Here is a 57,671-nt window from a genome sequence, read left to right as displayed (position 1 = left end):
AATATATGAAAATAAAACTATAGATAGTGAATTTATACATTCAGATTGGAAATATACACATGGATTTGACACATTTTGATGAACAAGGTAATGCGTGGATGGTGGATGTGTCCGATAAGGACGTGACATCGCGTACCGCTATTGCGGAGGGATTTATAGCTGTTAATGATACAATTTACGATCGCATCGCAGCGCGGACAATGAAAAAGGGGGACGTGTTGAGTGTGGCCCAGTTGGCCGCTATCATGGGGGCGAAACAGACGAGTCAGCTCATACCGCTTTGCCATCCTTTGAGTTTGACAAAGGTCGAGGTGCATTGCACTTTAGTTGATGGTGAAAGCCCGGCCTGTACGGAGGCGACGCATAATCGTGCCGTCAAGGTTCGTGCTATCGTAAAAACGACAGGGAAAACAGGTGTTGAAATGGAGGCGCTCACAGCCGTTCAGGTGGGATTGTTAACCGTATATGATATGTGTAAAGCCATCGATAAGGGCATGATTATGGGTCCTACATACCTCGTTGAAAAAGAGGGCGGTAAAAGCGGGCATTTTGTACGGTAAATCTAAATTTTTAATCTGTAGTTTACATATAATGGTATAATTATATGTTAGAGGAGACTTTTTCTTCATCTAAGTAATAATATAAGAGGCATATAGTGGAAATTGTGTTATATGAACCGGAAATTCCCGGTAATACAGGAAATATTGCACGCTTATGTGCGGCGAATCATATGACTTTGCATCTTATCAAGCCGTTAGGCTTTTCCATCGATGATAAGCATGTAAAGCGGGCCGGACTCGACTACTGGCATCTGGTGGATATACAGGTGCATGAAAATATTCAAGAACTTTATGATAAATACCCTGATCGCAGGTTTTTCTATGCGACGACGAAGGCGAAACATACCCATTCCGAGGTGAAGTATGAAATAGGGGACATGCTCGTTTTCGGTCCGGAGACGCGAGGTTTACCTGAATCATTATTGGCGGGAAAGGATGAATCCTGTATTCGCGTTCCTATGGTTGAAGAGGCGCGATCCTTGAATTTATCCAATGCGGTGGCCGTTATCGCATATGAGGCCATGCGGCAGTTGGACTATCCCGATTTGAAGGCGAAAGGCAACTGGATTCAATCTAAATGAATGGCAGTTATATAGTGTTGTTTTAGGAGGTAAGTATGAATTACGATAAAGCTCATGATTTAGCGCATGCTATGCGTGAATCCGAAGAGTACAAAGAGTTGATGAAAGCGCAGGAGGCGGTGCAGGCTGATGCGACTGCGGCTGCGCTGGTGAGAACTTTCATGGCCCAGCAAATGCAGTGGGAATATGCGAAAATCTCCGGTGCACCGGAAGAAGCGGAATTATTGAAAAAGCAGGAAGAACTGATGCCGCAGATTCAAGCGAATACAGCGGCACAGGCTTATCTGCAAGCTCATGTCCGTTGGAGTCAAGTATCCAACGATATCTATAAAATCATTAGCGAGCCAATCACTGAGGGGATGAAGGTTTTAGATCATGGGCAACAACAGCAACATTAAGTCATTACAGGCTGCATTATTAGAGAGACTTCCTGGCACACGTGTGCGTGAACGGGAATTATTATGTGAGCATACGACCTTTAAAATCGGTGGGCCTGCCGATCTCTTTATCGAACCTACGTCGATGGCGGAGTTGAGTTTCGTACTGCGTACGATTCATGAACAGCGGGTTCCTGTTACCGTTATCGGCTGCGGTTCCAATATTCTGGTGAAAGATGGTGGCATCCGTGGTGCCGTTGTATCCGTGCGTCAGATGATGCAAATCATGGACTGTAATGATAATATATTGTGCATCGGCTCTGGTTTTATGCTGAAAGATGCATCCGAGTTCGCCTGGAAAAACAGTTTGACAGGCCTTGAATTTGCCATCGGGATTCCGGGAACATTGGGCGGGGCCGTCTTTATGAATGCCGGAGCCTACGACGGTGAAATGAGTAATGTCGTGACGATGGTACGGGCCGTGGACTTTGAAGGTCATATCAAGGAATATGATGCTTCTCATTTGGATTTTGCTTATCGTCATAGCATTTTTCACGATAATCATGAAGTGATCGGTGAAGTGGTTATGACCTTGGAATATGGTGATAAGGCTGCTATCAAGGCACGTATGGATGAATTGACTGCAAAGCGCGAATCAAAACAACCGCTAGAGTTTGCCAGTGCCGGATCCACATTTAAGCGCCCTCCCGGATATTTTGCGGGAACCCTGATTGAACAGACGGGGTTAAAAGGACTATCCGTCGGTGATGCGCAGGTGTCGCATAAGCATGCCGGCTTTGTTATCAATACGGGGAGAGCTACCGCCAAGGACGTACTTAATCTGATTCAGGAGGTACAGCGCCGTGTATACGATGAACATGGTGTACATCTTGAGCCGGAAGTGCGCATGATTGGGGAAGACTAATTAAATAATAATAAAAAGATTTCTTATGAGTTTTTATATCTTTGCAATGGTTTTGATAGGAGACTCGTAGGAAGTCTTTTTTTCAATAGTATCTATGATTATAATTATTGATATCTATGACCATAATTGTTTGTAAATGGATACTCAGTTCAGTAGGAGGCGAGGATATGACGACCTTAACAGCAAAACAGATTCATGACAAAGCGTTGGAATGCGGCTTTGATGATTGTGGTATTATATCCATTGATGCATTGGATTCATATAAGGACCGTCTGGCGCAACGACTTGAGGCGGTTCCGGAAAGTGAGGATATATATGCTCATACTAAATCATTTTTAGAGCTAAAAGAAAAGTATCCGTGGGCTCAATCCATCGTAGTTTGCACGGAGTATTACGGAAATTATAAGTTTCCTGTATCTCTTCGAAAACGATATGCAAAAGGGTTGTTGTTATCTTTATCAAATATTCCTCGCAGTGATGAGTTTAAACGACGGCGATCTTTTGAAACCTGGCTTGGTGAAAATGGTATACGATATATTGGCGGCGAAACGGCAAAACCTGCCGGAATTATTCCTTTGCGGCCCGCTTCGGTAGCAGCAGGTTTAGGCATTTATCGGAAAAATAATTTCTTTTATGGACCTAAAGGCTCTAGCTATGAACTGGTAGCCTATTTAATTGATGAGCCCTGTGAGTATATTCGGCAGTTAGGGATACCTCCGTGTCCGGATTCTTGTGATTTATGTCAGCAAGGGTGTAAGATAAAATCCCTATCTGCGCCGTTTACTATGAATCCGTTAACATGTGTATCTTTTATAAATACATTCGGTGATGGTAAGTTACCGGATGGTGTCACAGATGATATGCTGGAGGCGTGGATATTAGGCTGTGATAACTGCCAGGATGCGTGCCCTTTTAATGCAGATCATGAATGGAGTATAGGTGTGGATTATCCCGGACTTGATGAATTAGAGCCGTTGCTACAACCGGAATATATTCTGAAAGCATCCGATGAGGAACTTATCAAAAAGGTGATTCCAAAATGCTGCTTTCATTTAACGGATGAGCAAATACCGTTATTACGTAAATCCGCGAAGCGAGCTATGCAGGATACATAATGTCTGTCGTTATACGATGATTTAAATGTATAATCAAATGTAGAAATTGTGATGGCTACAACGAACGAGCTTCTTTGACTTTCATAGATATAGTGAGTTATAATTAACTGTTGCCAATTTTTGGGAATATACCTACATGGCTACTTTCATAGAGGCTATGTGATATAGAATATACTGAAGGAATTAAAGGGAGGATCTTATGATTCGCGAAAATCTTCGAAATGTAGCGATTATCGCCCACGTTGACCATGGTAAAACGACCTTGGTGGACGCATTATTAAAACAGAGCCATGTGTTCCGGGAGAATGAAAAGGTAGCAGAACGCGTAATGGATTCCAACGACTTGGAACGTGAACGCGGTATTACCATTTTGTCCAAAAATACGGCCGTTATGCATGACGGTATCAAAATCAACATCGTTGATACCCCGGGCCATGCTGACTTCGGCGGTGAAGTGGAACGCGTACTTAATATGGTTGACGGCGTATTGCTTCTCGTAGATGCTTACGAAGGTCCAATGCCTCAAACTAAATATGTTTTGCGTAAAGCCTTAGAACAGAAATTGAAACCGATCGTGGTTATCAATAAAATCGACCGTCCTGACCAACGCGTTAAAGAGGTTGAGGACGAAGTTCTTGAATTATTTATGGAACTCGAAGCTGACGATGACCAACTCGATTTCCCTGTGGTTTACGCATCCGCTCGTTCCGGTGTTTCCAAAACCAACTGGGATGACGAAGCCGTAAACATGGAACCGTTGTTTAAAACGTTGATCGACGAAATTCCTGCGCCACAAGGTGATATGGAAGGTCCTCTTCAATTTATGGTAACTACACTTGATTACGATAACTTCATCGGTAAAATCGCCGTAGGTCGTATCGTACGCGGTAAAATGAAAACTAATCAACAGGTTGCTATCATGAACGGTGAAAGCACTCGTAAAGCGAAAATCGGCCGTGTATATACATACAATGGTTTGAACCGCGTTGAAACTGACGAAGCTGAAATGGGGGATATCATCGCCTTTGCCGGTATCGATGATATCAATATCGGCGAGACGGTAGCGGATGCTGAAAATCCTGAAGCATTGCCATCCATTTCCATCGACGAACCGACATTGTCCATGGTATTCTCCGTAAATAACTCTCCATTTGCAGGTCGTGAAGGTGAATTCGTTACATCCCGTCACTTGCGTGATCGGTTGTTCCGCGAAGTAGAAACTAACGTATCCATGAAGGTGGAAGAAACTGATTCTGCAGATGCATTCAAAGTATCCGGCCGTGGTGAATTGCATTTGGCTGTATTGATTGAAACCATGCGTCGTGAAGGCTACGAATTACAAGTGGGGAAACCTCGCGTAATCTTCAGAACCATCAACGATCAATTGTGTGAACCGCTCGAAGCGTTGACCATCGATGTACCTCAGGAATTTATGGGTACTGTAATGGAAAACCTCGGTCAACGTAAAGCTGAATTGACTAACATGGTTGAATTGGCCGGTTATCTTCGTATGGAATTCGTAGTTCCAGCTCGTGGTCTGATCGGTTTCCGTGCTCAATTCTTAACAGCTACAAAGGGTAATGGTATCATGAACCATGTATTCCATGGCTATGCACCATACAAAGGTGAAATTCCTTCCCGTACACGTGGCGCTTTGGTGGCATTTGAAAATGGTGAAACTACTCCATATGGTTTGAACTCGGTTCAAGACCGCGGCACATTGTTCGTGGGTCCTAACCAAGACGTGTATGCAGGACAAGTTATCGGTGAAAACACTCGTGAACTTGATATGGATGTTAACCCATGTAAGAAAAAACACGTTACAAACATGCGTTCCAGTTCCTCTGATGAAGCGGTACGCTTGACGCCGCCTCGTATCTTCTCCTTGGAGCAGGCTCTTGAGTGGATCAACGATGATGAACTCGTTGAGGTAACACCTGAAAGCATTCGTATGCGCAAGATGATTCTTGACCGCAATGCTCGTGCGAAGGCTGCAAAAAACAAAAAATAATTGATTGAAATTCATGGAAATATGAGTTTTCCTGAATCTATACAGCGGATAGTCGGTATGTATCGACTATCCGCTGTTTTATGTCCGGCTTAGATATGCTGAGTTTCAGAAGAAAGAGCAATGCAAATTATCTAATTGAGTATTACTTTCATATATAATTCTGCATGATTATAGCTAATAGTCATATGTCTATGAAAGTTATTAAAATTTCATGAAATTTTAATAAATAAATCTGTATAATGATAATATATTTATTGAAAATTATTTTTAGTTTGTAGGAGGGTTCACCAATGAACAAAAAAATTCTTGCATCCCTGTTTGCTGTTGGTCTTGCAGCGAGCTCCGTATTAACCACTGTCGATGCACATGGCGTTTTCTTTGCTAATCGAACTGATGAAAAAGTACTTGTCCTCGGTGAAGGACCTGTAGATAATGCATACACTTCAGATATGGTAAAAGGAATTACCGGTTATGATGTAAACGGTAATGTTATGCCTGTGAAAGTGATTAAACATGAGAAAAATGTAGCCATTGAACAACCGTCCAACCTTGGTGTAACTGTAACGAACTTTGATTACGGTTATTGGACAAAGGATAAAGACGGAAAGACTGTACATAAACCTATTACACAGGTGCCTGGTGCAACTAAGAGTACACACGCTATCAAATATGATGTGCACTACTGGAATGCAAGCGCTAAACCTTTGAATAATAAAGATGCTTTCATTCAAATCGTGCCATCCGTGAATCCATTGACGCTAAGAAAAGGTGATACCTACGAAATTCAAGTGCTTAAAGAGGGCAAACCATATGCTGATGCACCGCTCATTAAAGATGTAATTAATGATCTTACAAATGAAAGCAAAACCGATGCAAATGGTAAGGCTACCGTTACTGTAAGCGCTAACGGCCTCAATGTGGTAGGCGTGGAAGTAGGCTTCCCGACTCAAACTAAGGGCGAACAAAATAAATACTTCAGTGCATTATCTTTCATAATTGATCCTGAATAATATAGTGTATACTATTTACTAATGTGTGAAATAAACAAGACCTCCTAAGTTGGACTTAGGGGGTCTTGTTATATTTTTAGAGTATATATGAATGCGTTCTGTGAGAGCTTCGTATTAGCGAGGTAAGAAAGAGAGCATTTATATGGACTAATCTTTAGAAAGATATTTTTATGGATTATATAATATTTTTTCAATTCCTATATTATGCATTATATTTGACAATCTTTATTTTTATGATAATATATAAAAGCTCAAATTATATAACTTCTTAAGTAAGAAGTAGGAGGATATAATATGAAAGTTCTAATCGTAAATGGTAGTAGCCATGTAAACGGTACAACAATGCAAGCTATACAAGAGGTACAAAAGGTTTTCGATGAAGCCAATGTAGAAACAGAGGTAATCCAACTGGGTAACAAGCCAATTAGAGATTGTATTCAATGTGGGTATTGTTTTGAACATGGTGAATGTGTATTCAAGGATGATGATATAAATGGTTTTGTAGAAAAAGCAAAGGAGGCTGATGGCTTTATTTTTGCAACCCCTGTATACTATGCTCATCCTAGTGGACGTATTTTATCCTTCTTAGATCGCGTGTTCTTCAGTGTGGAAGGCGCAAAACAAAATCCGTTCGCCTTTAAACCCGGTGCATCGATAGCCATAGCTCGTCGTGGTGGTACAACGGCTTCTTTTGATGTACTCAATAAATACTTTGGTATTTCTCAAATGCCGATTGCAGGGTCTACCTATTGGAATATTAGCCATGGTTTAGTAGCAAAAGATGCTAAGCAAGATGAAGAAGGTATGCAAACCATGCGTAACTTAGCAAGAAATATGATTTGGATGATGCGTAGCTTTGCTGTAGCTAAAGAACAAGGTATTCCATATCCCAATACAGAGAAAAATGTATCTACAAACTTCGTACGCTAATAATCCCTTGTTAGATTAGGTGTTGAAGGAGCTATAATGGTCAAGGCTTTATTTATCTGCCACGGCAATATCTGCCGCTCAACGATGGCTGAGTTTTATATGAAATATATTGTTAATCAGGTCGGTTTGGATGATTCTATTTACATTGAGTCAGCCGGTACATCTCGTGAAGAGATAGGGAATGATACCCATTATGGGACTAAGCAAAAACTAGATGAAATGGGGATTCCTTATACTCGTCGCAAGGCTCGCCAAGTAACAATGGATGATTATCATAATTTTGATTATCTCGTCATTATGGATGAAAACAATGCGCGGAACTTACGCCGTATCATTGGTGATGATGTTGATCATAAGGTGTATAAGGCAATGTCTTTTGTTGGTGAAAGCCGTGATGTAAAGGATCCTTGGTATACGGGGAACTTTGACGAAACCTATGACGATGTAAGTCGCAGCTGTGATGCATTACTAGAAGTGATTAAAGCAAATATATAATGGCGATAGCCCCTACAGTTAACTAACAAGATGCTTAACTATAGGGGCCTTTCTGTATAACTCTAGTGTCCGTATATACTTTGTACTATCGAACCATAGCGTAATATGGTATAATTTTTAGGTACTCATGCGCCTATAGCTCAGGGGATAGAGCACCGGTCTCCGGAACCGGGTGCGCAGGTTCGAATCCTGCTAGGCGCACCATGATGAAACAAAGGGCTTTCAGATCGAACTGCATCTTAAAATTTAGATATAATTTTGAGAGATGCAGTTCAGACTGAGGGCTTTTTTATTTGTATCAAATTTGCATAGCCGATGTGACTATAGTAACACAAAAACTATTGAGAATGATGTACAATTAGAATGGATAATTTATATGAAATTCTGAACACATTCGGACGGAACACCGAGGTATATAGAATTATTTTGTGTTGTAGTAAAGGGGGATGACGATTCGTATCGTCAGTATCCCATACGGATATAAAGGAGTCATTATGGCAAATGAAATACAGGCTGTGTCTGTACCATTCGAAGCGTGGAAAGACGAGCAGGATGCATGGAATAATCGGTCCAACTATTTTGTGGAGATGCATAATCGTGAGGACCGCAGGGCGCAGGTAAAGGCATTTCTTGATTTTTTGAAGGCGGAGCGGCTATTGCCGGCGCCAGGCGGACGAACACTTGATATAGGCTGTGGCGTCTGTGATTATGCATTAGGACTGGCGCGTGAAGGATATAGAGCGACGGGGATTGATTTATCGGACGGTATGATTAACGGTGCAAAGCAGCTAGCTGATGAAGAAGGGCTGGACTTGAGCCTATATATCGCTCCGTGGTCCGATGAAACGAGACGTAAATTAGAATGGGATAAGGCCTTTGCCTTAGTGTACAGCATTTTCTGCCCCATTATGTTTGATGTTGAAAATATCCGCGCCATGCATGATGCGAGCAGGGATAAATGCTTGTGGGTTGCTTTCAGCGAACGCAGTGATGAAATGGTGGATATGTTATGGGAACATTTTTTCGGCAGCGATGCATTTCCATGGGATGGAAAGATGAAGGAATGTCTTGATGCGATTCATAACATGGGACATAATGTGAAAGTAACCTATAAAACCGTGCCTGAAACTGAGGTTATGGATCTCGATAAAGCGGTTGAATATTTTACGATGAGGTTACATAATAATGGTTGGGGCAGTATAGATGATATGAAGGCAGAAATACGAAATCTCATAGAACCGCTGGCTATGGATAACAAGATTCAGAATAAAACGGTAGATAAGGTGGCGTGGGTTTCCTGGTCTGTTAAGTAGGAGGTCGTATGACTGTTGATGAAAAGCGTCGGTTAGAGCTGAGGACGATGCATCAAATCATCGCCATCTATTGTCATAATAAACATCATACACAGAAGGGTGATTTGTGTGAAGAATGCCAAAAGGTATGGCAGTACGCGGAGCATCGAATAGACGTATGCCCTCATATGAACAGTAAAACCTTTTGTAGTGTTTGCAAAACACATTGTTATGAACCGACGTATCGCGAAAAAATCCGTGAAATCATGCGATATGGCGGACCGCGTATGTTATTCGTCTCACCGATTATGGTGATTCGCCATATGTATTTGGAGTGGAAGGACAGAAAAAGGAGTATCACATCTCATGAAGACTGATATGATTGTAAAGACCGGTATATTTATAGCTTTGACGGTCTTACTATCTTATATTTTCGCCATTCATACCACATTTATACATATTACATTCGGTTTTTTATCGACCGCCATATTCGGTATTCTATACGGGCCTATGGCCGCCGGCATTATGGCGGCGATTGCCTGTTTTATCGGAATGTCCTTATTCGGACACGGCGTATTTTTTCCGGGTTTTATTGTATCCGAGTTCCTGGTGGGATATGTGTATGGTTATTTTCTGCACGGTCGTGATGTTACGCTTAAACGGCTTTTGTTGCCGGAACTGATTGTTACGGTATGTATACATCTGATGCTGAACACATTGTGGCTCACGATATTTTATAACAAAGCGGTATCCGCCATCTTTTTGAGTCGACTCATAAAAAATATTCTATGCTTCCCTCTAGAGATTGCATTAATTTTAATTGTATATAAGGCGATAAGCAGATTTATTGTACAAAAAAAGCTGTAACTTCAACTAATCTGAAGTTACAGCTTTTCTTTATGCCAATGCTTTATCAAGCACCGCTTTAATCAATGCTTTTGTCTGTTCGTAGCTTTCACCCGGTTGAGCCTCATATTGTTTGTCGAGATCGAACCACAAGTTCGGATAGTATTCATAAGGATGTGTTTTGAATAATTCATGAGCATCCTGATCTTCAACCCAGTTGATGTGGATATCCGCGTATTTAGGATTTTCCGCAACGAGTTCATCGATAGCGCGGAATGCATTTTTGCAATAAGGGCAACCGTTCAAGTGGAAGCCTAGAATTTCTTTCATAGTATACCGTCCTTTCAAAAATAGCATTAATATACTTATATAAATTGAGATTAATTACATACTCACACACCACAAGATATGGTATATTATTGAGTATATCATATCTACATACGATATTCAATTTTTTAAATATATTGAATGTGCATAGTAATTGAGTACATATATTATAAGCAGATGAGGAGGCCCTTATGATTTCCGGTGCGGCATACTTGGTGAAAGCGCTTCAAGAGGAGCAGGTGGAGATTTTATTCAACTATCCCGGGGCGGCGACTATCGACATAATGGATGAGTTATATAAACAGGATACGGTGAAAGTCGTATTACCGCGTCATGAACAGGCCTTGGCTCATGCGGCGGATGGTTATGCGCGCAGCACCGGTAAGGTAGGTGTCTGTATGGTGACATCCGGACCGGGCGCGACCAATCTTGTAACGGGGATTGCAACGGCGTATGCGGACAGCGTGCCTCTCGTCTGTATTACGGGACAGGTAGACTTGAGTCTCATGGGGAATGATGCCTTTCAAGAGGTCGATACGGTCGGTATCGTGCGCAATGTGTGTAAATATGCGGTTACTGTTCGTGATCGCAAGGATTTGGGTCGCATTTTGAAAGAAGCCTTTTATATAGCCCGTACGGGTCGACCTGGACCGGTTGTGGTGGATATATCTAAAAATATTCAGAAGGCAATGGGATCCGATGAATACCCGACAGAGGTGAATATCCGAGGCTATAAACCGAATACGACGGTCCATGTCGGACAAATCAAGAAGGCCTGCTCCGTTATCGCAAAGGCGAAGCGTCCTTTATTTCTGTTAGGCGGCGGTGTCAGCATCAGCGGCGCCAATGAACTTATGACGGCGCTTGTTGAAAAAACGGGTATTCCCGTGGTCACTACATTAATGGGAAAAGGGGCTATAGATTCGCGTCATCCTTTATACCTAGGGAATGTGGGGATTCACGGCGGATATGCACCTAATGTAGCCCTTACGGATTGTGACGTGATGATTTCAATCGGCACCCGTTTTAACGATCGCATTACGGGTAAATTGAGCACATTTGCTCAAAACTGTAAGATTATTCATATTGATGTTGATGCGGCATCGATTTCTAAAAATATTAAGGTGGATATTCCCGTTGTAGCCGATGCGAAACTGGCGATTGAGAAATTATTGGAATATATCGAGCCTCATGACCTCGGCGAATGGCCTAAACAATTGCAGAAACTGAAAGAGGAGCGACCTGTTACGCAAGCCGATGAAGAGGGCTTAACACCTCAAATCGTCATAGATTATATCAATAATCACTATGATCGCCCTATTGTAGCGACCGATGTGGGTCAGAACCAATTATGGACAACTCAATTTTTAGAGTTGAAAGGCGGTCGTCAATTATTGACATCCGGCGGTCTCGGTACGATGGGGTATGGCTTTCCTGCCGCTTTAGGGGCTCAGCTGGGAAATCCGGATCGTCGTGTTTTCGCCATATGCGGAGATGGCGGTGTACAGATGAATATTCAAGAGTTTGCTACGGCTATGCATTATCGATTGCCGATGACACTCATCGTGCTTAATAACGGCTATCTCGGCAATGTACGTCAATGGCAGCAGCTATTCTATGATAAACGGTATGCCTGTACGAATTTGTTGATGGATGAAAGCGCTATTGTTACACGTAGTATGATTGATAATGACGAGTTTGAATACGTACCGGATTTCGTGAGACTGGCTGAGGCTTATGGCGCTAAGGCCATGCGCATTACAAAGGTGAAGGATATAGAAAAAGGGTTCCATTTGGCGGATACTTTCAAAGAAGGTCCGACCTTATTGGAATTTATCATTCCTACGGAACTCAATGTGCTACCTATGGTGCCGGCGGGAAAATCCCTGAGCGATATGTTATTGAAGGACAAGAAATAGGAGGGGCTATGGAATTACATATGAAAAAGCGCTGTATTTCGGCGTATGTGGAAAACCAGATCGGCGTGTTAGCTAAAATCTCGGGCCTCTTCGCGGGTAAGAATTATAATCTTGATACATTGACCGTAGGGGAAACCGAAGATCCGACGATGTCGCGGATGACTATTGATCTGACCTGTGATGATTTAACATACGAACAGATCATTAAGCAGTTAAATCGTAGCGTAGAGGTTATCAAGGTCATCGACTTTACGGATATGGCGATTACGAAGAAGGAATTGTTGTTTATCAAGGTAAACAGCTGTAAGGAGGCGGATAAGCAGGAGATTTTCCGCATCGCCCAAACCTTTGATCTGCTCGTTGTGGATTATAATCGTAAATCCGTTCTCGTACAGTGTGTAAAGACAGTCTCAAAGAATAATGATATGATTGCACTGTTCAAGGATATGTTTGTCAATCGTATTGAAGTCGTTCGCGGCGGCAGCGTCGCTATTGAGGCATTGTCTACGCCGGACCGTTAATTGATTATAATCTTTTAATATAGGAGGTACCATGAGTTTACTGGATGATATTTTAGCCCATAATAGAGAATACGTGGAAGATCAAAATACGGGTTATGTGGAAACTGATACAAAGTGCAGTAAGATGCCGAGTCGTCAGATGGCCATTGTCACATGTATGGATACACGCCTTGTAAACTTTCTGGAGGATTCCATGGACATCGGCCGTGGGGAAGCTAAGATTGTAAAGACCGCCGGAAACTGTATTACCGGTCCTTTTGATGGCGTTGTTCGCAGCTTACTGGTATGTATCTATGAACTCGGTGTTAATGAAATTTTTATTATCGGACATCATGAATGCGGTATGTCCAAGACGACGGCGAAGGACTTGACGGAAAAGATGCTGGCTCGCGGTATCGCACCGGAAGCGATTCATATGGTAAAGCGGGAAATGGAGCGATGGGCGGACGGATTCACACATCCTGCGGAAAATGTGGAGGACACGGTAGATGAACTGCGAGTTAATCCTCTTATCCCTAAAGATGTGCCTATTCACGGATTAATTTTCCATCCCCGCACAGGCGAAATTGAAGTCATTGTAAACGGCTATACACAGATGAAACAGTATTATGAAAAATAAAGGGAGGCCCAGCCTCCCTTTGTTTTATATGGCGTTATATAAGATGATAAAATTATATATTGACTTAAAGTGAACTTTAATTTGTACAATAAGGTCATGTATTTACAATATATAAAAATGAGGATATATGAATAAAAAGTATTTATTAAAAATAATAGGCATCGGAGGTATTGTTGCGGCTTTATTCTTTGGTGCTTATGAATATCGTGATGTTTTCGTCTCCTTTCTCGAGCGTGGCATGGCGGTTGCTACGGGGCAGGAGATTAAACCGCTATTGGCGTCAGAGGGGCGTTATATTCGTCAGATTGTTGCCAAAGACAACAGTGTTGCCAGAACCATCATGTGGCAATCGGATAGTGATGAGTCTGATGGGCTGGTTGAATATCGTAAGCGCGGTGATACATCCGCAACAAGTCTTATGAGTCAGAATGCATCAAGTAAGGCTTTCACGGACGACGGTACAAGCACATATATTTATGAGGCGACATTGACCGGACTCGCACCGGATACCGAGTATGAATATCGTGTCGGATATGGAACAGATCGACGCAGTGAATGGTACCCCTTGAAAACGGCCGGCGCCGATGAATATGAGGTGCTCATCTATCCGGATTCGCAGTCCGCTGATTATTCCGGATGGAATCAAATCGTAAAAGCTTCGGCTCAACGTAACCCTGAGGCGGCTATGTATATCAGCATGGGCGATCTTGTGGATAACGGTGAAGCGGCGTCACAATGGCGCGCATGGCTAAATTCTATTGCACCTCTCAGTACACGAATTCCGTTGTCGCCGTTATTGGGGAATCATGAAATGTATACCGTAGATTGGAAAATGCGTGAACCCCGGGCGTATCTGAATTATTTTGATGTGCCCGGTAACGGGAATGATACGTTTAATCGTTGTTATTATTCTTATGATTATGGCGATGTTCACTATGTCGTACTGGATACGCAATTGTATGAAAGTAACCATGAGGACAATCACGATGTACATCATCCTGATTTATATGATGTGCAGGTCGAATGGCTGCGGCAGGACTTAGCGTCTAATACCAGGAAATGGACAGTAGTGCTCATGCATCGTGATCCGTTCCAATATGCGGTTAATCGCGAAGGGGCCAGTCGTGCTTCCGGATTTAGCGAGGAAGGTGTATTGTTTATGCCTATCTTCGATGAATTTAATGTGGATCTTGTGTTGTCGGCGCATTTACATACCTATCGCAATCGCGGTCATGTGCGTAATTTTGACCGAGATGCATCGGGACCTCTTTATATCATTACGGGCGTTGCCGGTGATGTGAGGTACCCGGGGTTATGGGTAAGACATCCGCTGGATGTATATGTGGCGCCGCAACCGGAAACGGATAACTATATGTCTATGACGGTGACAAAACATTCGTTAACGATTAAGTCTTTCTTGCCTGACGGAACATTGTTGGACGAAACGACTTTAGAAAAATAAATTATGTATAAGTATACTTAATATATTATCGTATTTTATGGTGATACATGATATATACGGTGAAATATAATTTAATATGTTAGATTTTACAATACTAAGGCATTTTCCGTGGAAGGTGCCTTTTTTGTGTGCTGTTTATATTATGACTCTATTATGTTGAAAGTACATCAAAGACGCTTCATTGTAATATTATTATTTCCTGTATTTTGATATATTCGTTTCGAGTCGATTGTATGGGTATTACAAAATGCGATATGTATAATTACAAATAAAAATACGCCATTAACGTATAAATACTTGCGAAATGAAAATTATGGGATTATAATACGTACATGGATTATAAAAATACAAAGTTTGTGTATAAATAAATGGGTTCTGTATATTTTGCGGAAAAGGAGAAATCGTCATGCATACACTACAAGATTTAATTAAACAATATGCCTCTCAATATAAAGAACAAGTTGTGGCATGGCGCCGTCATATTCATAGCCATCCTGAACTATCCGGTGAAGAAAAGGAAACATCCGCGTTTATTCAGAGCGTGCTGACGGATTTAGGTATTCCTTTTAAAGCGGATGTATATAAATATGCAGTTATCGGAGAGATTAAAGGTGCCTTTGATGGCCCTGTAGTGGGACTTCGGGCAGATATGGATGCATTGCCTATCATGGAGGTAACGGGTCTGCCTTTTACATCTGAGAATCCCGGTGTTATGCATGCATGCGGCCATGACAGCCATATGGCTATTCTATTAGGAGCGGCAGCCATTCTGCAATCCGTCAAGGACCAATTACACGGAACTGTGAAACTCGTATTCCAGCCTGCGGAGGAGGAAGCACTTATTAAAGGGGCACAAGGTATCGTGGACTCCGGTGTTTTGGATGATGTGGACGAGATTTACGGGCTTCATGTATGGCCTCAGCTGCCGGTGGGGACGGTGGGACTCAAGAAAGGAAACCTCATGGCCGCATCGGATCGATTCCTTGTACATATCAAGGGGAAGGCTACCCATGGCGCCGAGCCTCACAACGGTATTGATGCCATTGTGGCCGCGGCGAACTGGATTGTCAATGTAGAGTCCATGGTGGCTCGTGAAACCAATCCTATGGACAATCTCGTATGTACAATCGGTGTCTTTAACTCCGGTGATCGATATAATGTGGGCTCCGGAGATGCATATCTGGAGGGAACCTGCAGAACCTATGACCCGGCGAAACGGGATTACATTGAACGTCGCCTCGGTGAAAGTCTCAAGGCCCTCGACATGATGTTCGGTACAACCAGTACATTGGAATATCGTCGTGGACATGGGGCCACAATTAACGATGCGGATGCTATTGACTATGTCACACATATTGTTGAAACCTATCTTGGCAATGATGCGGTGGTACACCCGGAATTTCCGTCGATGGCGGCGGAAGATTTTTCCGCATATCTAAATAAAATCAAAGGGGCATTCCTCTGGTTGGGAACGGGATTTGAAGGTAATCCGGCCTTACATAATGCAGCTTTCACCATTGATGAAAGCATACTGGAACCGGGAATTACCATGATGGCCGGCATAGCAGCGGAGTTATTACAGGAGAAATAAGAGGTTATTATGAAAAGTTTACAGAATCAATCATTTAAAACAATGCTTCAATATACACCGGATGAAATCAAGTATTTTCTAAAACTTGCGGCTCAACTTAAGGCGGATAAAAAAGCGGGTACGGAGGTAAAGACATTAACCGGGAAAAATTTTGTTCTTATCTTTGAAAAGGATTCCACACGGACTCGTTGTGCCTTTGAAGTCGGGGCTGCAGATCAGGGGGCGCATACGACGTACCTCGGACCAAGCGGATCTCAGATGAATAAAAAGGAGTCTTTAAAGGATACGGCTCGTGTATTGGGTTCCATGTATGATGCCATCGAATTCAGAGGTTTTGCGCAAGAAGATGTAGATACATTGGCGGATTATTCCGGTGTGCCTGTGTGGAACGGCCTTACAGATATGGATCATCCCACACAGACCTTGGCCAATTTCTTGACTTTACAGGAGAATATGGATAAACCGTTGCATGAAATTTCTTTTGCCTATGTAGGACATGGGCAATCGAATATGTGCAACGCTCTGATGAGCGGCGCCGTCAAAATGGGGATGGATTTCAGATTGATCGGACCTAAAAAATTCTGGCCGGCCGGACTGTTCTATGAAGAATGCCTCAAGGTGGCGAAGGAGACCGGTGCGACCATTACCGTTACGGATGATGTGGCGAGCGGCGTTAAAGGCTTAGATGTTATCTATACGGGTGTATGGGTGACGATGGGCGACACTTACGATATGTGGGAGGAACGTATCAATACATTCAAACCGTATCAGGTAAATGCAAAGATGCTGGAACTGACGGAAAATCCAAATGTTAAATTCTGTCATTGCTTACCGGCGTTCCACAATACGGAAACACAGGTCGGTCACGATATCTTTGAACGATTCGGCATGAACGGTATAGAGGTGACGGAAGAAGTCTTTGAAGGTCCTAATTCTCTTGTGTTCCAAGAGGCGGAAAATCGCCTTCACACGATTAAGGCTGTTATGGTTGCCACATTCGGCGACTATCCAATGAAATAAATTCTTTGCTTTAAGCGATTATGAGTATAGTTTATTCAGCATGGCAGAGAGTGCCGTGAACAAAGAGCAGGTTTGATCACCGATATAGAGGTGAGAATTGAGGTGTAGTATGGCATCGTATAAGGTGTTTATCGTCGGTCATGAAGGGACCACGGGGCTCCGGATTCATGAACGGTTGTCCGACAGAAAAGATATTGAATTATTGGCTACCGCCGATGAGGATCGTAAAAATATTGAAGCTATCAAAGCGGTAGCTAAGAATGCAGATATCGTATTTCTTTGTTTGCCGGATGCGGCATCCAAGGACATTATGGCGGCCATCGGTGATTTGCCGTGTAAGGTTATCGATACATCGACGGCTTTCAGAACGAATGCGGACTGGGCCTATGGTTTTCCTGAACTTGGTGAAAGCTACAAAACAGCGATTGCTACAGAAAAGCATATCGCAAATCCCGGATGTCATGCGAGCGGCATGATCGCCTGTATCGCACCGCTTATAAAGGCAGGACTTGTACCGGCTGATTATCCGTTTACCATCACATCACTAACGGGATATAGCGGCGGCGGTAAGAAAATGATCGGACAATATGAGAGCGAACCGAAGGATTACTTCCTGTATGCGCCACGTCAATATGGCCTTGGACAACAGCATAAGCACTTACCGGAGGTGCAGCATGTGTGCGACCTCAGCGAGGCTCCGATTTTTATGCCCATCGTTGACGATTATTATTCAGGCATGGAGGTCACCGTCGGTATTCACAGCCGATTATGTCAAAAACCTATCAGTATAGCTACGGTGCAACATACATTGACTGACTTTTACAAGGACAGCGTCATCGTAAACGTGGCGACATTTGATGAAAATAGCAATAGCGGTATGCTCAACGCCAATCAGATGAGTAATACGGACAGCATGAGAATCCATGTGACGGGTAATGACGACCGCATCATGGTTCATGCGATTTTCGATAATTTAGGTAAAGGTGCGTCGGGCGCAGCCGTCCAATGCATGAATATCGCGTTAGGCTTACCGGAGGAAACCGGATTGGAATTAGGCTAGAGGGGACATCATGAATAATGTAACAAATGCGATGCGGGCACATATTTTGACGGCGGCCGTTCCATATATAAAACAATATACAGATCAATATGTTGTCGTTAAGTACGGCGGGAATGCCATGACCGATGAGGCGTTGAAAAAGTCCGTTATGAAGGATTTACTGTTGCTCCAATTGGTGGGGGTGAAAGTTGTTCTCGTCCACGGCGGCGGTCCCGCCATCAACAGCACATTAGATGCTATGAACATAGAATCTCATTTTTCGAATGGTTTACGCGTCACCGATGAACCGACTATGGATGTGGTACAAATGGTTTTAGCCGGCAAGGTGAATAAAAGCCTCGTGGCGGATCTTGTGGATCTCGGCGGCAAGGCTATCGGTCTTTGCGGTGTGGACGGCAATATGATTCAGGTGCACCGACAGGATGAAACACTCGGTTATGTAGGGGCCATAGATTATATCGACACGACAGTTATCGATGATGTTATCAGCAAGGGTTATATTCCTGTCATATCTTCTATCGGGATGGGGAAAGACGGCAAGACCTATAATATCAATGCAGATACGGTGTCCGCAAAAGTTGCTGGAGCTCTTAAAGCGGAGACGATGGTTGCCATGACCAATATTGACGGTGTTTTGCGTGATGTAAATGACCCGTTATCGCTGATTTCAAAGATTACCGTGTCGGAAGCGGCTCAGCTCAAAGCGGACGGCATTATCGCCGGCGGTATGATTCCGAAGGTGGACTGCTGCTTAGAGGCCATTGAAGCGGGAGCTCAAAAGGTATTTATTATCAACGGAGAAATACCGCATGCTATCTTGATTGAATTGTTGACAGATGAAGGCCTTGGCACGATGTTTGTAGCCGGCTAACATGTTTTCGGTAAGGTCATTATTCTGTGTAATATAGGTGTATATCCGATAAGTGGTTTATAGGATACAGGTATCGATAAGGATCGTACGATTGGAGGATATGATGAATAGTACAACAGATTTTGAAAAACAGGATAAAGAATATATAGCCAATACGTATGGCCGTTTCAATGTATGTTTTGAAAAGGGGAAAGGCTCTTTATTGTGGGATGTCAACGGTAAAGAGTATATTGACTTGGGGTCCGGTATCGGCGTTACCGCATTCGGTGTGGATGACGAAGCGTGGTCCGATGCGGTGACGAAGCAGGCTCATGCTCTTAATCATGTATCGAATTTATATCACACATTACCGCAAATCGAATTGGCTAAACAGTTATGTGCCAAAACGGGCATGAAGAAGGTGTTTTTCTCTAACTCCGGAGCGGAATCCAATGAATGTGCCATTAAGGCGGCTCGTAAGTACAGTCATGATACATATGGGGACGGTCGTAATGTAATCGTCACGCTCGTCAACAGTTTTCACGGGCGTACCGTAACGACATTATCCGCTACGGGACAAGATGTATTTCATCAGCATTTCTTTCCTTTTACGGAGGGATTCGTTCATACAGCTGCCAACGATATAGAGGCGGCACTGCAGGTGTTATCAAATCCGAATGTATGCGCCGTCATGATGGAACCGATTCAAGGTGAGGGCGGAGTTATGCCGCTTGATGCGGAATTTGTGCAAGCCGTTACAAAATATGCTCATGAGCACGATCAACTGGTTCTTATCGACGAGGTGCAAACAGGGAACGGCCGGACAGGCACCTTGTATGCGTATGAGCAGTTCGGTATTGAGCCGGATATCGTGTCTACCGCTAAGGGACTTGCCGGAGGTTTGCCAATGGGGGCCACACTGTTTAATGAAAAAACGCAATATGTACTCACTGCCGGCGCTCATGCCACTACGTTCGGCGGTAATCCTATCTGTGCGGCGGCCGGAAATACCATTATCAGTCGATTGACGCCGGAATTTCTCAAAACCGTTAAAGCTAAAGGGGATTATGTAAAATCCGCATTGGCGGGAAAACCGGGAATTGTCGATGTCAGCGGTATGGGCTTGATGCTCGGTATCGAAACGACCGTCGATGTGAAGGATGTAATCTTGAAATGTTTAGAACGAGGGGTTGTCGTACTTTCAGCGAAAAACAAGGTCCGTTTATTGCCGGCTCTTAACATTCCTCAAGAGCAGCTGGAAAAGGCGGTTGCAGTTGTGGCTGATGTTATTGAAAGTCTAAGTAAATAAACCGTGTAGAGATAATAAACATTGTAGACTTTATACAATATTCGTGATACTCTAAAAGAAATATAATGAATGGAGGACTATCATGAATACAGAATCCTTACGCAACGACGTACTAGTGCCTGCAGTAGCTAAAACATTGGATATTGCAAGCAAAGCAAAACCGACCAAAGACGAAGTTTGTACTACATTAAAAATTACAGTTGCTGTAGCAGCGGCCACAGCTGTTGTAACCTTTGCGGTACAGGCGGTATTGCGCAACCGATAAGAAATTAGAAAACGACAGGTTTTTGCCTGCCGTTTTCTTTTACGTTAGGCCTTTTATTCCTGATAAAAAGGGGAAAATAGGGGATTAATAGAGAAAGAGATAGAATATGCATAGTCGTGATTTGATTGAACAATATAAAACCTATGTACAGGAATGGAGACGGTACTTTCACAGACATCCGGAACTAAGTAATGAAGAATTCGAAACGACGAAGACCTTGGCTAAAGAATTGGAGTCCATGGGCGTTGAGGTGCATGTTGATGACGTGCGCAAGACGGGGCTCATCGGTATCATTCGGGGGGCTAAACCGGGCAAGGCGATAGGTTTGCGTGCCGATATTGATGCGCTGCCTGTGCAGGAGCATAATACATGCGAATATAAATCCGAGGTAGATGGCAAGATGCATGCGTGCGGTCATGACGGGCATATGGCGATTCTCTTAGGGGCGGCTAAAATGCTGATGCAGATGAAGGATCGTTTGGAGGGAGATGTATACCTCGTATTCCAACCGGCTGAAGAAACCGGCGGTGGTGCACCGGAATTTATTAAATTCGGTGACTGGTTTGAAAAAATTGACGCCATTTTCGGCGGTCATGTGTGGATTGATTTGCCCGCCGGTCTCGTATCTGTTGAAGCGGGGGAACGCATGGCGGCGAGCAGCCTGTTTTCTATTAATGTAAAGGGAAAACAAGGCCATGGAGCTCAGCCGCATCAGGCCGTTGATGCGGTGGTTGTGGCCAGTGCCATCGTTCTGAATCTGCAAACGGTTGTATCCCGTAATGTAAGCGCCCTTGATTCCGTAGTGGTCACAATCGGAAATATTCATTCCGGCTCGGAATGGAATGTGATTCCCGGAGAGGCGACAATGGGCGGAACCGTTCGCTTCTTTGATCCTCATCAGGAGGAGTATATCGTCGATCGAATGCGTCAAATCGTGGAACATACGGCCCTTGCCTATGGCGCGGAGGCGACATTAACCTATGAAAAACGGGTTCCTCCGACGATTAATGATGAAAGTTGCAGCGCTCTTGCTGAACAGGTGGTTATCGATACGCTCGGTGCGGATAAACTGTCGAAAATGCGTAAAGTGATGCCCGGAGAAGACTTTGCGTGGTATTTACAGAAAAAGCCGGGATGCTTTGCATTTATCGGCATTCAAAACCCTGATGTAGATGCCGTCTATGATCATCATAACAATCGATTTAATATGGATGACTCCGTACTGTCCGCGGCATCCGCGGTGTATGCGGAATATGCGATTGCATGGTTACAGCGGAATAAATAGTTTGGTTGTTAGGGGGTATCATCCCCATTATTAATGTCTACATCCTGTATTTACTTATGTTTAAGCCCTCAATTGAACGTGTTTCTGTTTGTACCGAAGCTGCTTCACGATAGTGTTTTGATGAGTTTATCGTTAATATTTTTTGGAAATAAACCTCTTTACATTTTCCGTAAAGAGGTTTATTATATTCCAATATTAATCATATTGTAGTTAAAATGGTTTCCTGCATGGCGCATGTTTTCGTGCTCTGCGGATAAAAAGGACCTTCCTTTGCCGGGCGATTCTAGAAGCCAGAAAGGATGCAATGAACGATCAAGTTTCTATTTCAAGAGCAAATATCCGCGGTGCTTTCGGGGCGTTTTTTATCCCCGGTATGTATACGGCCTTATGGGCCGGTTTTGTTCCTTATTTAAAGGTGAAGCTCGGCATCGGTGAGGATGTATTGGGTTCTATGATTTTGTTGCTCGGTGTAGGTTCTTGTGTGTCTATGGCCGTAGCGGGTAAAATGGTAGAAACTTTGGGGTGCAAGAAGACGGTGCTTATCGGCAGTTTTATCGGTATGTTGTCCCTTGCCGTCGTGATTATGTGTTCCACCATTTTTGAAACGACGGTGGCGTTATTTTTCTTTGGTATCGGCGTAGGGCTCAGCAGCTCGTCCGCTAATTTGCAGGCGATTCTCACTGAGAAGGTGAGCAAAAAACATTTGATGGGCGCTTATCACGGCGGATGGAGTCTGGGCGGCTTTGCCGGGGCCGGCGTGCTGCTCGTACTTTTAAAAATGTTATCCTTGCCTGTTGATAAAAGTATCTGGGGACTACTCATCATATTGTTCATCGCTATTGTTGTCATCAGTCGATTCATGTTGCCCTTTGGGACAGATCCAAATGCAAAAACGGTAAAGAAATCTAAAAGTCCTTTATCGTTTCATCCTATTGCGGTTATTTTCGGCCTTTTATGTTTCGTGTCGTATTTGGTGGAAGGCGCAGTAGGGGACTGGAGTGCGTTATATCTTCATGAAGATAAAGGAATTCTTATTCAAGAAGCCGTAATGGGGGTTATGCTTTTTAATGGCACCATGTGTATCGGCCGGTTGCTTGGCAACACTCTTGGTAAGCATTTATCCTCTAAACAGGTTGTGGTAGGCGGGTACTTGCTAGGTGCTGTTGCAATGGGGCTCATCGTCGCATTGCCGGGGCACGCATCCATGTATACCTATTTACTCTTAGGTATCTCCTTAGCGATGATCGTACCGAATTTGTTCTCCGCAATGGGGGAACAGAATGTTATTCCTATGACGCAGGCGGTGGCGACATCGACTATGCTCGGCTATATGGGGATATTGATGGGCCCTGCATTAATCGGGTTTATCGCTCATGGTACGAGCCTTACTGTGGCTTTCATCGTGCTTACCTGTTTGCTTGTGGTGAGTGCGGCTATCGGAAAATATGCATATATTATGATGAATAAGGTGGAAGAGACCGAAATGTAGTTTATCGGTTTAGACTTAATAGAATTAAGACATACGTAACTGAATATCATCAACTAATTTAATATTATTAAGAACAAATAAGTATTAGATACTATAAATTCATACATCAGGTAATACAAAAATAAAAACCATAAGTCCTGGACGAGCTTTGATAAAGCTAGTGTCGAGGCTTATGGTTTTCTTTTTGTATTTTTCTGTTTAATTAGCGATCGCCGTTAAAGATGGAGTTCTTAACAAGTACATAATCTACTTTTCGAATCGCCTGTAAGGTTGTGCCGCCCGCATAGGAGATTGCGGATTGTAAATCCTGTTCCATTTCAATCAATGTATCGAAGATGGATCCTTTAGAAGGGATGAAGATTTTTTTGCCTTCCACGTTTTTGCGTTCTCCTTTTTGAAATTCGGAGGCGGAGCCGAAGTATTCTTTTACAGCTTGACCGTCAACGATTTTTTCTTCTCCGGGGGATTCTTCGTGACCGGCAAAGAGAGAGCCGATCATGACCATGGTAGCTCCGAAGCGGATGGATTTTGCGATGTCGCCATGGTCGCGGATACCGCCGTCAGCGATTATAGGTTTTGTGGCCGCCTTTGCGCACCAGCGCACCGCTGCCAGCTGCCAGCCTCCGGTACCGAAGCCGGTTTTTAGTTTAGTAATGCAGACTTTACCGGGACCGATGCCTACCTTTGTCGCATCAGCACCAGCGTTTTCAAGTTCGCGTACCGCCTCCGGTGTCCCCACATTGCCGGCGATAACAAATGTATTCGGTAAGTTCTTTTTAATGTATTGAATCATATCAATAACTGCATTGGAATGACCGTGTGCAATATCGATTGTGATGTAATCGGGTGTTAAATTTGTTTGTTTGAATTCGTCAACTAAGGCGAACTCTTCTTTTTTTACACCGATAGAGATAGAAGAATATAGTTTAAGGTCGTGCATGCGTTTTACAAAGTCCATACGACGTTCAGGTTGGAAACGATGCATGATATAGAAATAGCCTTCACGTGCTAATTTTTCAGCCAACGCTTCGTCGATGATGGTCTGCATGTTAGCAGGAACTACCGGTAATTTGAAGGTGCGGTTACCCAATTTAACATGTGTGTCACACTCGCTACGACTGTTGACGATACATTTATTAGGAATCAGTTGCACGTCTTCATAATCAAAGATGTTCGTTGTATTGATCATAGTTTCTATATCTCCTTCGAGTTACTACATAATGAACCTGTACCATTATACAAGAGAGGAGGAAAATTTTCAACACATTCCGAATATTTGATTGGTGTAGCTTGAATTCTGTAGTACAATACAGATAGACTGTATTTAATGATATTAATAAGTTCACTTTACATAGGAGGTCGATACAGATGGGTCAGTCTAAAACGCGTATGCTTGCCGAAGCCGGTGTAGCTATCGCCATTGCGCAAGTCTTATCATTTATTACGATTTTCCACATGCCTCAAGGGGGCTCCATAAAGGCTGCCTCTTTGGTACCGCTCATGATTTTTGCGTATCGCTGGGGCGGGGCGCGCGGTATCTTTGCCGGCGTCGTGTACGGTATTTTGCATTTTATTTTGGGATTCAAGTCATCTGTGCATTATTTGAGCATTATTTTGGATTATGTAGTCGCTTACGGTGCCATCGGTGTATGCGGTTATTTTAAGGATTCTTTCACAGGTCTTATCAGCGGTTCCGTCGTGGCTATCGCATTGCGCTGGTTGGCATCGGTTACGAGCGGTGCTGTCGTATTCGCCAGTTATGCGCCACAGGGGCAAAATCCATGGATTTATTCGATGGTGTACAATGCATCCTATATGGTGCCGGACGGTATCATAAATATCGTTGTTTTATTGTTTATATACCAAGGGGTAAAACGAGGGTTAAAACGTCGTGAGTGAGTTAGGTTTAATTATTTTAGCCGGTGGTTTGAGTACGCGGATGGGGCGACCTAAGGCTCTGTTACCGTGGGTTAATGGTGAAAGTCTCATTTCACATGCTTTGCGCAAGGGGTTAGAGGCGGATGTTAAAGATATTATAATTTCCGTCGGTGATGATGATCGATTAGGACTTGCCATTCAAACTCATATCATTGATACTTTATCGAACAATGAGAAAGAGAGAGTTTCCATTGTTCGGGATTCTGTGAAGCGCTGCGGTCCGTTAGGTGGTCTCTATAGTGCCTTGTCCGTCGGGGCGAGCCCTGCCTATGCGGTGATGGCTGTAGACATGCCGTTTATGGATGTGTCTCTGTATTATGAATGGTTATATAAAGTCGACGAAGATGATTGGAATGCTATTGTTCCAATCGGCTGTAGCGGACAACGTGAGCCTATGGCGGGCATATACAGACCGTCTATTGTACCTTTGTTGCAAGCCGTTATCGCCGGAGATGATGTATCTTTGCGTCATGCCATCGATATAATCGGAGCCGTGGAACTGATTGATGCACAGGATCAGAGTCATGCATTGCGAAATGTAAACAGATTTGAAGATTATCAATGGGCTCGGGCTTTAGCTGAAAATGAATTCCGCCGGGTACCTTTAATCAGCGTGGTCGCGTCAAAACGTAAAACGGGTAAGACTACCGTTGTGACGCGCCTTGTATCCGAGTTACGACAAATCGGGTTATCCGTTGGTGTTGTAAAAAGTGATAAACACGGCTTTCAGATGGACCATGAGGGAACAGATACAGACCTTGCCTATAAAGCGGGGGCTGATGCTGTTGCTATTGCAGGACCTACTGAAACAGCGATTCGCATACGTACAAAAGAACAATCAAACTTGTATGAAATATCACAGTTTATGCCCGTGGATATAGTTATACTAGAATCGCGGTCTCAAGGGATTGCTCCTATTATAGAGGTTACCCAAGAGGGACATACGGAAGCGTTTATCTCGGATTCCATGGACCGAGTGGCGACGATAGAAATTGGCAAGTTAGATCGAGACGTACCTGAACTGGTACGCCACATACAGGAAATGATGAGGAGTTTAGATGGCCGTCGTTACTGTCGAGGAGGCTCTCCAATTATGGGATGAGGCCTTACAAACGCAAGTTCATAAAGTAGAAACGATTGATGTTCAGGCTGCAAAGGGCTATGTATTGGCTCAGGATATTATAGCTCCTACAGATGTACCTGCCTTTTCAAAATCTGCTATGGACGGATATGCCGTTGCCTATGAAGCAGGACGTAATAAATATATCGTTGACGGTATTATCGGGGCCGGTGTCGTGTGGGAGAACCCTGTCGAGCCCGGTCATGCGGTACGTATCATGACGGGGGCACCTATCCCTCATACATGTGATACGGTTATCATGCAGGAACAGGTAGTCGGCACAGGTGAACCGCACACGACGATTACGATTCAAGGAAGATATCACCGTGGTGATCACATCATCCCGCAAGGTGAGGAGTGTGTTGCCGGTACTATTGTGATTCCTCAGGGGACGGAGGTAACATCTACGGTACAGACTGTTTTAACGGGGCTCGGGATTACCGATATATCTGTTAATGCAATGCCTCGCGTGTTGGTTCTTACCTCCGGTCATGAGGTTATTGAGCCAGGTGAAAGTTTAACACCTGGTAAAATCTACAATTCTAATCGAGCTATGATATGCGGGGTGTTGGAGGACTTAGGCTTTCACAAGATAACCCACTATCACGTAAGCGATGCTCCTGAGGAACTGGACTCCGAAATCGATCATGTTTTGAAACTTAGTGAAGATGCTGATGTTATCATCAGTTCCGGTGGTGTATCGGTAGGCCTTTTTGATACGATGCCTCTTATTTATGAAAAGTTAGGGGCTAAATCCATCTATGCCCGTATTCAGATGCGACCGGGCGCGGCATCCTATGGTGCAGTTACACCGAAAAGTCAGATTATTTTCGGCTTGTCCGGAAATCCGGGGGCTGCCTTTAATGGATGGCATTTAATCGTAGCACCGACCTTGAAGCGCTATAAAGGGTTGTCTAACTGGACGACTCCGGTGGTGGCTTGCGTAATGGATACAGAAATCTTTAAACGTAATGCTTTTGACCGCTATGTACAAGGAAAAGTGATATTCGGCGGTGGGGCTCCACGCTTTGTTGCCAACCGTCACTTTAATAGTAGCAGTATGTTAGGTCTATATACTGTTAATGCGTTGGCATGTATTCCGCGAGGTATACATGAAGTACATCCCGGTGATACGTTCGATGTGTATCTGTTAGGGCTGTTACCGGCGATTTAAAGCTATTATGCAGTCATATAAGGAGTGATTTTTATGAGCAAAACTTTTACAAAAAATATTCCTGTTAACGAAATTTTACATCTAGCAGATGTACTGGAGTATAAGGCCGGCCAAGTTATCAGTATTACCATTGCTCAAAATGAACGCCTCAGCATTACATTATTTGCGTTGCCGAAGGGGGAAGAAATTTCTACGCATATAACAGTGGGGGATGCCATTGTGCAAATCCTTGATGGAGAAGCACATATCGTTGTCGGCGATACGGAACACACCGTAAAAGCCGGCGAAACATTGATCATGCCGTCTGAAGTGCCTCATAGCCTCGATGCTCGTGAAAACTTCAAGATGTTGTTGACCGTAGTTAAATAAATATATCATAATAAATGCATCCCTATTAATTTTAGGGATGCATTTATCTTTATTTGAAAAAGGTAGCTTTTAAACTTAGTATTAATTACCCACTTGTTTGATTGTTGGAGCGATTGGTTGCTATGGATTATTTCGACTATTCATATAAACATAATTACATCGAGTTTAGTAGCAATATATATAAGGTCGGTACATATTATTACGATTGTCATGGAGAAACGGAGATTCTTATTCTGTTAAAGGGGCGCGTTGAAATGAGTTGTAATGATGAGGTTTTTACCCTGGAACCTCTTGATGCCGTTATTATTTCGCCTCAGGTATGGCATTCAATACTGGCCCTTGAGGAGGATGTAATTGCTTTGGCAATTCATGTAGGCAATGAGTTTTATCAACAGTATGATCCGAATTTTGGAATGTATCAATTCGTTGTCCATTCGGATGAAAGGTCTCGCCATAACCAATTCTTTACAACTTTGCGTCACCACGCGGCTATGATGATGTTGTTAATGGTGAAAGATGAAAGCCCTATACATCGAATGTGGATAGAGCATCATTACTTGGCATTAGCCGGTGATGTATTTAGGGAGTTTTATCCTGTTAAACTTGTCCATGAAGAGGCTAGACCCGGTGATATAAAACCGGCCTCCTTTAATAAAATGATCGCTTATATCGATGAGCATTACCAACAAAAAATCGAGTTAGAGGATATTGCAAAGATTGGCGGATATAATGTTGCCTATGCATCGCAGTTTTTTAAGAAACAAATGGGTATTTCCTTTGTTGAGTATGTATTACGCTTGAGACTCAGGGATGCAACGGCTCTATTGACCAGTACGGACGAGGCAGTCGCAAGGATTGCTAGTGGATGCGGCTTTGCGGATATCAAAGCCTTTAATGTGGCTTTTAAAAAGCATTTTCGATTGACACCAACAGAATATCGCAAGAAGGTAAAGGAAATCGGACATAGAACAACATTACATGATGGGGTGGAAGTTATTTCTGTTGAAAATCAGGATGTTCTTGATGTATTACATTCGTTTTTATCGTATGAAGATGATTCAAGAGCTAAGGCTGAGTTAGAGTTTATGAGTCAAAAGCTAGAAACTTTAAAAGTAAAATTAGCCGATGTTGTCAAGGAGTTATAATTCGTATCCGCATGGTGTATTGATATTGGAATCTTTATAATGCGAGCAATATATTTTGATGGATATAGAATTATTAGACGTAGGTGATTTTATATATATTGAAAGCATATAATTTATCTATTAAAGCGCTACTTTTTAATAAGTAGTGCTTTTTCTATACTCATTTGTGGGTGAATTTATAGGTTCATAATCCTTGAAATAGAATAAATTGAGAGAAAACTATATGTTTTATTTGATTTTATTAAAAAAATTACCTTTTAATTTGGATAGTTATATTCACCAAATCGAGTAGAATATACTTCATCAGAAAACAAAACTATGTTGAGTTAATCATTTGGAGGATATAATGACTCGAGTAAAATTTATGGAAAACTTAGGGAAAGTTGCAACAGTTACAGCTGTAGCTATGTATGTATCTTACTTTCCACAAATTATGAACAATCTGGCACATCCAGGCACCGGTGATTGGATTCAGCCTTTAGTAGCTGCTATCAACTGTACATTATGGGTACTATATGGTTTGTTTAAAGAACATAGAGATTTACCGGTTGCATTAGCCAATGCACCAGGGATCTTCTTTGGCTTGGCCGCAGCAATTACAGCACTTATGTAATCTTCGTGAGTGACACTGTCATCATATAAGCCTTGATGCAGGTGGAAACTTCAAGATACTGTTGACCGTAGTCAAATAAATATATCATAATAAATGCATCCTTTAGTTTATAAAGGGTGCATTTTTTGTAGCCGGTTTAATTGAGAGGGACATTTTATGGATATAATTGAGCAATATAACCTGACTTTATCTATTGCGGCTGGAACAGAATAAGAGAAGGTATCGCAGAGACAATTGAAATGATGGTTTTATTCGATACAATAGATGTATAGAATAAGGAGATACATAAATGGAATACTTTTACTATACCTATAAAAACAACCATATAGATTTCAGTAGCCACATATACAAGGTCAGTACATATCATTACAACTGGCATAGTGAAACTGAAATTCTTATTCTGTTAAAAGGGCGTATTGAGATGAGTTGTAACAGCGAAGTTTTTACTATGGAACCCCTCGATACAATTATAATTTCGCCTCAAGTCGGGCATGCTACGTTGGCATTGGAGGAGGATACAACAGCCCTCGTTATTCACGTAGGTAAGGAGTTCTTTCAAGGGTTTGATCCTAATTTCGGCATGTATCAATTTGTGGTTCGATCAGATGAAACTAGTCGTCACAATCCGTTCTTTACATCTTTGCGCCATCATGCGGCGATGATGATGCTGTTGGAGGTTAATGGTGAAAGTCCTGCTAATCGCATGTGGATTGAACATCATTACATGGTTTTGGCGGGGGATGTGTATAGTGAGGTTGATGCGGTAAAATCCGTGCATATCAGCTCTAAACCGGCAGATATGACCGCCGCTACCTTTGATAAGATGATTGCTTATGTTGATGAACATTATCAGCAGAAGATTGAATTAGAGGATATTGCAAGGGTAGGTGGCTATAATGTGAACTATACATCACAGTTCTTCAAACGCCAATTGGGTGTTTCCTTCCTTGAGTATTTATTGCGCTTAAGATTACGAGAAGCGACGGTGCGTTTAGCCAATTCGGAAGAGGCGATAGTGCGTATTGCTAATCGCTGTGGATTTCCTGATATAAAAGCCTTTAACGTGGCCTTTAAGAAGCATTTTCATACGACTCCGTCTGAATATCGTAAGCAGGCACGAAGCATCGGGAGAAAAACAAAACTGCACAACTGGAAGGAAATGATTTCTACCCGTGATAAGGATATGTTAGATATATTGAATTCTTTTTTGCCATATCATTTTAATCTTATCGATGGGGAAACTTCGATTGAAGCAGATAAAAAATTGCAGTCTCTTAAGGCTAAACTGAAAGCAATCGTAGAGGAATTATAGATTTATTGTTATAAAATATACTGACTGTTCGGCATATGCCGGTGGATATTCGTGCAGTATATGGGTGTGAATTTATATTTTTTTCAGCCTATATAAAATGATTAGGTGTAGGTGATTTTGTATATGTTAAAATCCTATATAAATATATGGGAAATAAAGCGTTACCTTTTACAGGTAGCGCTTTTTTAGTTTTCTATATATGGACTTATTTGTATATCGTATAAGATCAGTAGAGACATTAATCGGCGCAATGTATATGATTTCTCATACTTTCACCATAAAAAATCATATTTTAAAATGGATAGTTGAATTCGGTAAAAAGCGTAGAATGTAATCATCAAAAGGGATTAAGTCCACTAATAATATTGTGAGATCCTTAACAAAGATAGTAATGAAGTCCTTTTAGGAGGTTTTACGATGAGTACGAAAGAACAACAAGTGCAAGAAATGACAAATGTCATGGCAAAGTTCATAGCTTATATGGCAAAAAAATTACCAGATGATGTAGAAGCAAAAATTAAAGAGCTTGCAGCGGATGAAAAGAATCCGTTAGCGAAAACAATTTATGAAACGATGCATAAAAACATGGATTTGGCTTATGAGTTAAATCGTCCGTCTTGTCAAGATACAGGCGTTTTACAGTTTTGGGTGAAGGTGGGTTCTAATTATCCATTGATTGGAGAGTTGGAAGAAATCTTGCGTGAAGCGACATATAAAGCGACCCAGGATGCTCCATTGCGCCATAATTGTGTAGAGACTTTTGATGAGTTTAATACGGGAAAGAACATCGGTCGCACAGCACCTTATATAACATGGGATATCATTCCTGGTCGTGATGATGTGGAAATCTTTCCATATATGGCCGGGGGCGGGTGCTCCTTACCCGGCTCCGGAAAGACCTTGATGCCGGGTGAAGGGTACGAAGGTGTCGCTAAATTTGTATTGGATTTAATGACAAGCTATGGACTTAATGCATGTCCTCCACTGCTCGTTGGCGTCGGTATTGCTACTTCGATTGATACGGCGGCAACGATGTCTAAAAAAGCATTGATGCGTCCCGTATCCTCTAAAGCGGAAAATGAAAAAGCGGCATATATGGAACAACTGCTTGAAGACGGAATTAATGCATTGCATCTTGGACCACAAGGGATGGGCGGAGACAAATCCGTTATGGGTGTAAACATCGAGCATGGGTCCCGCCATCCATCCGTAATTTCCGTAGCCGTAAACGTAGGCTGCTGGAACCATCGCCGCGGTCATATGATATTTGATAAAGACGGTAAGTACGAAATTTTATCTCACAAAGGAGTGACATTCTAATGGCTAAGCATATTTTGACAACACCAATTCAAGCATCTGATCTTGAAGGAATTAAAGCTGGGGATATTATTTACTTAAACGGTCATATCACAACGTGCCGTGATGTCGCTCATCGACGTCTCGTTGAATATGGTCGAAAGTTACCTGTAGATGTTCGTAACGGGGCTATTTTACATGCGGGTCCGATTGTGCGTGATCATGGTGATGATAAATTTGAAATGATTTCTGTAGGACCTACTACGTCCATGCGTATGGAAAAATTCGAGTACGAATTTGTAAAACAGACAGGTGTACGTCTCATTGTCGGTAAAGGCGGTATGGGGCCGGAAACTGCCCGTGCATGTAAGGATTTTGGTGCTCTTCACTGTGTATTCCCGGCCGGTAATGCGGTGCTTGCGGCTACAGAGGTAGAGGAGATTGAATCTGCTAACTGGCGTGAACTTGGTATGCCAGAAACATTATGGACTTGCCGCGTAAAGGAATTTGGCCCTCTCATCGTGTCTATCGATGCGGAAGGAAATAATTACTTTGAAAATAAAAAAGTGGAATACAATGCCAAGAAAGATGAAGTATTGGAAGAAATTTATAAGCACGTAAGCTTCATTAAATAAAATATACCGTTATAGGTTGTGCTCAACTGAATAGGAGGATTTGTATGGAGTTTACAATCCTCCTTTTAGTATCTGTTTTAGATGTTATGTGTATTGGGAGGTCTTTATGGATACGAGTGTAATCATAACTCTTGGCTTTTTAGTATTTGCCATCGTCATGTTTGCATGGGAGAAAATCCCGTTGTCAATTACGGCTATGATTGTAGCTGTTGGATTGCATTTGAGCGGTGTTTTATCTGCCAAAGATGCATTTGCAGGCTTTGTAGATCAAAACGTATTGCTCTTTATGGGAATGTTCATTATTGGTGCAGCTTTTTTTGAAACCGGTGTTGCTGTAGAAGTAGGGAATGTTGTTAATAAATTTGCAAAGACAGAAACTTCTCTGCTTGTAGCGGTTATGATGATCACCGGCATTATGTCAGGCTTTCTATCCAATACAGGGACTGCGGCAGTTTTAATTCCCGTTATTATCGGTATTTGTAAAAAGAGTGGCTTTAAGCAAACGAAATTATTGATGCCGTTGGTGTTTGCAGCTGCTATGGGCGGTAATATTTCTCTTATCGGTGCGCCTGGTAATATGATTGCTCAATCAGGTTTGCAACAAGCTGGGTTGGGTTCCTTTAGTTTCTTTGATTATGGGCTTGTAGGATTGCCAATGCTAATAATTGGTACTATATTCTATGCGACTATCGGCAAACGATTCTTGCCTGATGCACCAAGTCATAAACCTGACGGTGCTTTTGAAGGTAATGATGATTATAGCCATGTACCATCTTGGAAAAAATGGGCGGCTGCGATTGTTTTAATCTTAACCATTGTAGCTATGATTTTTGAAAAACAATTAGGTGTTAAATTGTATGTCAGTGCTTGGATAGGTGCTCTTGTACTTGTAGCGACTAATGTTATCAGTGAAACGGTTGCTGTAAAATCCATTGATATGAAAACCATTATGCTGTTCGCCGGATCTATGGCATTGGGCGATGCGATGGTTAAGACCGGAACCGGCGCGGTGATTGCCGATATTATTGTTAACAGTTTAGGCGCAAGTCCATCTCCAATCGTTGTGTTAATCGTTTTATTCGTACTGGGCGTGTTTATGACTAATTTTATGTCTAATACGGCAACATGTGCATTATTAGTACCTATTGGACTAAGTTTAGCTTCTCAACTTGGTTTTGATCCAAAGGCGGTCTTAGCCGCTATCGTTATTGCCAGCTCGTTAGCTTATGCAACGCCAATTGGCATGCCTGCAAATACGATGGTATATAATATTGCCGGATATAGTTTTATGGATTATGTGAAAGCCGGATTACCGCTTATATTCGTTTCCAGCATTGTGGCACTTATTTTGTTACCTTTACTATTTCCTTTTTAATGTTTAAAAACTACATAATATCAATAATGAGCCAATGAGCCCTCATGCTTTGAACATGAGGGCTTTTAAAATGTCGATTATGAAGAAAAATTCATTTTTGAAATGCAAATTTGGTAATTTACATTATAAGGCTTTGTTTATATACTGGACTAGTATGACTCTACAATGAAAGGAAAATTCTCATGGATTACAGTATTATGGTCACATTGGGATTCCTAGTATTTGCCATCGTAATGTTTGCGATGGAGCGAATCCCGTTGTCCATTACAGCTATGATTGTGGCTGTCGGTTTGCACCTTGCCGGTGTGTTGACTGCAGCAGAAGCATTCAAAGGCTTTGTTGACTCTAATGTCATTTTATTTATGGCGATGTTTATTATTGGTGCCGCCTTCTTTGAAACGGGTGTAGCCGTTGACGTAGGTAACATTGTAAATAAATTTGCTAAAAATGAAACAATTCTTATTATTGCTATTATGATGCTTACCGGTATTATGTCAGGCTTCTTGTCCAATACGGGCACTGCGGCTGTTATGATTCCTGTTGTTATCGGTATCTGTAAAAAGGGTGGCTTCAATCAGACTAAATTTCTGATGCCAATCGTTTTTGCCGCTGCGATGGGCGGGAATATCTCTATGATCGGTTCCCCGGGTAACATGATCGCTAACTCCAACTTGCAAGAAGCGGGTCTCGGATCCTTCGATTTCTTCGCATACGGTGAAGTAGGGTTACCGATGCTAATCGTAGGTACTCTTTTCTACGCATTCATCGGCAAACGTTTCTTGCCGGAAGTGCCGACTCGTGAGCCGGATGCAAATTATCAGAAGAACGCTGATTTCAGCCATGTTCCCGCCTGGAAAAAATGGACTGCCGGCTTGGTGCTTGTGTTGACCATTGCGGCTATGATTTTTGAAAAACAAATCGGCGTATCCTTGGCTGTCAGTGCCTGGGTAGGTGCTCTTGTTATCGTAGCGACCGGTGTTATTACGGAAACAGAGGCTGTTAAATCCATCGATATGAAGACAATTCTTTTGTTTGCAGGATCGTTGGCACTCGGTACGGCGATGGTTAAATCCGGTACAGGTGCATTCATTGCCAATCTTATCGTTGATGGTTTAGGAGCAACTCCAAATCCGTTGGCTTTGTTGGCGGTATTATTCTTCTTGTCCGTATTCATGACAAACTTCATGTCCAATACGGCGGACGTTGCGTTGTTGGCACCGATCGGCTTGTCGTTGGCATCTCAATTAGGCTTCGATCCTAAGGCAATCCTCGTAGCCATCGTTATTTCCAGTTCTCTTGCATATGCGACACCAATCGGTATGCCGGCGAATACAATGGTATATAACGTAGCCGGATATAGTTTTAAGGACTTTGTGAAAGCCGGCTTACCGTTGATTTTGGTATCCGCTGTTGTGTCCTTAATTTTATTGCCTATTTTATTCCCATTTAACCCATAATTATATAATGTAAGTCATACGACCCCGTCATTTGTGACGGGGTTTCTTTTTTTATAATCTCTATATCACGTATTTTAATTATTATGTGATATTGGATCAGACTTTATATATTATGAAAGTACTGGATTGAGGTGATATATTCGCCGATAGACGCCGGAGGTTATGATAGGATTCATTTTAGTAGAGATTTATATTAGACATTACTCATACTTTCACATATAATAGTATTATTGGCGTACAAAGATACATTCACAGTGGACAATTATCTAAGATATTGTTGTGAAGTGCATAAACCATAAAGATATGTTAAGTCCATTGGATTCTATAAAGGTAAAAGCATAGGTATGTCAGATAGAGTGGTAATGCTGAATGGTATGGAGGAGAAATTATGTTAAGTGACATTGAAATTGCCCAACAAAATAAGATGGAAAAAATTCAGGTCATAGCTGATAAATGCGGTCTCACAGCTGATGACATTGAACAATATGGCCATTATAAGGCGAAAATCTCTTTTGACGCCATTCGTCGACTTGAGTCGAAACCGGACGGAAAGCTTGTTCTCGTGACGGCTATTACACCGACGCCGGCGGGGGAAGGTAAGTCCACGACGAGCATCGGCCTTGTACAGGGATTACAAAAAATCGGTAAAAATGCGATTGCTACGTTGCGCGAACCGTCGTTAGGACCTGTATTCGGTATCAAAGGCGGTGCGGCAGGCGGCGGTTATGCACAGGTCGTACCGATGGATGACATCAACCTGCATTTTACAGGTGATATGCATGCTATTACAGCGGCAAACAATTTATTGTCCGCTATGATTGACAATCATATTCATCAAGGCAATGAACTGCAAATCGACTTGCGTCAACTGTCCTGGACGCGTGTTCTCGATATGAATGATCGGGCGCTACGCAATGTAACGGTCGCTCTTGGTGGAAAGGTGTGCGGATTTCCGCGGGAAGATCATTTTATGATTACCGTTGCCTCTGAAATCATGGCGATTTTATGTCTTGCAAAGGATTTAGAGGACCTAAAAGAACGGTTCGGACGCATTGTTATCGGCTGCAATTTGTCGGGAGACCCCGTATATGCTCATCAATTAGGTTGTCAGGGCGCAATGGCACTATTGATGAAGGACGCTATCAAACCGAACCTTGTACAAACCTTGGAGCATACGCCGGCCATTGTTCACGGCGGACCGTTTGCGAATATTGCACATGGTTGTAATTCCATAGTAGCGACGAAGTTAGGCCTCAAATTGGGGGATATCGTCGTTACGGAGGCCGGTTTCGGTGCTGACTTGGGGGCGGAAAAATTCCTCGATATTAAATGCCGCTATGGTAATATTTTTCCGGATACGATTGTTATCGTTGCCACCTTGCGGGCATTAAAGATGCATGGCGGAGTACCGAAACAAGAGTTGAGTACGGAAAATGTGGAGGCTGTAACAAAAGGTTTCAGTAACTTACGTAAAGCCATCGAAAATATGCGCTTTTTCAATGTTCCTGTGCTAGTGGCCATCAATAAATTTGCCAGCGATACGGATGCGGAGATTGCGGAACTCAAACACTTATGTGAAGAATTCGGCGTCCCTGTAGAACTCAATGAATGTTGGGAAAAGGGTGGTAACGGCGGAGTCGATATGGCGAAGAAGGTCGTAGAATTATTGGACGGGCCTAAAACAAGTCCTAAATTTGTATATGATTTAGAGGATTCCTTAGAAGAAAAAGTCGGTAAAATAGTACGTACCATTTATGGTGGCGATGGTGTCATCTTTACGGATAAGGCGAAAAAACAAATAAAGCAGCTTGTCGATTGGGGCCTTGATCGATTGCCCGTATGTATGGCAAAGACTCAGTACTCTTTATCGGATAATCCGGCGCTTTTAGGGGCACCGACCGATTTTTCTATTACCGTATCGGATATTCGCGTTGCCAATGGCGCGGGCTTTATTGTATGCCGCACCGGAGATGTAATGGTCATGCCGGGACTGCCTAAACGGCCGGCAGCGCTTAATATGGATATTGAGGCGGACGGAACGATTAAAGGTTTGTATTGAGATAGAGGCGATTATGAAATTAGTGGAGCAAAGTGTTATTGACTTCGTGGGTGCTACGGCATCTAAGGAACCGACACCCGGTGGTGGTGCGATTGCGGCTCTAACGGCTGCAACCGGTGCAGCATTGGCTGAAATGGTGGCTAATTTGACAGTTAATAAAAAAGGCTACGAAGATGTGCAGTCGGATATGGAATATCTGCGCGTTCAAGCCGAGGCGGTACGTGAACGCATGCTCGTTTTAGCACAGGCCGATGCGGATGTATTTAATGTATTTATGAATGCCTTGGGCTTACCGAAAGATACGGATGAAGAAAAGGCTAAACGGACGGCAGCGATTCAAAAGGCATATAAGGATGCAGCTATGGTTCCCTTTGAGATCGGAAATGTGGCGGCCAAGATTTTTGGGCTTGCGGAACTTGCGGTGCGTAAGGGGAATCAGAATCTTATTACCGACGGTATTATTGCGGCTATCAATGCACGGGCTGCGGTAAAGGCGGCATTTCTTAATGTGCGGATTAATTTGTCGGGCATCAAAGATACAGCTTATGTGACTGAATTAGAGTCACAGATGGAACGTATTGAATCGGATCTTGATGTGAAAGAAGCTGCTATTGTGAATTTATATAAATAGATTGTTTCGCATGTAAATAAATGATTGTGCATACGCTGTTCATACGAATAGATAAAATTTGAATGTTATAATCTTAATAATGATATAATGTTCGGTAAATTTTGAAAAAGGAAATTCGCGGTAGAATAAATTACCACGGATTTCCTTTTTGTATTGTTAAAATCCGAACAATCATGTAAAATAAACAGGTAATATTTATGGCTTTACATAGGAGATGATTATGACAGAGCATGAACAAATCAATACAGTGGATACTATGTTGCCGATTCCGAAGCTGTTTGCTTTTGGACTGCAACATGTGTTGGCTATGTACGCCGGTGCCGTGGCGGTGCCGATTATCGTTGCACAGGCGATGAATTTGCCCATGGAGGATTTGATTCGGCTTATTACCGCTGACTTGTTTACCTGCGGCATTGCAACACTGATCCAAACGTTAGGCTTCGGGAATGTAGGTGGTCGTATTCCCATGATTCAAGGCGTCACCTTTGCTTCTGTCGGTCCTATGGCCATGATCGGTGCACAGCACGGTATGCCGGCCATTTATGGAGCTATCATCTTAGCAGGGCTGTTTACATTTCTGGTAGCGCCATTCTTCAGCCGTTTCATTCGTCTATTTCCGCCTGTTGTGACCGGGACCATTATTACCCTTATCGGTATTAACTTGATGCCTGTGGCCATTAACTGGATGGGGGGCGGTGTGGGGAGCCCTGATTTCGGTAGTTATACCAACATTGGCCTCGGCTTTATTACGTTTTTGATCGTAGTATTTGTGTATAAGTTTGCTAAAGGTTTTCTGGGAAACCTTTCTGTACTAATTGGACTGATTGCAGGTACCGCGATTGCCTTTGCGATGGGGGTAGCAAGTTTTGAAGAAGTAGGGCGGTCCCAATGGGTGGCGTTTATTGAACCTTTTTATTTCGGATTACCTACCTTTGACTGGGCTTCTGTGGTTTCGATGATTGTCGTTATGCTCGTGGTCATGGTTGAAACCACGGGTGATAGTATTGCAATCGGTGAAATCGTAGATAAAAAGATCGGTCGAAAAGAGTTGGCCTCTATTATTCGGGCCGACGGCGTTTCAACAGTAATCGGCGGCGTTCTAAACAGCTTTCCCTATACGGCATTTGCTCAAAATGTAGGCCTTATTGCCGTAACAGGTGTTAAAAGCCGATTTGTAGTCGCTGCATCCGGTATTATTCTAATTCTATTAGGTATGTTCCCTAAATTGGCGGCCGTTGTTGCCAGTATTCCGAATGCGGTGCTCGGAGGTGCCGGTATTGCGATGTTCGGTATGATTATCGCCAGCGGCATACGATCTCTTGGTAAGGTCAGCTTTGATGGCAATCACAATTTGATGCTCGTTGCCATCAGTATCGGTGTAGCCATGATTCCAATTGCGGCTCCGACATTTTATATGAATTTCCCAGCATGGGCGCAGATTATTTTGCAATCCGGTATTACCTTCGGCAGCATTACAGCTATCTTACTGAATTTATTGCTCAATGGAGTTAATCACGGTGATGAGTTCCAGATAATGGGACGTCGGTAATTGTCGTGCCTTAGAAGAACCTTGCTTTATGAACTGCCCCTCCAAAATTTGGACACAATTTCTGGAGGGGCAGCCCATTATATGTGCGAGGTTCTTTTTTGTATGCAGGATTAGCCTTATATATCTGGAATAGACCGAATGAATCCCCGGGTTAATTGAAACAGTAAATAGATTAGTGATTAAATTCACAGGGAATTTGTATGAATATTATGTTATAATAAATAGATAAATGTAGAACTGTTTTGTGAAAGCTTTCACAAAAGAAATAGTGCAAGAAAAATTTTGATAAATTGATATTTATATAAAGTTATGTATTGATGTATTCCCATAAGAAGGGAAGGAGCACATGGCAGAAGGAAAAATTATTGCCATCTCTATCAGTGAGAGAAAAGGGCAAAAGAAACATAATATCGAATCGGCGAATCTCATCGTGGATCATGGTATGGAAGGGGATGCACATGCGGGAAACTGGCATCGTCAAATCAGTTTGCTGGGTATAGCCAGCATCGAGCATATGCGTGAACAAGGGGCAGATGTACATCCGGGAGATTTTGCGGAAAATATTACCGTTGAAGGGATGGTTCTTTATGAATTGGCTGTCGGCACGCGTCTCAAGCTTGGTAACGAAGCAATTTTAGAGGTTACTCAAATCGGTAAGGAATGTCATCAGGGCTGTGAAATCATGAAACAGGTCGGTTCCTGTATTATGCCCACACAGGGGATTTTTGGGAAGGTGCTTAAAAACGGTACGATTCGCGTCGGTGATGATGTATTGATTATTAAATAATGAATGTTAGTAAATGAGGTAGATTATGAAAGACGCATGGGGCCGTACCATTGAATATGTACGTCTGTCGCTGACAGATGCGTGTAATTTTTGTTGTCCCTATTGTCGGCCATCAGAGATTACGCCTCAAAGTCAAACTCAGTTGTTATCGGTCGATGAATGGATGCTTATTCTCAGTGCCTTTCATCGAATCGGTGTGAAAGCGGTACGCCTTACCGGCGGAGAACCGTTATTATACCCTCATATTGAGGATTTGTTGAGTCGAATTAAAAGCAGTGGCTGGTTTGAAGATATCTCCATGACAACCAATGGCAGTTTGCTGGCTTCACGGGCACAGAAGTTGAGAAAACTCGGATTACATCGTGTCAATATCAGTTTGGATTCCTTGGAAAGTGACGCATTTGCCGTTTGTGTAGGAAAAGAAGGGCAGTTGGACTCCGTTCTGAACGGTATCCGGAGTGCTATAGAGGCAAACTTTAAATCCGTTAAAATTAATACCGTATTGTCCCGGCACTGGTCGGATGGTGAAGTCCGATCTTTATTACAGTATGTTGAAAAATGGCCTGTTGTATGGCGCTTTATCGAATATATGCCGTTTCAGGGGGATGCTTTTCATGGACCGACATTTGATGAGTGGAAGTCCCAGTTAGAACGCGTTGTCGGAGACGCTCTTGTAGAGACGCATTCTGTATACGGCTTCGGCCCGGCTACGTATTTCAGCTTACCGAGCGGTAAAAATATAGGATTTATATTTTCTATGTCCCATAGCTATTGCGATTCCTGCAACCGTGTACGCCTTACATCGGACGGACAAATGAGACTCTGTCTCCTGCGTGATGACGAAGCCGATTTGGTGTCTTTGGTGCGCAACGGTATTTCGGAAGCAGCACTGGCGGATCACATCGAACGAGCTTTACAACGTAAACAGGAACGCCATGACGGTATTACTATGGAACAGCCGGAGCGACCTATGTGGCGCATTGGAGGGTAGTATGGGATTTTTTGATTTCTTGAAACCTCGATCCAAAACATTTGTTGAAGAATGTTGGCCCGGTGGTAAGATGTTACAAGTCCATATGGAGTATGATACACAAAAAGAGGTGTTTACCTATATGGGACGCTATGGTTTGCAGTTCAGTGTGCCTAAGGCGAAGTTGACGAATGTAATCGTGAAAGAAGTGAGCCGCACCCACAGTGTGTTGCAGATGTACAGCGATTCGGAATGCGTCGGAACTACCGATGTGATTCCTACCGAATCGTGTAATATCATAAAAGACTGGATGTTACAGTATTGATATATTCTAATATGCTATTTTATGGGAAGGAGTCTAATATATTCTTTACATTCCCATAAAATAGTCATATAATATATTTTGTTATGGACCACTAGCTCAGCTGGCAGAGCACCTGACTCTTAATCAGGGTGTCCAGGGTTCGAACCCCTGGTGGTCCACCATATTAAAAGAGAACTCACATGAACATGCGGGTTCTTTTTTTATTTATGAGATTAAATCTGTAATACCTTTTGTCCTATAATCCTTAAACTTGTAACATCTTCTGCTCTATACCCTAGTTTGATACCCTTGATTTTAAGTGTGCAGTTGAAGATTTACGTGTGCGGTACGATCAGATAGAATATATTGAAGCCACAAAAACATAAGTCATAGACAATAGAGCACAAATGCTTTACCATGAACATATAAAGGAGTTAAGTACTGGATTTATCAGGAGGTACAAAATGGCGGTAGATAAAAGCAGAACACAGGATGTGTACAAAGATGCGGGACAAAGTGTTAATTTTACGACTTTATTATTAAAGCGTGAAAATCACGATACTGAACTTGATGTTATTCGTGATATGGCGGATCGTATTCAGGCGATTAAGCGTTCCGTTAACATTCGGGCGAATAATGCGGGACTTGGTATCGCCTTCGGGTTCAGCTATCAAGGTTGGACGTACTTATTCCCGGATGCACCGCTACCAAAAGAATTAGAAGACTTTACCGGTATTAAGGGGGACAAACAGGATGTTCCTGCGACACCGGCGGACTTATTCTTACATGTACGCTCCAACGATGAATCAGTTACATATACGGTAGTGGATCAAATCATGGATTTTTTACGCCCTGTTACTGAAGTTGTTGATGAAACACATGGCTTTCACTATGAACAGGGCCGCGCTATCATTGATTTTGTGGATGGCACGGAAAATCCTGTAGATGAAGAAGCTGTAGAGTGGGGCGTTATCGGTGATGAAGATCCGGAATTCATAAACGGTTCTTATGCGTTTGCTCAAAAATATATTCATGATCTCGATGCATGGCGGGCATTGCCGACAGAAATGCAGGAAAAGTTTATCGGCCGTCGCAAATTCAGTGACATAGAGCTGGAAGATGATGAAAAGGATGAAGCGGCACATAATGTGGTGGCTCAAGATAACCGTGATGGGGAAGAACATAAAATCGTTCGGATGAACGTACCGTTCGCTCAACCCGGTCATGGTGTACGCGGCACATATTTTATCGGATACGCTCGTTACTGGGACGTAACAAAAACTATGTTGACGAATATGTTTACGCAGAATGATAAATTGTTAGATTATTCCAAACCGATAACCGGTATGCTGTTCTTTATTCCGTCTCTTGATACATTGGATGCTATCGCGGAAGAAGAAATATAATGTTACAAATATGGGGACTATTATTGTTGATGCGTATCTAAATATAGTTCCGAAAAATAGAAAGCGCTCCTTTTGGGGCGCTTTTATGCTATAATAAAACTTATTAGATTCCATAGAATGTAGTCCGTTTATAGATGAGGTATTTCATGAATTATACTAGCACCCGCGGTACAGTTGCGGTAAATGAAACCTATGCGTTGTTACATGGCTTGGCAGAGGACGGAGGCTTATATGTGCCTTCTTTATTCCCTGTTAACTGCTTGACATACGATGATGTGAAAGATAAAAGCTATCAAGAGGTAGCGGCTGTTGTATTGGCGAAACTATTTCCGTGCTTCTCCGAAGCTCATTTGAAGGATATGATTCATTCCGCCTACAGCGATGCGAATTTCAACACACGAGATATTGCGCCGCTTCATTCCCTATTGGAAAAAGTATCCGTACTGGAACTGTTCCATGGACGTACGCAAGCCTTCAAAGACATGGCGTTGTCTCTGTTCCCATATCTGTTGGTGGCGGCAAAAGAAGCGGAAGGTGAACAGAAGGAAGTACTCATCTTGACCGCCACATCCGGTGATACGGGCAAAGCGGCATTGGAAGGTTTTAAAGATGTGCCGGGTACTCATATTCAAGTATTCTATCCGACGGACGGCGTCAGCCCTATGCAGGCGGAACAGATGCAGAAACAGGAGGGGGTAAATGTCAATGTGACGGCTATTCGTGGTAATTTTGATGATGCTCAGCAATTCTTAAAGCGCTTATTCGTAGATAAAGAGACGGCCCGAGAGGTGGCGGAAAAGGGCGTTATGTTCTCCAGCGCTAACTCCATCAATATCGGGCGTTTGGCGCCGCAGGTGGTGTATTATGTCAATGCCTATGCTGAACTTGTGGCGCAAGGCGCAATCCATGAGGATGAAGCGTTTAATGTCGTGGTACCGACCGGTAATTTCGGTAATATTCTGGCTGCATATTATGCGAAAAAAATGGGGATTCCTATCGGTAAATTAATCTGTGCATCCAATCAGAATAATGTGCTCACCGAATTCTTTGAAACCGGCACATATGATATGAATCGTCCGTTTTATACGACTATCTCTCCGTCGATGGATATTCTTGAATCCTCGAACTTTGAACGTTTCTTATACTATATTTCCGGCGAGGATTGTGAAAGAACGGCGGGGTGGATGAAAGACCTTAAAGCGACGGGTAAATTATCTGTTAACGAAGAGGAATTCAAACGGGTTAAGGCGATTTTTTTCGGCGCTTATGTAGATGACGAAGAAACGAAGGAGATTATCGAACAGGTTTATAACTCCTATGGTTATGTGATGGATCCGCATACGGCTGTAGCTATGGGTGCATACATGAAGGAATTGGGAAAACATCCTGAAGACGGTGCTCGCCATACGATTATCGCATCCACGGCGCATCCGTTCAAATTCCCTACAGCGATTTGTGAGGCTTTGGATATCAAGGTGGGGGCGACTCCGTATGAAAGCTTGCATAATATCTCAGCTGTGACAGGCGTGGGATTCCCTAAACAACTGGAGGCGTTACAGTCTAAAGAATTACGCTTTACAAAAGCGATTGATAAAGAGAATATGAAACAGGAGATTTTAGATTTTGTAGATACATTCTCTAAATAATATGATGCCGCCTTTCCGAGGAAGGGCGGTATATCTGTATATTTAGCTGGGCGTTTACTAGCAATCAATCTGACTATCCAATTGAGTAATTAACTGAACTATCTATTTAATTAGCTACCTGACTATTTAGTATATGCAATATGGATTGTCAGCTTTATAGATTTATCGATCATTTATAGAACGATGGATTTAGAATTACATGGGGAGAAACAATTCAAGGAGGGGCTATGGCTAAAAAGGGCCTTATATATGCTTTATTATCCGCACTTTTATTCAGCACGATGAATGTATTTGTAAAATTGCTGGGTACTAATATTCCGCCCGGAGAGATTGCCTTTGCACGCGGGCTCTTCGGGACCGTTGCGGTACTTATCATCATGTATGTTAAGGGTATCCGATTTTCAAAGGAGGATCGGGGACTCCTTGTCATGCGCGGTCTATACGGCGGTTTTGGTATGGTATGTAATTTCATCGCTTTGGTGCACATGAAATTGTCCGATGCGACAATCCTGTTTCAGACGACGGGAATATTTGTTTTTATCTTTAGCGCTCTGTTTCTGAAAGAATCGATACCGAAAGGCGCCGGTAAATGGCTCTGTCTGATTCTGTTCGCTGTTATAGTCATGGTGAACCCGTTCAGCTATGATTCGTTTTCGTGGTATGCACTGGTGGCCATTTTAGGTGCAGCGTTGGCTGCGGCCGCTTATACGACGATACGAACCATTAGCAAGCGTGGACAGCACAGCAATTTTGAAATCATGGCGTACTTTCTGATTACCAGCATGTTTGCCGGCTTTATAGCGACTGATCAATTCGTGATGCCTCAAGGATATGACTGGCTTATTATCGCTATTATCGGCGGCATATCGGTGGTCGCTCAGTTCTGCCTGACCGGTGCATTTGTTACCACCAATGCGGTGGTGGCACAATTTTTGCAATACGTAGGCGTCTTCATCAGTTCGTTTTACGGATTTCTTTTCTTTTCTGAAAGTTTATCCGTATCGACGGTCTGTGCCGGTGTTGCCATGTTTATCGCGTCCGTTATGCTGGCGCGTTTAAAGGAACAAAGTTCTGTGGGGAGCGGTAAGGTTATAGAGGAAAAAAACAAATAAATGTCGAATATATACAATATAAGAACGTTGTATGACAGCTGGGGTGCTGATCACGGTCGTGATTGGCACCTTTTTATGTAAGTGATAATTTATAATTGTATGGATAAAAAATCATATATCAATTTAGTATCGGAGCAACAGGGACAATGAAGTGGATGGTGATGCGGTACGGTGCATTTACTGTTTGTTAGGTAGTTTATAAATTGCTCGACCGATTGCTTGTGGAGAACAGGTGGGAAGGAGGCTCTTATGTACATACGATGGATGCATATCGAAAACTATCGGAATTTGGCGGATGTGGTACTAAGCTTTCATAATGATATAAATTATTTTGTCGGTGAGAATGCCGTTGGAAAATCAAATTTTCTGGATCTTTTGGAAATTATCATGGAGTGTCGGGGCTTCGGTGAAGGCGATTTTACAGACGTAAATAAACCGATTCGTATAGATCTCGAATTATCCCTGGCGGAGTTAAATCATATATACCCTTTAGGCGGAATAGAGGCGGAGACTATAAAGAATATCAAATCCGCATCTACCGAAGATATGAAGGGAGCGAACAAGAAGAGCAAAACCTCAAGTAACGGCTTGAGTTTAAATAGTACTAATGATGATGTATTATCTTCGGGGCCCATATATCGGGTGCGCCTGGAGCAGGTTGTGCAGGAAGTATACCCTAGGTTATATAGAGTCGATGACGGACAGATGGAGCCGATGTCTTTGTCCATGGTTCGTCATGCGCTTTACGTATGCCATCGGGATACTTCGGAACGGGAGCTCTTTTCTATTCCATCCTCCATTTATGTTGAACTGGGACATCTTTTACAGAATTATGTGTCGAAACTCGAGGTGCCTGACCGTAGTATACAGCATGAAATCAACAGTTTGAGGGAGGATCTGGATCCATATTGCATGCTGAATGTACAGCATCTTATCGAGGTTTTGTCCACATCGGTTACGGTGGAACGAAAGTATTCCGCTGATAATGTTCGGCTTATCATGGCGGTAGCCTTAAAAATTCTCGCTCAGATTTATATGAAAGTTCGCAGTGCAACTACTAATTTAGAATCTTTACTCGTATATGATTCGGATGGGCATCGATATTTACCCATCTTTATCAGCGTGGATGAGCCGGAACTTCATTTAAGTCCTTATCTGCAACGGGCTGTGCTCAATTATTATCGACAAATTGCGACTAATGAGAATGAAGATTTTCTCGGACTTATTCGGGAATTATTTCAAATTGACGGACTGTTGGGACAGCTTTTCGTGGTGACACATAGTACGGATGCTCTTGTCGATGATTATCGCCATATTATTCGGCTGTATCGGGATGATCAGGATATGGTCTGTGCCGCTTGCGGCGTTACCTTTAACTTTCCGAAGGAAGTGGAGAAGCATCTGATTATGCATTTTCCTGAAGCGAAGGAGGCTCTTTATTCCCGATGTATCATTATTGTAGAAGGCGAGACGGAATATGGCAGTTTCGCAGGTTTTGGCAAGCGTTTGGGTGTGGATTTTGATTATTTTGGCATATGTCTTATCAATGCGCGCGGTGAATCCTCCATCAGCAAATTGCAAAAGCTGTTTCATAAATTTGCCATACCGACTGTGGCATTATACGATCGCGATGTGGAAGGAAAATATGCGAAAGGTAATGGAAATGTTTTTTACACCGATGAAATCTGCTTTGAAATGGATTTTGTAGCTCATTTACTGGAGTTGCGTAAACGATCCGTTATGGATGCCATTATCAGGGATATTATAGATGAAGGACGTCCGATGGTGACGAAGGATATGGCACGGCGCGGCTATGCGAAACTGGGGATTACAAAGAGTCAAATTGTACAACGCTGTCTGTCCAATATTTCAGATCGTAAAATAGATGACCTTCATATCTATTATTTCTCCTGGTTCTATGCGAATAAGGGGGTTATTGTAGGTCGTCGTATCAGTCAATTCCTGGATGCATCTTTAATCCCGCCCTCTTTCATAGCCGTCGTGGAGCGTGCAAAGACTTTATCGTTAGGATTGGCATAGAATCCCTATGGTAATTGATTCATTACTGAAATAAGATACCTATGCAAAAGAGTACGGCATAAATTGAGAAAGCTATATCGAAAAATCTTGACATCGAAGACTCTATCTTTTATCATTAGTAAAGTAATTAATAAATTATTTAGGAATTAAAAGATTTCGAGTATCAGGTGTTTAGGAGTAGTAAGATGAAAGAATTTTTAAACGATTTTAAAGCCTTTGCGTTCAAAGGTAACATGATGGACCTAGCTATAGGTATGATTATTGGTGCTGCTTTCACAGCATTGGTTAATTCTGTTGTAAACAATTTGTTTATGCCTGTCCTCAGCGTGTTCACAGGCGGTATTGATTTCAGTAATTTATATTTGCCATTGAGCACAGGTTCTAAAGATGCATTCATGGCCGGTGCTGATATCGCTACGGCGCGTGCAGCCGGTTCCGTATTGCCATACGGTACATTTATCACTGATTTGATTCAGTTCCTGATCTTGGCATTTGTTGTATTCTTGATGGTCCGCGGATTGGCTAAAATGATGAAATCCGCAAAAGAAGAGGACGTTGCTGAAGCTCCTGCAACGAAAGAGTGTCAATATTGTAAATCTGAAATCAATATTGATGCAGTTAAATGTCCTAACTGTACTGCAGATTTGAAATAATTTATATTTCGATTTTTGCAGAGCTCTTAAGCTGTTCTCGTTTAATAAAGAAGAATTCCTATACTTGCCCGCGCATATTCCTGATGTCGCTGCACAAGTACGGGAATTCTTTTTTATTGTATTAGATTTACGCTCTAGTATAAAATATATGTATATACTATAAATTTTTTGGAGGACTGATGCATATGGAACGAAAACCTCTAGTAGTTGTAAATGGACTTGTTCGCAAAGATGCGATTGCATATTTAAAAGAGCATGTAGAGGTACGTCAATGGACTGAAAAGACGGTGATGCCTCGCGAGACGTTAAAAGAGTGGCTCGTCGAAGCCGATGGCTTATGGAGCGTGAGACCGCTCGATGTAGATGCTGATCTTGTCAAAAATGCTCCGAAGTTGAAGGTTATCGCACAAGCTGCGGTGGGCTATGATAATGTGAAAATCGATGATTTGACGGCGGCAGGGATTCCTTATGGTAATACGCCGGGCGTTCTCAATGAAACGGTTGCTGAATTGGCTTTTACATTAATCGCTACTGCGAGTCGTCGGATTTTGGAGAATGCAAATTTTGTAAAAAACGGTCGATGGGCGCAAAGACCGTCCAATATTAAGGGTTTCGATTTGAGTCGTCGTACCTTGGGAATCATCGGTATGGGGGCAATCGGGGTATCCATTTCACGGCGTGCACGCGCATTTGGCATGACAGTTGTGTATCATAATCGTCATCCGCGTAATGATGATAAATTATATAAAACGACTTATATGGAACTCGATGAGCTGTTAGCGACCAGTGACGTGGTTTGTGTTATGGCTCCTCTTACTGATGAAACATACCATATGTGCGATGAAGCATTTTTCAGGAAAATGAAAAATACCGCATTGTTCGTGAATGTTGGGCGTGGGCCTATCGTTGATACGGAAGCCTTGATCAATGCTCTTGAAACGGGTGAAATCGATTATGCGGCCCTTGATGTAACAGATCCTGAACCGTTGCCTGCAGATCATCCGCTGCTATCTGTAGAAAATTGTTTGATCGTGCCGCATATAGGTTCCTATACAGACAGAACTCGTTATGATATGTCTATTCTGACGGCGGATAATATCATCGCCGGAGTTCATAAGAAACCGCTTAAAACATGTGTCAACGAAGAAGTGAATTACAAGAAATCTGTTTTGACAGAGGAAATCGCCTTAGAGGAATTGAAAAAAGCCGGCGTTGATTTGAGTGATTTCGATTAAACTTTCACAAGAATATGAAATATGTGCGGTCTTATGCGATATATGGTAAAATAAAAGAATATTTATCATGTGGAGGTTATAACGTTGGAACATAAAGATATTGAACAATCGGTAGCTCCGGAAGAAGTTGTATCAGTTAACTTTATCGAAGCTGAAATTAATAAGGATAATAAAAACGGTCGTTACGGCGGGCGTGTATTGACCCGTTTTCCGCCGGAGCCGAACGGATATCTGCATATAGGTCATGCAAAATCTATTTGCCTGAACTTCGGACTCGGTAAGGAATACAATGGGCTCACAAACTTGCGCTTTGACGATACAAATCCGACGAAGGAGGATGTGGAATACGTAAACTCCATTATGGATGATGTGAAGTGGCTCGGTTTCGATTGGAACGGGGATGTGCGCTATGCATCGGACTATTTCGGACAGATGTATGAATACGCCAAGAAATTAATTACGCTTGGCAAGGCTTATGTAGATGACCAGACGGCGGATGAAATTCGTCAAACACGCGGTGATTTTTCCACGCCTGGTACGAACAGCCCTTATCGCGACCGCAGTGTTAAAGAGAATTTGGCTCTCTTTGAAGATATGAAAAACGGTAAATTTAAGGATGGAGAAAAGGTTTTGCGTGCGAAAATCGACATGGCTGATCCCAATATCGTTATGCGTGATCCCGTTTTGTACCGTATCGTGAATGCGGACCATCATCGTACAGGCGGTGAATGGAAAATCTATCCTATGTATGACTTCGCTCATCCCATTGAGGATGCGATTGAACGCGTTACGCACTCCATTTGCACCTTGGAGTTTGAAGTTCATCGCCCGTTATATGAATGGGTTCTGGAGGACTGGGACGATACCGAAATTCCACGACAAATCGAATTCGCCCGGCTGAATGTAACCAAAATGGTTATGTCCAAACGTAAATTGCGCGCTCTTGTTGAGGAGGGGCTTGTGTCCGGTTGGGATGATCCCCGGATGCCGACCATTTCCGGATTGCGTCGTCGAGGGTATACGCCGGCTGCGATTCGCGACTTCTGCGATCGTATCGGCGTGGCTAAGGCGGACAGTATGGTAGATATTGCGCTTCTCGAATTCTGTATTCGCGAGGATTTGAAATTAAAAGCTATGCGCCCTATGGTGGTATTGGATCCTGTAAAAGTCGTCATTACGAACTATCCTGAGGGACAAACCGAACTCGTGACCATAGAAAATAATCCTGAAAACGAAGAACTCGGTACCCGTGAGGTTGTTTTCGGTCGTGAAGTCTATATTGAACGCAACGACTTTATGGAGGAACCGGTAAAAAAATTCTTCCGATTGGCTCCCGGAAAAGAAGTACGTCTCAAAGGGGCGTATTTCGTGACTTGCACAGATATCGTGAAGGACGGGGATGGAAATATTACGGAAATTCACTGTACCTATGATCCTGAAACGAAGAGCGGTAGCGGTTGCACGCGCAAAGTAAAAGGCACGTTGCATTGGGTGGAAGCATCCTCTGCGGTGGATATCGAAACGCGTTTATATGACTACTTATTGCGTGAAGATGCGGATGATAAGGATTTCTTAGCAAGCTTTAACCATGAGTCTCTACAGGTTTTACATAGTAAAGGCGAGGCATCCTTAGCTACAACTGTGCCGGGAGATCACTTTCAATTCTTACGCCAAGGTTATTTTGTGACCGATAAAGATAGCACATCCGATCATATCGTGGTGAATCGTATCGTCGGTTTGCGTGACAGTTGGGCTAAGCAACAGAAGAAATAATTGTATTATGATTCAGAATTTATTTAAACAATCGTGGTAAAATAAATCGATACGGAATTTTTAAAGAACCGTCCCGCGTGGGCGGTTCTTCATTAAATATGTTCTAATCAATTGAGGAGCTATGATGAAAAAATTACTATTACTTGCAATTGCAGCCTCTGTTTTGGTTAATGTTCCGGCTGTAAGTTCTGCTGCAAATATTAAGACGGTTATGAATAAAAACCAGAATACTACGTATCAAGGTATTAAAATGCCGGAGGGTGTGACGGTGTATAACAATAATCCGAAAGCCCTCTTCGCCGCAGAAGGCAAGAAGGACGTTAGAACCGCTCTGCTAGATGCCGGCGCCACATCTGCTAATGTATATACATTAAATATCAAAAACGGAAATGAAATGAATTATGCCGTTTATGCCGATGTGGTTTTAGGTAGGCAGTTGACCGGAGTTATGGGTGAAAGCAGAGGCGTTAGTACGGATTCATCTGCATTAGGGGCGTTGGTATCCTCTATTAACAGCGGAAATAATCCTGTTCTTAGTACATTTACCGTTGTCACTCCGTTAGCTAAACAGGGGAATACATATGAAGGAACATTAAAACATAGAGGCGTAGCTAATAATAATTCTTATGAAGAAGTTCTACATGTCATGTTGTTCGATGACAAGTATACAGGACCTAAAGCCCGTTTTATAGCTATTGATGCGGAAAGCGATGCCAAGATATTTCCAAAGGTAAAAGAATTATTACAAAGTAAAACTAAATAAATATTGAAAGTATATATCAATTATTCTTGACAATTTTTCTAATCAAGAGTACCATGTGGATATAGGAATTGTTCTCAAATAAAAACATCCTATGTAGATATGCAGCAGGTAGGTAAAACTTTGATGAATTCAATTGACCAAATCATTGGATTTCATTGTGCACCGGCAATTCGTGGCATCAAGCTATCGAATTTGGTTTCTATTCCACGGGACATGAATGAGCAGATCCAATTAGTATTGACTGAATATAATAAAGAGTTCAATGAAATGGGTTTGTTCTTCTTTGAATTGTGTCGCTGTAAAGCGCGTAGACTGTTACTGGTGTTTCGTGAAACCCAATTACGAGACTATGTGCGGCAACCTGCGGTGATGACATTCTTGAAAGCATACGGTTATCATGAGCGGATGAGTATTATGGAAATGCTTGAACATTTGCGGTACCGTATGGAAGCTAGCGTTGATTTTCCTCATGAAATCGGTGTATTTCTCGGATATCCTCTAACCGATGTGAAATACTTTATTTCACGACGTGGTGCAGGCTACCACATGTGTGGGGAATGGAAAGTCTATGATGATGTGATAGGCGCACAGCGTTCTTTCATGTGTTATAAAGCATGTCGACAGTATTGTCAAACTCAATTGATGTTGGGAAAAACATTTGGTTCATTGGTCGCAAGAACGGCCTAGGAGGTAGAAGATGATTGGTGTAATTTATTGGTCCGGTACAGGTAATACAGAACAAATGGCACACGAAGTAGCTGAAGGTATCAAGGCTGCTGGTCAGGACGTGGAAGTTAAATCTGTTTCTGAAGTATCCGTAGATGAAGCAGCTGCTTATGAAAAATTAGCTCTCGGTTGTGCAGATATGGGTGCGGAACAACTTGAAGAAGGCGAATTTGAACCGTTCTACACTGAATTGGAAGGTAAATTGAGTGGCAAGAAATTGGCCATCTTCGGCTCCTATGGTTGGGGCGGTACATGGCTTGAAGATTGGGGCGCTCGCATCAAAGATGCCGGTGGAGTACTTGTTGCTGACGGCGTTGCTATTTTGGGTGAACCTGATGATGATGGTAAAGCACAATGTCAAGAATTAGGTAAAACATTGGCGAATGCATAATATAATAGAATAGATAAGGCTGTAATAATGACGATGTCATTATTACAGCCTTTTTTTCTGTTTTCATGGTTACGTTAATGATATATGAGTCAGAATTTATTTTGATATCTATATGATATAGATGGTATAAAACAGCTGTATTCATAGCATTTTCTGTGCTCTTATAAATAATTACATATAAAATTATATTTATAAATAACTTTTATGCATAATATGGTTGCATTTTTATAAACATATGACTATAATCAAAGTAAAGAGACCTAACAAATTGTTAGGTATAAACAAAAATTGTTAGAGGAAATCTAAATATACCGATGAAGGCTATAGTAAGGTTGTAAATTAACATGACCATGTATAGATGAGAGGGTGATTATATCGATGAGTACGTTGGATCGGTTACGGGTCATAGCTCATGGACTAGCCATACAGTTCGGCCAGTCTTGTGAAGTGCTGATACATGATTTACAGCATGATATCGATTCATCCCTTGTATATATTGAAAATGGGAATATAACAAATCGTCATGTCGGAGACGGTCCGTCTCATGTTGTTCTGGATGTACTTCGTCATGATGATGGAGGGGACGGTCGTTTTGGATATCTTACAAAAACGAAGGAAGGTCGTGTCTTGCGATCATCAACGATGTATATCCGTGATGATAACGGTAAGATCGCGTATTTGTTAGGAATTAACCAGGATATAACAGATTTGGTTATGATGCACAGTACATTGGAACATCTTATCGGCATTGGAAATGATGATTCCGAATCGGTTGAAAGGATTACAACCAGTGTTTCCGATTTATTGGATGACTTACTCCAAGACGCAGAGCGATTAGTTGGAAAACCGGGTGTTTTGATGAATAAAACGGAGCGTCTTAAAGCGATTGCTTATTTAAACGATAAGGGTGCTTTTTTAATCTCTAAATCTTCTGAGAAGATTGCAGAGTATTTTAATATTTCCAAGTTCACTTTATATAGTGACTTGAATGCTGTTAAGGAAGAATCATAGGAGGCTAATATGGAACGAATTCAGTGGGTACGTAATACGATGGCACCATCCAGTGACAAATTTCTGTCAGTTATGGATGTTCAGGAAATAAAGAAAGCTAAAGCATTTCATGAAAGCTTTCCGCAATATAGCGTTACACCACTTGTATCACTTAAACACTTAGCATCTTATATCGGTGTTGATTCACTTTATGTGAAAGACGAATCATATCGATTTGGGCTTAATGCTTTCAAAGTATTGGGCGGTTCTTATGCGATAGGTAAATATGTGGCACAGCAACTTGGTAAAACGATTGCCGATGTACCATACGATGTTTTGACATCCAAGAAGCTGAAAGATGATTTTGGTCAAGCTACATTCTTTACTGCTACCGACGGTAATCATGGTCGCGGTGTAGCATGGGCAGCTAATAAATTAGGTCAAAAGTCGGTAGTATTTATGCCGAAAGGCTCTACGGAGTATCGTAGACAACAGATTGAAAACGAAGGCGCTACCGTAACGATCGAAGAATTTAACTATGATGAGTGCGTACGACTTGCTACGAAGAAATCTAAAGAAGTGCCGAATGGTGTTGTAGTTCAGGATACAGCATGGGAAGGCTATGAAGAAATTCCGAATTGGATTATGCAAGGCTATGGCACGATGGCTATGGAAACGGCAGCTCAATTAGAAGAGGATCATTGCAAGGTTCCAACTCATGTTTTTGTACAGGCCGGTGTAGGATCTCTTGCCGGTTCCGTAGTAGGATACTTCAGTAATTTATATAAAAATGAAAAGAAGAAACCGAAACTCGTTGTTGTAGAAGCCGAAGCAGCGGCATGTTTATATAAAGGTGCTGTTGCCGGTGACGGAGATCCTCGTATTGTAGATGGTGACCTTGAAACGATTATGGCAGGACTTGCATGTGGTGAACCAAATACCGTGTCATGGGATATTTTACGAAACCATGCAGATGTATTTGTAGCCGCTCCGGATTGGGTTGCACGTCTCGGTATGCGCGTCGGAGGTGCTCCGATTAAGGGCGATACACCGATTACAACAGGTGAGTCCGGTGCTGTTCCGTTAGGACTGGTGACGGCCATTATGACGATGCCGGAATATGAAGACTTACGGAAAGAATTAGAATTAGATGCGTCTTCAAAGGTACTCTGCTTCTCCACTGAAGGGGATACGGACCCTATGAGATATAAAAACATTATGTGGTATGGTGAAGATCGATAGGAGGTATTATTTATGGATTTACAAGCAGTTAAACAAGCGGCAACAACTTATGGCCCGGCAATGACAAAGTTCTTACGTGAAATCGTGGCATTCCCTGGTGAAAGTGCTGAGGAAAAAGACCATGTAAAACGCATAGAGCAGGAAATGAAGGACCTAGGATTTGATGAAGTCGAAGTAGATCCTATGGGTAATATTCTCGGATACATGGGTACCGGGAAAACTCTTATCGCATTTGATGCTCATATTGATACTGTAGGTATCGGTAATCGTGACAACTGGAATTTTGACCCGTATGAAGGCTTTGAAGATGAAACTAAAATCGGCGGTCGCGGCGTATCCGACCAATTAGGTGGCATCGTATCCGCTGTATACGGCGCTAAAATCATGAAAGATTTGGGTCTGTTAAGTGATAAATATCGCGTACTTGTTGTAGGTACGGTACAAGAAGAAGACTGTGATGGTCTTTGCTGGGAATACATGATTAAAGAACGCAATATTCGTCCTGAGTTCGTTGTATCCACAGAACCTACTGATGGCGGTATCTACCGTGGTCAACGCGGTCGTATGGAAATCCGCGTTGATGTACAAGGCGTATCTTGCCATGGTTCTGCTCCTGAACGCGGTGACAACGCAATCTATAAGATGGCAGATATTCTTCAAGACATTCGTGAGTTGAATGCGAACTCTGCTGATGAAAGTACAAAAATTAAGGGTCTCGTAAAAATGCTTGATCCTAAATTTAACCCGGATCATTATGAAGAAGCTCGCTTCTTGGGTCGTGGGACAGTAACCACTTCTCAAATTTTCTATACATCTCCAAGCCGTTGTGCAGTAGCTGATTCCTGTGCGGTTTCCTTGGACCGTCGTATGACTGCCGGGGAAACATGGCAAAGTTGCTTGGCGGAAATCGAAGCTTTACCACATGTTAAAGAATACGGTGCAAAGGTATCTATGTACGAATATGCACGTCCATCCTGGACAGGGTTAACATATCCTATTGAATGTTACTTCCCGACATGGGTTATTCCTAAGGATCACAAAGTAACAAAAGCATTGGAAGAAGCGTATACCAGCCTATATGGTACTGAACGAATCGGCGCA

56 protein-coding genes and 2 tRNA genes (1 of these 58 cut by a window edge) are annotated in these 57,671 nt (G+C 42.5%); 56 read left to right on the top strand and 2 right to left on the bottom strand.

The window, feature by feature from the left end; translation table 11 throughout:
• The first annotated feature begins 59 nt into the window (after positions 1 to 59).
• The 13 genes from moaC (at position 60) to VEHSUH05_RS08980 (ending at position 10,163) form a co-directional block, all read left to right on the top strand.
• Complete coding sequence (gene moaC / locus VEHSUH05_RS09040) at positions 60 to 560, top strand: cyclic pyranopterin monophosphate synthase MoaC (protein ID WP_105091373.1); 501 nt, start codon at positions 60 to 62, stop codon at positions 558 to 560.
• Between the two features lie 95 nt (positions 561 to 655).
• Positions 656 to 1,141, top strand: coding sequence for a tRNA (uridine(34)/cytosine(34)/5-carboxymethylaminomethyluridine(34)-2'-O)-methyltransferase TrmL (gene trmL / locus VEHSUH05_RS09035; protein ID WP_105091372.1), 486 nt, complete (start codon positions 656 to 658; stop codon positions 1,139 to 1,141).
• A gap of 35 nt (positions 1,142 to 1,176) precedes the next feature.
• A complete protein-coding gene (locus VEHSUH05_RS09030) occupies positions 1,177 to 1,539 on the top strand; it encodes a YlbF/YmcA family competence regulator (protein ID WP_038115899.1) in 363 nt (120 codons plus the stop codon).
• Positions 1,514 to 2,443: a UDP-N-acetylmuramate dehydrogenase gene (murB, locus tag VEHSUH05_RS09025; protein ID WP_425445600.1), complete on the top strand. Its 930-nt coding sequence runs from the start codon at positions 1,514 to 1,516 to the stop codon at positions 2,441 to 2,443. The genes VEHSUH05_RS09030 and murB overlap by 26 nt, the downstream gene beginning before the upstream one ends.
• 167 nt (positions 2,444 to 2,610) lie before the next feature.
• Positions 2,611 to 3,558, top strand: coding sequence for an epoxyqueuosine reductase (locus VEHSUH05_RS09020; protein WP_105091370.1), 948 nt, complete (start codon positions 2,611 to 2,613; stop codon positions 3,556 to 3,558).
• Positions 3,559 to 3,757: 199 nt separating this feature from the next.
• Positions 3,758 to 5,569: a translational GTPase TypA gene (gene typA / locus VEHSUH05_RS09015; RefSeq protein ID WP_038115887.1), complete on the top strand. Its 1,812-nt coding sequence runs from the start codon at positions 3,758 to 3,760 to the stop codon at positions 5,567 to 5,569.
• A gap of 290 nt (positions 5,570 to 5,859) precedes the next feature.
• The gene (locus VEHSUH05_RS09010) at positions 5,860 to 6,579 is read left to right on the top strand and encodes a DUF4198 domain-containing protein (protein WP_038115886.1); all 720 of its coding nucleotides are present in this window, start codon (positions 5,860 to 5,862) and stop codon (positions 6,577 to 6,579) included.
• Between the two features lie 294 nt (positions 6,580 to 6,873).
• Positions 6,874 to 7,509 (top strand): flavodoxin family protein, encoded by a 636-nt coding sequence (locus VEHSUH05_RS09005; protein WP_105091369.1) that lies wholly within the window; start codon positions 6,874 to 6,876, stop codon positions 7,507 to 7,509.
• 36 nt (positions 7,510 to 7,545) lie between these two features.
• The gene (locus VEHSUH05_RS09000) at positions 7,546 to 8,004 is read left to right on the top strand and encodes a low molecular weight protein-tyrosine-phosphatase (RefSeq protein WP_105091368.1); all 459 of its coding nucleotides are present in this window, start codon (positions 7,546 to 7,548) and stop codon (positions 8,002 to 8,004) included.
• Positions 8,005 to 8,133: 129 nt separating this feature from the next.
• A tRNA-Arg gene (locus VEHSUH05_RS08995) sits at positions 8,134 to 8,208 on the top strand.
• Between the two features lie 290 nt (positions 8,209 to 8,498).
• Positions 8,499 to 9,317, top strand: a complete 819-nt coding sequence (locus VEHSUH05_RS08990; protein ID WP_105091367.1) for a class I SAM-dependent methyltransferase — start codon at positions 8,499 to 8,501, stop codon at positions 9,315 to 9,317.
• An 8-nt stretch (positions 9,318 to 9,325) separates the two neighbouring features.
• Positions 9,326 to 9,673 (top strand): nitrous oxide-stimulated promoter family protein, encoded by a 348-nt coding sequence (locus tag VEHSUH05_RS08985; RefSeq protein WP_105091366.1) that lies wholly within the window; start codon positions 9,326 to 9,328, stop codon positions 9,671 to 9,673.
• Positions 9,663 to 10,163, top strand: coding sequence for a folate family ECF transporter S component (locus VEHSUH05_RS08980; protein WP_105091365.1), 501 nt, complete (start codon positions 9,663 to 9,665; stop codon positions 10,161 to 10,163). The genes VEHSUH05_RS08985 and VEHSUH05_RS08980 overlap by 11 nt, the downstream gene beginning before the upstream one ends.
• Positions 10,164 to 10,193: 30 nt before the next feature.
• On the opposite strand, the gene VEHSUH05_RS08975 is transcribed toward VEHSUH05_RS08980, so the two are convergent.
• On the bottom strand, positions 10,194 to 10,472 hold the full coding sequence (locus VEHSUH05_RS08975) for a hypothetical protein (RefSeq protein ID WP_054674582.1): 279 nt from the start codon (positions 10,470 to 10,472) through the stop codon (positions 10,194 to 10,196).
• 188 nt (positions 10,473 to 10,660) lie between these two features.
• Here VEHSUH05_RS08975 and ilvB point away from each other — a divergent pair, with 188 nt between their 5' ends.
• The 12 genes from ilvB (at position 10,661) to VEHSUH05_RS08915 (ending at position 23,859) form a co-directional block, all read left to right on the top strand.
• Positions 10,661 to 12,388: a biosynthetic-type acetolactate synthase large subunit gene (ilvB, locus tag VEHSUH05_RS08970; protein ID WP_105091364.1), complete on the top strand. Its 1,728-nt coding sequence runs from the start codon at positions 10,661 to 10,663 to the stop codon at positions 12,386 to 12,388.
• Positions 12,389 to 12,396: 8 nt separating this feature from the next.
• The gene (ilvN, locus tag VEHSUH05_RS08965; protein ID WP_105091363.1) at positions 12,397 to 12,909 is read left to right on the top strand and encodes an acetolactate synthase small subunit; all 513 of its coding nucleotides are present in this window, start codon (positions 12,397 to 12,399) and stop codon (positions 12,907 to 12,909) included.
• A 31-nt stretch (positions 12,910 to 12,940) separates the two neighbouring features.
• Positions 12,941 to 13,528 carry a beta-class carbonic anhydrase gene (locus VEHSUH05_RS08960; protein ID WP_038115872.1) on the top strand — a complete coding sequence of 196 codons (588 nt, stop codon included), beginning with the start codon at positions 12,941 to 12,943 and terminating at the stop codon, positions 13,526 to 13,528.
• Positions 13,529 to 13,655: 127 nt separating this feature from the next.
• Positions 13,656 to 14,990 carry a purple acid phosphatase family protein gene (locus tag VEHSUH05_RS08955; protein ID WP_105091362.1) on the top strand — a complete coding sequence of 445 codons (1,335 nt, stop codon included), beginning with the start codon at positions 13,656 to 13,658 and terminating at the stop codon, positions 14,988 to 14,990.
• Between the two features lie 406 nt (positions 14,991 to 15,396).
• A complete protein-coding gene (locus tag VEHSUH05_RS08950) occupies positions 15,397 to 16,581 on the top strand; it encodes a M20 metallopeptidase family protein (RefSeq protein WP_105091361.1) in 1,185 nt (394 codons plus the stop codon).
• Between the two features lie 9 nt (positions 16,582 to 16,590).
• Positions 16,591 to 17,601, top strand: coding sequence for an ornithine carbamoyltransferase (gene argF, locus VEHSUH05_RS08945; protein ID WP_105091360.1), 1,011 nt, complete (start codon positions 16,591 to 16,593; stop codon positions 17,599 to 17,601).
• 109 nt (positions 17,602 to 17,710) lie between these two features.
• A complete protein-coding gene (gene argC, locus VEHSUH05_RS08940) occupies positions 17,711 to 18,661 on the top strand; it encodes an N-acetyl-gamma-glutamyl-phosphate reductase (protein WP_105091359.1) in 951 nt (316 codons plus the stop codon).
• A 10-nt stretch (positions 18,662 to 18,671) separates the two neighbouring features.
• The gene (gene argB, locus VEHSUH05_RS08935) at positions 18,672 to 19,532 is read left to right on the top strand and encodes an acetylglutamate kinase (RefSeq protein ID WP_105091358.1); all 861 of its coding nucleotides are present in this window, start codon (positions 18,672 to 18,674) and stop codon (positions 19,530 to 19,532) included.
• A gap of 103 nt (positions 19,533 to 19,635) precedes the next feature.
• A complete protein-coding gene (locus tag VEHSUH05_RS08930; protein WP_105091357.1) occupies positions 19,636 to 20,820 on the top strand; it encodes an aspartate aminotransferase family protein in 1,185 nt (394 codons plus the stop codon).
• Positions 20,821 to 20,902: 82 nt separating this feature from the next.
• Entirely contained in the window at positions 20,903 to 21,085 is a 183-nt protein-coding gene (locus tag VEHSUH05_RS08925; RefSeq protein ID WP_038115843.1) for a hypothetical protein, read from the top strand.
• A gap of 106 nt (positions 21,086 to 21,191) precedes the next feature.
• Positions 21,192 to 22,370, top strand: a complete 1,179-nt coding sequence (locus VEHSUH05_RS08920) for a M20 metallopeptidase family protein (protein ID WP_105091356.1) — start codon at positions 21,192 to 21,194, stop codon at positions 22,368 to 22,370.
• A 304-nt stretch (positions 22,371 to 22,674) separates the two neighbouring features.
• Positions 22,675 to 23,859, top strand: a complete 1,185-nt coding sequence (locus tag VEHSUH05_RS08915) for an MFS transporter (RefSeq protein WP_105091355.1) — start codon at positions 22,675 to 22,677, stop codon at positions 23,857 to 23,859.
• Positions 23,860 to 24,061: 202 nt separating this feature from the next.
• Here VEHSUH05_RS08915 and VEHSUH05_RS08910 read toward each other — a convergent pair whose 3' ends face one another.
• A complete protein-coding gene (locus tag VEHSUH05_RS08910) occupies positions 24,062 to 25,048 on the bottom strand; it encodes a GMP reductase (RefSeq protein WP_054674588.1) in 987 nt (328 codons plus the stop codon).
• A 179-nt stretch (positions 25,049 to 25,227) separates the two neighbouring features.
• On the opposite strand from VEHSUH05_RS08910, the gene thiT reads away from it, so the two are divergent.
• The 31 genes from thiT to VEHSUH05_RS08750 all read left to right on the top strand — a co-directional run.
• Positions 25,228 to 25,758, top strand: a complete 531-nt coding sequence (gene thiT, locus VEHSUH05_RS08905) for an energy-coupled thiamine transporter ThiT (protein ID WP_038115835.1) — start codon at positions 25,228 to 25,230, stop codon at positions 25,756 to 25,758.
• On the top strand, positions 25,751 to 26,899 hold the full coding sequence (mobB, locus tag VEHSUH05_RS08900; RefSeq protein WP_038115833.1) for a molybdopterin-guanine dinucleotide biosynthesis protein B: 1,149 nt from the start codon (positions 25,751 to 25,753) through the stop codon (positions 26,897 to 26,899). Before thiT ends, mobB begins: the two co-directional genes overlap by 8 nt.
• A complete protein-coding gene (locus tag VEHSUH05_RS08895) occupies positions 26,856 to 28,091 on the top strand; it encodes a molybdopterin molybdotransferase MoeA (protein WP_105091354.1) in 1,236 nt (411 codons plus the stop codon). The genes mobB and VEHSUH05_RS08895 overlap by 44 nt, the downstream gene beginning before the upstream one ends.
• A gap of 33 nt (positions 28,092 to 28,124) precedes the next feature.
• A complete protein-coding gene (locus VEHSUH05_RS08890) occupies positions 28,125 to 28,460 on the top strand; it encodes a cupin domain-containing protein (RefSeq protein WP_105091353.1) in 336 nt (111 codons plus the stop codon).
• Between the two features lie 122 nt (positions 28,461 to 28,582).
• Positions 28,583 to 29,605 carry an AraC family transcriptional regulator gene (locus VEHSUH05_RS08885; protein ID WP_105091352.1) on the top strand — a complete coding sequence of 341 codons (1,023 nt, stop codon included), beginning with the start codon at positions 28,583 to 28,585 and terminating at the stop codon, positions 29,603 to 29,605.
• A 346-nt stretch (positions 29,606 to 29,951) separates the two neighbouring features.
• Entirely contained in the window at positions 29,952 to 30,218 is a 267-nt protein-coding gene (locus tag VEHSUH05_RS08880; protein ID WP_038115825.1) for a SemiSWEET family transporter, read from the top strand.
• Between the two features lie 289 nt (positions 30,219 to 30,507).
• A complete protein-coding gene (locus tag VEHSUH05_RS08875) occupies positions 30,508 to 31,530 on the top strand; it encodes a helix-turn-helix transcriptional regulator (RefSeq protein WP_105091351.1) in 1,023 nt (340 codons plus the stop codon).
• 417 nt (positions 31,531 to 31,947) lie between these two features.
• Complete coding sequence (gene ttdA / locus VEHSUH05_RS08870; protein ID WP_038115820.1) at positions 31,948 to 32,850, top strand: L(+)-tartrate dehydratase subunit alpha; 903 nt, start codon at positions 31,948 to 31,950, stop codon at positions 32,848 to 32,850.
• Entirely contained in the window at positions 32,850 to 33,461 is a 612-nt protein-coding gene (gene ttdB / locus VEHSUH05_RS08865; protein ID WP_038115817.1) for a L(+)-tartrate dehydratase subunit beta, read from the top strand. Before ttdA ends, ttdB begins: the two co-directional genes overlap by 1 nt.
• A 106-nt stretch (positions 33,462 to 33,567) precedes the next feature.
• Entirely contained in the window at positions 33,568 to 34,836 is a 1,269-nt protein-coding gene (locus VEHSUH05_RS08860; protein WP_054674594.1) for an SLC13 family permease, read from the top strand.
• Between the two features lie 182 nt (positions 34,837 to 35,018).
• On the top strand, positions 35,019 to 36,293 hold the full coding sequence (locus tag VEHSUH05_RS08855; protein ID WP_038115814.1) for an SLC13 family permease: 1,275 nt from the start codon (positions 35,019 to 35,021) through the stop codon (positions 36,291 to 36,293).
• Between the two features lie 388 nt (positions 36,294 to 36,681).
• Positions 36,682 to 38,352: a formate--tetrahydrofolate ligase gene (locus tag VEHSUH05_RS08850; protein WP_105091350.1), complete on the top strand. Its 1,671-nt coding sequence runs from the start codon at positions 36,682 to 36,684 to the stop codon at positions 38,350 to 38,352.
• A gap of 13 nt (positions 38,353 to 38,365) precedes the next feature.
• A complete protein-coding gene (locus tag VEHSUH05_RS08845) occupies positions 38,366 to 38,983 on the top strand; it encodes a cyclodeaminase/cyclohydrolase family protein (RefSeq protein WP_054674596.1) in 618 nt (205 codons plus the stop codon).
• 220 nt (positions 38,984 to 39,203) lie between these two features.
• The gene (locus tag VEHSUH05_RS08840) at positions 39,204 to 40,532 is read left to right on the top strand and encodes a nucleobase:cation symporter-2 family protein (protein ID WP_105091349.1); all 1,329 of its coding nucleotides are present in this window, start codon (positions 39,204 to 39,206) and stop codon (positions 40,530 to 40,532) included.
• Positions 40,533 to 40,878: 346 nt separating this feature from the next.
• Positions 40,879 to 41,319 carry an MOSC domain-containing protein gene (locus tag VEHSUH05_RS08835; protein WP_105091348.1) on the top strand — a complete coding sequence of 147 codons (441 nt, stop codon included), beginning with the start codon at positions 40,879 to 40,881 and terminating at the stop codon, positions 41,317 to 41,319.
• Between the two features lie 25 nt (positions 41,320 to 41,344).
• A complete protein-coding gene (gene moaA, locus VEHSUH05_RS08830) occupies positions 41,345 to 42,310 on the top strand; it encodes a GTP 3',8-cyclase MoaA (RefSeq protein WP_054674598.1) in 966 nt (321 codons plus the stop codon).
• Position 42,311: 1 nt separating this feature from the next.
• Entirely contained in the window at positions 42,312 to 42,614 is a 303-nt protein-coding gene (locus VEHSUH05_RS08825) for a hypothetical protein (RefSeq protein WP_054674600.1), read from the top strand.
• 85 nt (positions 42,615 to 42,699) lie between these two features.
• Positions 42,700 to 42,775, top strand: a tRNA-Lys gene (locus VEHSUH05_RS08820).
• 282 nt (positions 42,776 to 43,057) lie between these two features.
• The gene (locus VEHSUH05_RS08815; protein ID WP_105091347.1) at positions 43,058 to 43,999 is read left to right on the top strand and encodes a Dyp-type peroxidase; all 942 of its coding nucleotides are present in this window, start codon (positions 43,058 to 43,060) and stop codon (positions 43,997 to 43,999) included.
• Positions 44,000 to 44,145: 146 nt separating this feature from the next.
• A complete protein-coding gene (gene thrC, locus VEHSUH05_RS08810; RefSeq protein WP_105091346.1) occupies positions 44,146 to 45,645 on the top strand; it encodes a threonine synthase in 1,500 nt (499 codons plus the stop codon).
• Positions 45,646 to 45,872: 227 nt separating this feature from the next.
• Positions 45,873 to 46,757, top strand: a complete 885-nt coding sequence (locus VEHSUH05_RS08805; protein WP_105091345.1) for a DMT family transporter — start codon at positions 45,873 to 45,875, stop codon at positions 46,755 to 46,757.
• Between the two features lie 249 nt (positions 46,758 to 47,006).
• On the top strand, positions 47,007 to 48,797 hold the full coding sequence (locus VEHSUH05_RS08795) for an ATP-dependent nuclease (protein WP_245875956.1): 1,791 nt from the start codon (positions 47,007 to 47,009) through the stop codon (positions 48,795 to 48,797).
• A 185-nt stretch (positions 48,798 to 48,982) separates the two neighbouring features.
• A complete protein-coding gene (mscL, locus tag VEHSUH05_RS08790; protein WP_054674606.1) occupies positions 48,983 to 49,450 on the top strand; it encodes a large conductance mechanosensitive channel protein MscL in 468 nt (155 codons plus the stop codon).
• 185 nt (positions 49,451 to 49,635) lie between these two features.
• Positions 49,636 to 50,685 (top strand): 2-hydroxyacid dehydrogenase, encoded by a 1,050-nt coding sequence (locus tag VEHSUH05_RS08785; RefSeq protein ID WP_105091405.1) that lies wholly within the window; start codon positions 49,636 to 49,638, stop codon positions 50,683 to 50,685.
• Between the two features lie 84 nt (positions 50,686 to 50,769).
• A complete protein-coding gene (locus VEHSUH05_RS08780) occupies positions 50,770 to 52,458 on the top strand; it encodes a glutamine--tRNA ligase/YqeY domain fusion protein (RefSeq protein WP_105091344.1) in 1,689 nt (562 codons plus the stop codon).
• 124 nt (positions 52,459 to 52,582) lie between these two features.
• On the top strand, positions 52,583 to 53,221 hold the full coding sequence (locus VEHSUH05_RS08775) for a hypothetical protein (protein WP_054674608.1): 639 nt from the start codon (positions 52,583 to 52,585) through the stop codon (positions 53,219 to 53,221).
• Between the two features lie 99 nt (positions 53,222 to 53,320).
• A complete protein-coding gene (locus tag VEHSUH05_RS08770; RefSeq protein WP_105091343.1) occupies positions 53,321 to 53,908 on the top strand; it encodes a DUF3793 family protein in 588 nt (195 codons plus the stop codon).
• 10 nt (positions 53,909 to 53,918) lie between these two features.
• On the top strand, positions 53,919 to 54,338 hold the full coding sequence (locus VEHSUH05_RS08765; RefSeq protein ID WP_095066262.1) for a flavodoxin: 420 nt from the start codon (positions 53,919 to 53,921) through the stop codon (positions 54,336 to 54,338).
• Positions 54,339 to 54,716: 378 nt separating this feature from the next.
• Positions 54,717 to 55,349, top strand: coding sequence for a helix-turn-helix transcriptional regulator (locus VEHSUH05_RS08760; protein ID WP_038115783.1), 633 nt, complete (start codon positions 54,717 to 54,719; stop codon positions 55,347 to 55,349).
• Positions 55,350 to 55,358: 9 nt separating this feature from the next.
• Positions 55,359 to 56,570: a diaminopropionate ammonia-lyase gene (gene dpaL, locus VEHSUH05_RS08755; protein ID WP_054674615.1), complete on the top strand. Its 1,212-nt coding sequence runs from the start codon at positions 55,359 to 55,361 to the stop codon at positions 56,568 to 56,570.
• A gap of 12 nt (positions 56,571 to 56,582) precedes the next feature.
• A protein-coding gene (locus tag VEHSUH05_RS08750) for a YgeY family selenium metabolism-linked hydrolase (RefSeq protein WP_038115777.1) crosses the window boundary here: on the top strand, positions 56,583 to 57,671 show its 5' portion. 222 nt of this gene lie beyond the right edge of the window; 1,089 of the gene's 1,311 nt are visible here — the first part of the coding sequence; its start codon is at positions 56,583 to 56,585; its stop codon lies off the right edge, out of view.

It is taken from the genome of Veillonella denticariosi JCM 15641 (assembly GCF_002959855.1).
Taxonomy (GTDB): domain Bacteria; phylum Bacillota; class Negativicutes; order Veillonellales; family Veillonellaceae; genus Veillonella; species Veillonella denticariosi.
Note: the sequence above shows the minus strand (reverse complement) of the source record. Positions and strands in the feature narration are given on the sequence as shown.

What these genes read in the sequence shown, in the direction of transcription:
- moaC (WP_105091373.1), top strand. Translation starts at nt 60, where the DNA reads ATGGATTTGACACATTTTGATGAACAAGGTAATGCGTGGATGGTGGAT.
- VEHSUH05_RS09030 (WP_038115899.1), top strand. Translation starts at nt 1,177, where the DNA reads ATGAATTACGATAAAGCTCATGATTTAGCGCATGCTATGCGTGAATCC.
- VEHSUH05_RS09020 (WP_105091370.1), top strand. Translation starts at nt 2,611, where the DNA reads ATGACGACCTTAACAGCAAAACAGATTCATGACAAAGCGTTGGAATGC.
- typA (WP_038115887.1), top strand. Translation starts at nt 3,758, where the DNA reads ATGATTCGCGAAAATCTTCGAAATGTAGCGATTATCGCCCACGTTGAC.
- VEHSUH05_RS09010 (WP_038115886.1), top strand. Translation starts at nt 5,860, where the DNA reads ATGAACAAAAAAATTCTTGCATCCCTGTTTGCTGTTGGTCTTGCAGCG.
- VEHSUH05_RS09005 (WP_105091369.1), top strand. Translation starts at nt 6,874, where the DNA reads ATGAAAGTTCTAATCGTAAATGGTAGTAGCCATGTAAACGGTACAACA.
- VEHSUH05_RS09000 (WP_105091368.1), top strand. Translation starts at nt 7,546, where the DNA reads ATGGTCAAGGCTTTATTTATCTGCCACGGCAATATCTGCCGCTCAACG.
- VEHSUH05_RS08990 (WP_105091367.1), top strand. Translation starts at nt 8,499, where the DNA reads ATGGCAAATGAAATACAGGCTGTGTCTGTACCATTCGAAGCGTGGAAA.
- VEHSUH05_RS08985 (WP_105091366.1), top strand. Translation starts at nt 9,326, where the DNA reads ATGACTGTTGATGAAAAGCGTCGGTTAGAGCTGAGGACGATGCATCAA.
- VEHSUH05_RS08980 (WP_105091365.1), top strand. Translation starts at nt 9,663, where the DNA reads ATGAAGACTGATATGATTGTAAAGACCGGTATATTTATAGCTTTGACG.
- VEHSUH05_RS08975 (WP_054674582.1), bottom strand. Translation starts at nt 10,472, where the DNA reads ATGAAAGAAATTCTAGGCTTCCACTTGAACGGTTGCCCTTATTGCAAA.
- ilvB (WP_105091364.1), top strand. Translation starts at nt 10,661, where the DNA reads ATGATTTCCGGTGCGGCATACTTGGTGAAAGCGCTTCAAGAGGAGCAG.
- ilvN (WP_105091363.1), top strand. Translation starts at nt 12,397, where the DNA reads ATGGAATTACATATGAAAAAGCGCTGTATTTCGGCGTATGTGGAAAAC.
- VEHSUH05_RS08960 (WP_038115872.1), top strand. Translation starts at nt 12,941, where the DNA reads ATGAGTTTACTGGATGATATTTTAGCCCATAATAGAGAATACGTGGAA.
- VEHSUH05_RS08955 (WP_105091362.1), top strand. Translation starts at nt 13,656, where the DNA reads ATGAATAAAAAGTATTTATTAAAAATAATAGGCATCGGAGGTATTGTT.
- VEHSUH05_RS08950 (WP_105091361.1), top strand. Translation starts at nt 15,397, where the DNA reads ATGCATACACTACAAGATTTAATTAAACAATATGCCTCTCAATATAAA.
- argF (WP_105091360.1), top strand. Translation starts at nt 16,591, where the DNA reads ATGAAAAGTTTACAGAATCAATCATTTAAAACAATGCTTCAATATACA.
- argC (WP_105091359.1), top strand. Translation starts at nt 17,711, where the DNA reads ATGGCATCGTATAAGGTGTTTATCGTCGGTCATGAAGGGACCACGGGG.
- argB (WP_105091358.1), top strand. Translation starts at nt 18,672, where the DNA reads ATGAATAATGTAACAAATGCGATGCGGGCACATATTTTGACGGCGGCC.
- VEHSUH05_RS08930 (WP_105091357.1), top strand. Translation starts at nt 19,636, where the DNA reads ATGAATAGTACAACAGATTTTGAAAAACAGGATAAAGAATATATAGCC.
- VEHSUH05_RS08925 (WP_038115843.1), top strand. Translation starts at nt 20,903, where the DNA reads ATGAATACAGAATCCTTACGCAACGACGTACTAGTGCCTGCAGTAGCT.
- VEHSUH05_RS08920 (WP_105091356.1), top strand. Translation starts at nt 21,192, where the DNA reads ATGCATAGTCGTGATTTGATTGAACAATATAAAACCTATGTACAGGAA.
- VEHSUH05_RS08915 (WP_105091355.1), top strand. Translation starts at nt 22,675, where the DNA reads ATGAACGATCAAGTTTCTATTTCAAGAGCAAATATCCGCGGTGCTTTC.
- VEHSUH05_RS08910 (WP_054674588.1), bottom strand. Translation starts at nt 25,048, where the DNA reads ATGATCAATACAACGAACATCTTTGATTATGAAGACGTGCAACTGATT.
- thiT (WP_038115835.1), top strand. Translation starts at nt 25,228, where the DNA reads ATGGGTCAGTCTAAAACGCGTATGCTTGCCGAAGCCGGTGTAGCTATC.
- VEHSUH05_RS08895 (WP_105091354.1), top strand. Translation starts at nt 26,856, where the DNA reads ATGGCCGTCGTTACTGTCGAGGAGGCTCTCCAATTATGGGATGAGGCC.
- VEHSUH05_RS08890 (WP_105091353.1), top strand. Translation starts at nt 28,125, where the DNA reads ATGAGCAAAACTTTTACAAAAAATATTCCTGTTAACGAAATTTTACAT.
- VEHSUH05_RS08885 (WP_105091352.1), top strand. Translation starts at nt 28,583, where the DNA reads ATGGATTATTTCGACTATTCATATAAACATAATTACATCGAGTTTAGT.
- VEHSUH05_RS08880 (WP_038115825.1), top strand. Translation starts at nt 29,952, where the DNA reads ATGACTCGAGTAAAATTTATGGAAAACTTAGGGAAAGTTGCAACAGTT.
- VEHSUH05_RS08875 (WP_105091351.1), top strand. Translation starts at nt 30,508, where the DNA reads ATGGAATACTTTTACTATACCTATAAAAACAACCATATAGATTTCAGT.
- ttdA (WP_038115820.1), top strand. Translation starts at nt 31,948, where the DNA reads ATGAGTACGAAAGAACAACAAGTGCAAGAAATGACAAATGTCATGGCA.
- ttdB (WP_038115817.1), top strand. Translation starts at nt 32,850, where the DNA reads ATGGCTAAGCATATTTTGACAACACCAATTCAAGCATCTGATCTTGAA.
- VEHSUH05_RS08860 (WP_054674594.1), top strand. Translation starts at nt 33,568, where the DNA reads ATGGATACGAGTGTAATCATAACTCTTGGCTTTTTAGTATTTGCCATC.
- VEHSUH05_RS08855 (WP_038115814.1), top strand. Translation starts at nt 35,019, where the DNA reads ATGGATTACAGTATTATGGTCACATTGGGATTCCTAGTATTTGCCATC.
- VEHSUH05_RS08850 (WP_105091350.1), top strand. Translation starts at nt 36,682, where the DNA reads ATGTTAAGTGACATTGAAATTGCCCAACAAAATAAGATGGAAAAAATT.
- VEHSUH05_RS08845 (WP_054674596.1), top strand. Translation starts at nt 38,366, where the DNA reads ATGAAATTAGTGGAGCAAAGTGTTATTGACTTCGTGGGTGCTACGGCA.
- VEHSUH05_RS08840 (WP_105091349.1), top strand. Translation starts at nt 39,204, where the DNA reads ATGACAGAGCATGAACAAATCAATACAGTGGATACTATGTTGCCGATT.
- VEHSUH05_RS08835 (WP_105091348.1), top strand. Translation starts at nt 40,879, where the DNA reads ATGGCAGAAGGAAAAATTATTGCCATCTCTATCAGTGAGAGAAAAGGG.
- moaA (WP_054674598.1), top strand. Translation starts at nt 41,345, where the DNA reads ATGAAAGACGCATGGGGCCGTACCATTGAATATGTACGTCTGTCGCTG.
- VEHSUH05_RS08825 (WP_054674600.1), top strand. Translation starts at nt 42,312, where the DNA reads ATGGGATTTTTTGATTTCTTGAAACCTCGATCCAAAACATTTGTTGAA.
- VEHSUH05_RS08815 (WP_105091347.1), top strand. Translation starts at nt 43,058, where the DNA reads ATGGCGGTAGATAAAAGCAGAACACAGGATGTGTACAAAGATGCGGGA.
- thrC (WP_105091346.1), top strand. Translation starts at nt 44,146, where the DNA reads ATGAATTATACTAGCACCCGCGGTACAGTTGCGGTAAATGAAACCTAT.
- VEHSUH05_RS08805 (WP_105091345.1), top strand. Translation starts at nt 45,873, where the DNA reads ATGGCTAAAAAGGGCCTTATATATGCTTTATTATCCGCACTTTTATTC.
- VEHSUH05_RS08795 (WP_245875956.1), top strand. Translation starts at nt 47,007, where the DNA reads ATGTACATACGATGGATGCATATCGAAAACTATCGGAATTTGGCGGAT.
- mscL (WP_054674606.1), top strand. Translation starts at nt 48,983, where the DNA reads ATGAAAGAATTTTTAAACGATTTTAAAGCCTTTGCGTTCAAAGGTAAC.
- VEHSUH05_RS08785 (WP_105091405.1), top strand. Translation starts at nt 49,636, where the DNA reads ATGGAACGAAAACCTCTAGTAGTTGTAAATGGACTTGTTCGCAAAGAT.
- VEHSUH05_RS08775 (WP_054674608.1), top strand. Translation starts at nt 52,583, where the DNA reads ATGAAAAAATTACTATTACTTGCAATTGCAGCCTCTGTTTTGGTTAAT.
- VEHSUH05_RS08770 (WP_105091343.1), top strand. Translation starts at nt 53,321, where the DNA reads ATGCAGCAGGTAGGTAAAACTTTGATGAATTCAATTGACCAAATCATT.
- VEHSUH05_RS08765 (WP_095066262.1), top strand. Translation starts at nt 53,919, where the DNA reads ATGATTGGTGTAATTTATTGGTCCGGTACAGGTAATACAGAACAAATG.
- VEHSUH05_RS08760 (WP_038115783.1), top strand. Translation starts at nt 54,717, where the DNA reads ATGAGTACGTTGGATCGGTTACGGGTCATAGCTCATGGACTAGCCATA.
- dpaL (WP_054674615.1), top strand. Translation starts at nt 55,359, where the DNA reads ATGGAACGAATTCAGTGGGTACGTAATACGATGGCACCATCCAGTGAC.